We start from the raw sequence: 57,242 nt of genomic DNA, 5'->3' as shown, positions 1-57,242 counted from the left end.
CAGGCTGAGGACGAGCCCGCTAAAGCGAAATCGCCCACCCGGGAGGGCCTGGACCTGGACACCAGACAGCGGCGCGCCGACGAGTTGCTCAGCGTCGTCGAGCAGGCTGCGGTGTCGGGTGACCTCACCAAGCTCGGCCAGGCGATCAACGACTGCCGGGAACTCGCGTTCGCCCCACCCCGGCAGGAGGATGAACTGACCGAGAACGCGGACGGCAGCGTCGACGCGCAGGGCCTCGTACGCGTCTGGTTCGACGAGAGCAACCGGCTGCAGCGCGTTCGGTTGAACTCCTTCTGGTATTCCAAGATCAAGCCCGGCCAAAGCCTGGACAACGCCTTTCGTCAGGCATTCGCCGACTTCGCGCTTCGGGTCAACCCGGTCTTCGACGGCTATTTCGAGCAGGAACCACCCGTCGAGGACTTTGCTCCAGCCGAGCCTAACGATGCTGTGGAGGGCCTTCATCGCATCACCGAGTTGCATGAGCGCATGATGGCTGAGTTGGACGCACAAGCCGATGCCACCGATGATGCCGACTCCGCGCGAGAGACCGAGCCGGTTGTCGGCCGGGCCTACGGCGTGACGATCACGCTGAATCCTGCCGGGCTGCCCGAGGACATCTCCTTCGACCCAGGGTGGCTGGACCGCACCAACGTCGGTGACATCTGCGCCGCCGTGGTCGAGGCTGCCAAAAATGCCTACGACTCTCTCCAACCACCCGAAGATGACCGCATCACCGCCTACGATGAGTTGAGCAAGCAGCGTGACGCGCTGCTTGCGAGCTTGTCTCGTTTCATCACCTAGTTAGGGGACGAATATGTCTGAAGGAGCCGACGCTGCCTGGGCTCAGCTCGCCGAGCGCGCCTTGAAGGCTGGGGTGCGTGGAGTCACCGCCGATTCCGACGACCTGCTCGGAGACCCCCGCCTGCGGGAACAGTTGCTCCGCCCCGGCAAGGGGAAAAAGGGCCAGGGAGGCGACGCGGGTGGCGCGCCACCGCCCATGATGATGGGTGGCATGGGTGGCGCCGGCGGAGGCGGCTCCGCTGCCCACAGCAGCGCAGGGTTGTCCGCCGGGCAGGCCGGCCTAGCAGGCCAAGCGGGGATGGGCGCCCAGGCACTGCGCGTTGCTCCACCCGCCCCAACCCCCAACCCGGCCGCAAACCCCGGTTCCCCGGGCACTGGCCCAAACGGTATCCCCACTGGCCTCGGGGCGCCACCCCCGTCGGGTCTAGGTGGCGGGCTCGGCCCTCTGGGGGGTGGTTCTGGTGGGGCTCCCGGCGGAGGCCTGCTGGCCGCCGGTTCCTCGGATTCCGACGAGTGGAGCTACGGCGACCCGATCCTGCCCGGTGATCCCCGCCACGACGGCGGTCTCGGTCCGATTTTCCCCAGCGATCCCCGATACGACTCCCTTGTCCGCCCCGACGGGCCGAGCAAGTCGTTCGACTGGCGCACCGATGCGGGCGCGCCCGGCGCCGGTGGTTTCGAGGCTCCGCCCCCGGGGACTTTCGGCCCCTCAACCCCCGACTTCGGCCGACCCGGGTTCGATAGGGGATGGGAAGCGCCAAAGCCACCCGTACTTGATGACAGCTCGATGAACCGGGGCGGCGGTTTCGACCCCGGTGGTCCTGACGGTCACCACGGCTCACGGCTGACGGATCGGGGAATCACAGCAGACTCGCACGGAAACAACACGGGCTCCGGCAGCACAGGTGCTAGGGATCCCCGAACCGGTTCGGGAGCCGAAACGCTCCTTGGCCGTGACGGCCGCCGCGGAGATTCAGGCATGAGCGACCTCGACAAGGGTTCCCGGGGCCCTGAGGGCGTCAACGGCCCCGACCTCGGATCAGGCCGTCATGGTGCAACCGGCCAGGATGGAACGTCCGGGTCGAGCGCGCCGCTCGGCGATCACGGCCGAGGCACAGATTTCGAGGTGCAAACTAATTCGCTGCATGAGATGGCGAAGGCCTGGGCTTGGGGGGCTGACACCCTCGACAAAAGCACTGTCGATATGCCACTGCCCACCGAGTTCGGGCTAGCCAATGTGGCCCGCGACATCTCCGCACAGCTTTCCTCCCACACCCAGTTCGTCACCAGCGGGGGAAATGAGGAGTTTGGTCGGATCTGCCAAACCCTCCTGGACACCTCGAACAGCTACGCCGAGAACGAGGATTCCGCCTCCGCCGTCGGCAGGAAGGTCGGTCACTGATGAACGTTGCCGAGGCCCCGAGTGCCAACCCGCCACAGACAACCAGCGCTCCACTGGATAAGTACGATCCGGGGGATATGCCAGTCGACGGGCGCTACCACCAGATCCCTCAGCTACTCGACGCGATAGAGCAGCGACTGGCCGAGGTGATCGAGGCCGACCGCCGGGCCAGCGAGAGTTTCTGGGAGAAGATCAAGCGCTTCTTCGCGAACCCAGTTGATTTCCTGATGCGCCAGCGGTCCTTCAAAGCCCAGACCGATGCGCTGGTGGCAGCCGCGCGGATGAGCGTATCTGTGCTTCGCTCGGTGTGTCGAGTAGTCACCGACAAGCTTCACGTGCCTGAACAGCTCAAGGCAGAGCACGACAGCTGGTACAAGGCCTACCAGCAGGTCCAGACCGTCGCGGAAAGCGCCCCAAACCGCGAGCAGGTGGACGGCTGGCAGGGAGCAGCCGCGGAAGCGTACACCAGGCTCGCCCGGCTGCAGACCGCCTCATGCTGGGAACTCAATAAGCGCGCGGTCATCATGTGCGTCTGCTACCGGTTGGCCTACCACCTGAACCTGAACGGCTTCAATGCGGTACACGACATCCTGCAAGAGGTACTCAAGTCCACTCACGGGCTTGGCGGCAGCAGCTCGTATGCCTCCACGAGAAGAATGATGGGCATGATCTGGGCCGCGGTTGCCAGAATCTTCATGACCTACCGAATGGCGGAGACCGGGGCCCGATCAATCGAAGCGACAGTGAGGGCAGCCGAGGGCGCGTTCGCGCACACCAAAGAAAGCTGGCCGGCTCTCAAGCAACGCTGAGCGCACCCAACCGCGCGGGCAAGGCCGGCCAGCGGGAAACGAGCGACTACCGAACCTTTCGTGTCCACTCCCGCGGCCTGCCGTGCTGCCCCGCCAATCTTCTAACGTGGCATGTGCCGTTCGGAGTCCAAAGGCTTGGTTAGCTTTGTCCCGGGTGAAGTGGTTGCTGGGGTTTTCTGTCGCGCGTCAGAATTAGCAGCAGGGCCGTTAAGTGAGTTTTGACGGAAAGTCAGGTTTGGGTAGACCACCTGTAATTCCGGTGGAGAAGAAAGCTGGGATCGTCTCTGGCGTCTTGGCTGGTGAGGTGCCGATTGCTGAAGCGGCCCGCCAGGTGGAAAGTGTCTAACGGGTTGACGGGCAGGGCAAGCGCGGACTTCTCGGAGGCCAGGCGGGCTTGGCCACGCCAAGCACCGTCAACCTTCAGCCACCAAAGCCAGCAAACCTCGGAACCAACCACGAGTGGCCCGATTCGCCTCCGAAGAGCCCCGCATTTACTCTTGCTCGAAATCTCCGGGTCTGAGCACCCAGCCGTTGCGCAGGGCCGCCAAGCCCACCGGGGCTGCTAGGGGGCCCGAGCCGTCGGCGTCATAGAACAGGAAGCTGCCCGACTGGTAGACCCGGCTCTGCGGGGTTCGGGACTCCGCGGAGGGGGCGAACCAGTCGCCGCGGAGTTCCCCAAACAGCACCTTCGGCAGGACGAGCCTGTCGCCGTCGGCGAAGTCCATGATGTCGTCGACCTCCGCCCGTTGCCCGTTTTCCCGGTGCGGGGGCACGTCGAGCACGAAACGATCCGCCCCGAGCCCACCGATCAGCGTGTCGCCGCCGCGCCCGCCACGAAGCACATCCTTCCCCCCTCCGCCGGTCAAGCGGTTGCTGGCGGTGTTACCCACCAGCACGTTGTCCCGCTCATCGCCGCGTCCGGACAGCGGCCGGTCACCGAGCAGCCACACATCCTGCCCGCCGGCCCTAACCGTTGCGCTTTCCGTCACGAGGTCAACCACCCGGCCGTCGCGAACCTGGCTGTGGGCCCGCACCGGCCGCGTGCGCCGGTTCACGACGGTGGCCACAGGCCGGCGCACCCCCGGCACCTCGCCGATGTGTAGCGTCGGCTCCGCGTTACTGACCCCCAACAGCTGGTTGTCGCGCAGAACCAGCCGATTGATGTCTCCGACGCACCCGCCGGGGCAGAACTGCTTGTTGTTGCTGGCGTCCGCGCCCACGAAGGCCCACGGCGCCTGACCGAACTGATGCAGGACGTTGCCGCCAAGCACGACATCGTTCAAAGAGCCGCGCCCACCCACGTAGTCGACCGGAGCTCCCCCGCCGGGGCTCTCCACGGCGGTTGCCGTCATGTAGCCGTGCCTGTGTGGGGCCGCGGCGTGCCCGTCCCAGACGGACTCCACGGCCACCAGAGCCCGCTGCGCCGGGCCGGAGACGACGTTGTTGGTGAACCGGGTGCCGTGCGAGCCGGTCGCGGTGTAGAGCGCCCACTTGGCGCTCGTGCCCGCCCCGGCAAAGTTGCGCACCACGTTGTCGCTGAAGGCGTTGTTGGTGCTGCCTTGGTAGGCCTGCATGAGCCCTTCACCCTCCGCGCGACCCGTCGTGACCGTGTTGCCCGTGATCGAATTGTTGTTCGAGTTGTAGGCGACGTGGATGCTCGCCGAGCGGCTCTCGTTGAAGTGGTTACCGAGTACCCGGTTGCGATCGGAATGGTTCTGCAGCGAGATGCTGCGGGTATTCCAGAAGGTGAGGTTGCGCTCGATCAGGCTGTCCGCCACCCCGTCGAGCCCGATTCCGTAATAGCCGCCGTGGATCCGGTTGCCGACGATGCGCAGCCCGCGAGCGAAGCGTGGGGACGAGCCGACGTCGCCGTGGCGCAGGAAGTTCGTCCAATTCTCTCCGGCGCTGCGCGGCGGCGTTGCCACTACCGAGATGCCGACGTCACCCTCATTGGTCTTGTCCTCGGCAGACCCGGAGAAGACGATCAGGTTGTTCTCGATGCTGATGTTGCGCACCGAGCCCTCCCGCGCAACGACCTCGATGCCCTTGTAGCCGACGCCGTGCAGAGCTAGGTCGCGAATTTGCACATCGTCCATCACCTGTGGCCCACTGGCTCCCGCCAACGCCTTCTCGTCGGCGAGCATAAGGATGCCTCGGGCCTTCGGGGCGGCGTTGAGGTCGATCGTCAGGTTGCTGATCTGCACTCCGCTGGCGTCGCTGCGCAGCACGATGGCATTCTCCAGTACCTCGGCACCCGCCTGCTGCACGGTGAGGGTGGCGCCGGCTCCGTCGAAGAAAGCGAGACCACGAGGCAGCACGAGCTGCCGCCGGATGGTGTAGTTGGCGCCGGACACGAGCCGGATCCCGCGCCCAGGGCCGACGGTGTTCAACGCCTGCTGCAGACCCGACGTCGGGTCGCCCGGCTCGGGATGCACAATCACCGCGGTGTCGTTCGGTTCCGCCGAGGCCGCTAAAGCGCCGGAGAGGGACATCATCATGCCCAGCGCCGAGCCACCGGCGAGCGCGGCGAGCTTCCATCCCTGTTTCACCGGTTGCCCTCTCGTCCTTGAGTTGGTGTGTCTTCGCCCAAGACTCTACCGAAGCAGCGGCAGGTGGGCGCGAGACACGCTGGCTCCTCACGTGGGCTGGCTCAGCGCCGAGCCGGTGCCCCGGTTAGGCCGCACCGCACGCTCGGGGAAACGTCCCCGGTGCACAGTTTCCGGGCGCAGACGCGCGACGGTTTACTGCGCCGGCTTCGAACACTGGCTCGCTGCCAGTGGAAGCAACAACCGGAGCTCGACGCGGCCCTTCAGGTAAATCTCCACCCGTGCGGTTTCGTCGTCTTCCGCTAGAACGAGTTGCGCGCCATTGCCGAGGAACAGTTCTCGGGTGTTGGCGGAGAAGCCGTGCTTCGCTGCCGCCTCCAGCATGGCTGCCGAGAACTCGTCGGGCCGAACCTCGGCAAGGCTCCTGCCGAGCGGGGCGGTTTGCTCGATGCGGACCCCGCACGCCTCGGGCTCATTCTTGAGCGCGGGGGCCTGCCAGTGCAGGGGACCGACCCGCTGCTCAGCGGCGGCTCGCAAGTCCGCCAGCAGCGCCTCATGCCGCTCGACGATGCCCTCCGTCGCCACCTCGATCGCGGCCGGGGTTGGAACCCACCCCGGCGGTGTCACCACGCTTCCGGGTGTACCGGGCACGCTCACGTCAGGTTCCTCGATCGGCCTGCTGGGCGAGCAGGCGGCCAGCGTCAGAAAACAACATCCCGCCGCAAGAATTGCAGCCACCAGGCTCACACCAGCTCGTTCCACGGTTATCAATCCTTTCCGTCCGGGTTCCAGTCAACCACCCGGTCACGCAATCCCTTCGGCCCCAGGCTCCATCGCGAAAGTCATGCCGGAGTGCGGTACACCAAACCACGAGAAAAGGGCCAGCGCCACCGTGCACCGGTACACCCGACGCAGAAAGCGGCTAAAGACCGGTTCGCCCTGCCCGGAGCCTGCCCACTCCAGCAGTGTTTTGGCACCACGGCCTAACCGAGTCTGCTGAACACCGATGCCTGCACCCGTCCCTTGACTCGAATCTCCAATGCCGCACCAGGCCTAAGCTGCGCCGTGTAAACCACCTCACCAGCAGGGGAATAGCTCATCACGGCTGCCGGGTAGCCGCTCAGCGCCAGATGGTCGTCAACCCTCCTCCCCAGCTCTACTGGGTCAACCAGCGACAGGGCCACCCCCGCCCCACGGATGGGCCCAACCTCAACCGAGGGACCGTACACCCTGTCGTTGACGCGCCGGGCGTCCTCGCGTTTCTTCCAAACCAGCGGACCAAGCTGCTGTTCAAGAACCGCTTGCAGGCCGTCAAGCAGCGCTCCGTAGCGCATCGAGGCTTCGCGAACCACATCACCGTCTACCATGCTGAGTCCTTACGCTAGGGGTTGGGAACCAAGGCCGTACCGTTGAGCCAGGCTTGATACTCCGCCTCGGTAAGCACCACCTCTCCCGGGCAGAAATAGTCCGCCGGGGGATCGCCCACCTGGTACCGCCCACCGTCCGGGCCCCAGGGGTTGCGCAGGATGATCTCTCCGTCTTCCGTGAAACCGGCGATCTGGTACGCGTGCCCGGGAACCAGGCGCTTTTCGGGCGGAGCAGTCGCGAGGTCCTGCGGTTGCGCCGCACCCGTGGTGGCCACCATCGCAGCGCCAGGCGGATCTCTCTCCACGACTTCCCTGATGTCGTCAAAACTCGTGTCGGCGGCCCTCACCTCCTGCACCTCCTGACCGGTCAGGATCCGCAAGGCTTCGGGGAAAGATGTGCTCTCCATATTCGGGTGCGCCTGACGCACGGCCTGCTCGACGATGGACAAGAAGTTGGGCTCACCCGTCTGCCCGTTGTCGGTACCACGGCTGTCCAGTGTCCGCGGATCTACCCGAACCGTGTACGGTTCGCCGGTGTCGGGGTTGTGCAGCGTCACCTCGTAGGTCTCCGTCTCGGGATCCCACCTCACGTGTTCGCGCACCCAGTCAGGATTTGCCTGTGCGAGCGCCATGATGGGCGAGAGCAGAGCGCAGAACCCGAAACTTCCTTGTGCGCTCTGCCGGACTTGCTCGATTATCCCCGAATCCGACAGGTCAAGCGGGCCGCCATCGAAGTGCTCGACAGAATCAAAACTGATGGCGCGCAGTCTGTTTGCAACATTCCGGTCATGGGCCGTGGCGGCGCGAAGTACTTCTCGGATCGAGTTGCTGAACGCCGCACAGAGCGCGGCGACCTTGCTGGCCTGGGCCGGGGTAGGCGGCCAGAAAGCTGCCGGGGTCGGCAAGGTAATTCCTGACTCGGTAACCGTGAGCGAATAGGTCTCAGCTTGTGTCTTCAGGTCGGCCAACCGATTCCGATGGTTCATCATTTGGCTTGTGGCTTCTTCCAGCAAGGCGGCCAGCCGCCTAGCCTTCTCGGCGGCTTGAAGCAGCGCCTCAGCTTGTTCGATATAGCGCTGCCTGATCATCTCGCCAATCTCGTCGCGCCAGGCATCCCCCAGATTGTCCATAAAGTGTCGGATCTCGTTGGACCAATCCTCGAAGTCGTTGGCCGTCTTCTTCAAAGAGGCCGCCGATATCAGCCAATCAGCACCGGTGAACCCCAGGAGGACAGAGACGGTAATCACGCCGAACCCACCCCTCTGAAGAAGGCGCCGCTTGCCTCGCTGCCAGCGTCCTCCATCGCGACGATGGACTGCCCGGAGTCCATCAGTGCTTCGCCAAGAGCACAGGTCTGCCCCGCGAGCTGGCTCACGATCTCCCGCACTGTATTCTCCACATCCGCTATCGCCGCGTCTGTTTCGAAACCTTGGCCGCGGGACAACACGAAGCTCGCGGCCACTTGCTGCATGTCATCCGCCAAGCCCACGACACCTCGTGCGATCCGCTTGACATCCTCGGGGCTAACATCAAGTCCCATTTCTGCTCCACGACATCGGCTGCTCATTCCCCGGCCCAGCCGCGCCGCTCCGAGCCGCTTTGCTCACCCAGCCAGACAGGCAGGTAAGCCCCGCGCTACCGGCCAAACGCTCTGGGTGGGGAGCCGAATGCCCCCACCCAGAGGGCGCCGTGCGTATCCAAAATATCAGCCCTTGACGCCGCCCGCGAGCAAGCCACGAACGAAGTAGCGTTGCAGTGCGAGGAAGACGATCACGGGCACAATCATCGAGATGAAGGCACCCGACGACAGCAGGTGCCAGTCGGAACCGCGGCTGCCAACCATCTCCGAGATCCGCACCGTGATCGGCTGATAGTCGGAGCGGGCGAAGGTCAAGGACACGAGCAGGTCGTTCCACACCCACAGGAACTGGAAGATCGCGAACGAGGCGATCGCCGGCACCAGGAGCGGCAGCAGCACTTGGAAGAACACGCGGACATGCCCGGCACCATCCACCCGAGCTGCCTCGATCAGCGAACCGGGGATCTCCCGCATGAAGTTGTGCAGCAGGTAGATCGCCAGCGGCAGGCCGAAGATGGTGTGCGACAGCCAAACCGTCCAGTAGGTGCCGTCCAGGCCCACGTTCACGTAGGAGGTGAGCAGCGGGATGAGCGCCACCTGGATGGGCACCACCTGCAGCGCAAACACCGCAGCAAACAACACGTTGCGGCCCCGGAAATCGATCCAGGCGAACGCGTAGGCTGCCAGCAGCGCCAGCACGATCGGGATCGCCACCGAGGGGATCGTGATGATGAACGAGTTGATGAACGAGTCGCCAAGGTTGCTTGTGCCGAGCGCCTTGGCGTAGTTGTCCGTCGTGAAGTTGGGGTTGGAGAACACGGTCCACCAGCCGCTGCGCCGCAGCTCGGACTGCGGCCGGAACGAGGTGATCAGCAGACCAGCCGTGGGCACGGTCCAGAACACCGCGATCAACACAGCGATGACCGAGGCCACCGGCGAACTCAGCCTGTTCTTAGCCTCAACCGCACGCTTCTCCTTGCGGGTCAATTTGCGATCCACATCAACGCTCATCGCTCCCCCTCAGTGATACGCATCTGCCACAGGTTGTAGATCACCAGAGGCAGGATGATAATGAACAGCAGAACTGCGAGCGCGGCACCGATGCCGGCCTGCTGCTGGGTGAAAGTCTGCGTGTAGAACTCGTTGGCGATCACAGACGTGCGGAACTGACCGCCCGTCATAGTGCGAACCACGTCGAAGGCCTTCAGCGTTCCCATCGCGATGGTGGTCAGCACGACGATGATCGCCGGCCGCACACTGGGCATCGTGATGTAGCGGAACAGCCGGATGCCGCTCACTCCGTCCATCTTCGCCGCCTCAATGATGTCGTCCGGAATCGCCTTGATGGCCGCGGATAGCACGGTCATTGCGAAACCCGCCTGGATCCAGATCATGACGACGATCAACATGAAGGTGTTCAGCGGCGGCGAAAGCAGGAACTGCTGGGGTTCAAAACCCAGCCACACCAAAAACTGGTTGACCAACCCGGTCTGTTTTGCGCTGGCGGGCTTGTACTCGTACATGAATTTCCAGATGATCGAAGCGCCCACCATCGAGATAGCCATGGGGAGAAAGATCAGCGTCTTCGCGAATTTCTCCACTCGCGTGCGATCGACCAGCACCGCATACACCAAGCCCAACGCCGTCGAAACAAGCGGAACCAGGAGCACCCACAGGAAGGTGTTCCACAACACCACCAGGAAGTTACCGTCGGTGAAGATCGTCACATAGTTGCTCACCCCGAGAAAGTTTCCGTCGGCGTCGTAGAAGGAACGCCAGATCGTTTGCATCCCAGGAATGAAGAGCCCGAGGAAGATTAGCAGCAGCGCTGGTCCGAGATATCCCGTGACCGGTACCCATTTGGGCAATCCCCGACGATCCACCACCGCCAAGACCAGTCCCATGACGAGAACGAAAAGCAGGATGGCCAGCAGCATAACCACGAACTTTTCGGGCACGCTCTCTGGCCGAAGTAGCCACTCCACAGTGGACCTCCTTTCTAGGTTGGGCCCGAAGCGGCAACTCCGGGCCCAACGAAAACTTGGCTACTTAGACCAACTCTTCTCGATCGCGTCCGCAACCTCAGCGGTGCTCTTTCCTACCCCGATCCAGTCGGTCAACTCCTTCCAGAAAGTGCCAGCCCCGACGGCGCTGGGCATCAGATCCGAGCCGTCAAAGCGGAAGACTGACTTCTCATCCATCAGGAGTTCGAAGGACAGCCTGTCAATGGGTTTTGCCAAGTTCTTCGGATCCAGCTTCTTGTTGGCCGACAACCAACCACCCTCCGGCGTCGCCTTGGCCTTCTCATTGGACCATTCCGGGCTCGTCAGATAGGCCTGGAAAGCGAGCACCTCAGGACGATCGGAGAAGATCGCAGCGAACTCACCACCGCCCAAGATCGGCTTGGACTCAGTGGTCTTGCTGGGCAGGTAGAACGCCCACACGTCGCCATCTTCGCCCACGGTCACGCCATCGCCCCAGTTGGCCTGGAAGAACGACGCCTGGCGGTGCATGAAGCAAGCGCCTTCGAGGATGGGCAGGCCGGCCTCCGTGTAGGAGATGCCTGCGATGGACTTCACGTCGCCCAAGCCACCGTTGACGAACTTGTCGTTGCGCAGGATGGAGCCAGCCATCTCCATCGCGTCGAGCACCTTCGGATCGTTGAACGGGATCTCATGGTTCACCCACTTGTCGTAATCCTCGGCAGAGTTGGCGCGCAACATCATGTCTTCGATCCAGTCCGTTGCCGGCCAGCCCGTGGCCCCGCCGGACTCGATCCCGGCGCACCACGGCTTCACGTTGCCGTCCGGATTATCCTCGACGATCTTCTCGCTCAGCTTGATCAGCTTGTCCCAGGTATCCGGAACCTCGTAACCCTTCTCCGCGAACATCTTCGGCGAGTACCACACGAAAGACTTCACGTTTGCACCAACCGGAACTGCGTAGTACGTTCCGTCAACGCTACCGTACTGCTTCCACACCGGGGCGTAGTACTCGTCGGTGTTCTTCACGGCCGAGTCTCCGACTGGGAGCACCTTCCCCGGGTAACGCTCGACTAGCGTCTTCAGCAGACCGGGCTGCGGGATGAATGCGATATCCGGGGCGTTCCCGGCCTGCACGCGAACCGGAAGCTGGGCCTCGAAGTCGCGGTTGCCCTCGTACTTGATGGTCGCCCCAGTGCAGTGTTCGAAGACCTTGTAGGAGTTCTTGTGGGGCAAGGCCTCAGCGTCGCTGGCGATGGAGGTGTAGACGTTAACCGTCTTGCCCTTCAGATCGCCATAGACCTGGTAGGCCGCGCAGTCCGTATCCTGCGACACCGAAGTGCCCTGCTCAGAGGAGCAAGCCGCGACCAGCAGCAAGGACGCAGCTGCCCCCAGGGCTGCGATCCGGCGAGACTTGATGAACCGTTTCATATCATTCCTTCGTTGGAATCACGTTGTTGAGCGACGCGGCGTCGCGTCCCCCCACGACGATACCGAACATTGCGCGCAGCCGCGCACTGGTCCGCCGAAGTTATCAAAAAGTGATCCGCTTGGCCGGCGTTGCGCTTCGTGCGTTGAATCGCTCAACCCCGCAACTGACTCGCCGCAGAAAGCACCACGTCTAGGCCCTCCAGCACTGTTCGTCGGGCCTTGGCAGCCACCTCCAGCACTGCGGCTGGGTCCGTGGCAGCCACTGAAAACGACAGATCCGACACCACTGACATCCCACACACCCGCACCCCGAGCGCCCGGAACATCAGGGCCTCCAGCACGGTGGACATCCCGACGCAATCCGCTCCCGCAGCCGCCAGCAACCGACTCTCCGCCGTCGTCTGGTACTCGGGACCGCGCAGGAAAGCGTAGGTACCGGAGCGCTGGCACACTTCGGCAAGCATCCCCGTCAGTTCCGCATCCCAGCAGGTGGCCGGATCCAGGAACACTGTGCCGTCGAACGGCGAGGTCCCGCTGAAGTTGATGTGGTCGCTGACCGCCATCACGTCGCCCAACGACCAGTCACGCAGGCAGCCGTTCGCGTTCGTCAGCAGCGCCACTTCCGCCCCCGCGCAGTACGCAGCCCGGGCGAACGCGGTCACCGGACCAGGCCCGTGTCCCTCGAAGAGATGCGTGCGCCCCAGGGCAACCACCACGCGGAGCGTCCTCTGCGGCGTCGCCACCCGATAGATTCGTAGCGCGTCGACGTGCCCGTCCCCCACCGGAGCCAACACCCCTGGCAGATCCGACAACCGCCCATGAGCGTCGGGCTGCCCCCAAGCCTCCGAACCGTCCAGCGCCTCCGCCAGCCCGGAGCCGAGCACCACCGCGACTTGCACCTCCCCCCCAGCAAGAACCCGTAACTGCTCGCCCGCAGCCCTGTCCTCCGAGCCGATCACATGACTCGCAAACTCCTCCGGCAGCACGCCATCTCCTTCCACGTCTGAACGCAGCGTAATCCCTGACGTCTTCTGCCGCAGGCGAACGGCGAGTGAAGTAGCATTCACCCTGTCCTCGTCCGTCGAGCTTGGAGCCAACTATGTCTTCGCCTTCCCCCAACGACGCAGCCCCGCTAGCGCAAAACACCAGATCCGGCATCGAGCTGACCGGCATTGAGATCGTGAGCGAAGCGGAACGAACCGCCCGCCCCCGCGACCTCTTCCTACCCTGGTTCGCCTCCAACATCTCCGTCTTCGGCATGAGCTACGGCGCCTGGGTACTCGACTTCGGCATTTCCTTTTGGCAAGCGACAGTCGTCGCCATCCTTGGCGTGGTGCTGTCCTTCACCATCTGCGGGGTGATCGCGCTGGGCGGAAAGCGCGGTTCCGTGCCGACAATGGTGATGTCCCGTGCCGCCTTCGGGGTGCAGGGCGCGAAGGCCCCCGGCGTCGTCTCGTGGCTGACCTCCATCGGTTGGGAAACCATGCTAGCCATCACCGCCGTACTCGCCACCGCAACCATTTTTCAACGCCTCGGCTGGGTAGGCGAAGACCCCACCATGTTGCAAATCTTCGCCGCCGCGATCGTCGCTGCGCTGATCGTGCTCGGCGCCGTCGCTGGCTATCACATCATCATGAAGATGCAGTCCGTCCTCACCGTGCTGACCGGAATCACGACGATCATCTACGTCGCCCTCGTCATCCCGGAGATCAGGTGGGGTTCCCTGTTCGCCATCGAGTCGGGCTCCCTGCCCGCCATGATCGGCGCCATGACGATGGTGATGAGCGGCATGGGCTTGGGCTGGGTGAATATCGCAGCCGACTGGGCCCGCTACCAGTCACGCGAGGCACACGGCAGCGCCATCGTCTTCTGGAACACCCTCGGCGGTTCCCTCGGCCCGGCGGTTCTCATCACCTTCGGTCTGATGCTCGCCGGATCGTCGAAGGAAATCGCCAGCGGAATCAGCGCTGACCCGGTCGGGGCGCTGGCGCAGGTGCTGCCAACCTGGTTCCTGATCCCATTCCTGCTCACTGCAATCCTGTCGCTGCTGTCGGGCGCGATCAACGGCATCTATTCCTCGGGGCTGACCCTGCTCACCCTCGGCATCAACATCCCGCGCCCTGTCGCCTCGCTGATCGACGGCCTGATCCTTACCATGGGCACGATCTACGTCGTGTTCTATGCGCCCAACTTCGTCGGCCCCTTCCAGTCCTTCCTCCTAACCCTCGGTGTGCCGCTGGCCGCCTGGGCAGGCATCATGATGGCCGACATCCTGCTGCGCAGGAAGGACTACGACGAGCACGGCTTGTTCAATTCCTCCGGCCGCTACGGCGCCGTCAACTGGGTGGCCCTCGCCATCATGGGCGTCGCGTGCGGCGTCGGTTGGGGATTCGTCGTCAACAGTTTCGCCAAGGACGCTGCCTGGAACAACTGGCAGGGCTACCTGCTGTTCCTGATCGGCGGCCGCGAGAGCGAGTGGGCCTACGGCAACATCGGCGTCATCCTGGCGCTCATCCTCGGCTTCTGCTCCTACTACGCGCTGTCCAGAGCACGGGTGCGTCGACAGGAACTCGACTAACCCAAAAACTCCATCGAAAACTGGCCCCCGAAACCGTCAGGTCTCGGGGGCCAGTTCGGTTCAGTTGTCTCAGGCGTCCTCGTCCTCGCGCTTGTCCACCACGAGGGTCTCGGTGGTGAGCAGCAGGGAGGCGATGGATGCGGCGTTGGCGAGAGCCGAACGCGTCACCTTGACCGGGTCAATGACGCCGGCGGCCACCAGGTCCTGGTACTCGTCCGTGGCCGCGTTGTAGCCGTGTCCGATGGGCAGTTCAGCAACCTTGGAGGTGATGACATAGCCGGGCAGGCCGCCGTTCTCGGCGATCCAACGCAGCGGCTCCACCATGCTCTTCGCGACGATCTGCACGCCCAGGCGCTCGTCGCCCTCCAGACCCAGGTAGTCGTCGAGGACGGCCGCGGCATGGATCAGCGCAGAACCGCCGCCCGCCACGATGCCCTCCTCAATGGCCGCACGGGTGGCGGACACGGCGTCCTCAACGCGGTGCTTGACCTCCTTGAGCTCCACCTCGGTGGCGGCGCCAACCTTGATCACGCACACGCCGCCGGCCAGCTTCGCCACCCGCTCCTGCAGCTTCTCGCGATCCCAGTCGGAGTCGGTGCGCTCGATCTCGGCGCGAAGCTGGGCCACGCGGGCCTCGACCTCGGCGGACTCGCCCGCACCGTCGACGATGGTGGTGTTGTCCTTGGTGACGACGACGCGCCGGGCGCGGCCGAGCACCTCCAACCCAACCTGGTCGAGCTTGAGGCCCACCTCGGGGGCGACGACCTGGCCGCCGGTGAGGATAGCCATGTCCTCCAGCATCGCCTTGCGTCGGTCGCCGAAGGCCGGGGCCTTGACGGCGACGGAGGTAAAGGTGCCGCGGATCTTGTTGACGACGAGGGTGGATAGCGCTTCGCCGTCAACGTCCTCGGCGACGATGAACAGGGTGCCCTTGACGCCGATGACCTTCTCCAGCAGCGGCAGCAGATCGCTCATCGAGGAGATCTTGCCGGAGTGCAGCAGGATGTACGGATTCTCTAGCACCGCCTCCATGCGGTCGGCGTCAGTGACGAAGTAAGGGCTCAGGTAGCCCTTGTCGAACTGCATGCCCTCGGTGAACTCCAGCTCGGTGCCGAAGGTCTGAGACTCGTCAACGGTGATGACTCCGTCCTTGCCCACCTTGTCGAAGGCGTCGGCGATGAGGGCGCCGATCCGCTCGTCGCGCGACGAGATGGTGGCCACGGAAGCCATTTCGGCTGCGGTGTCCACGTCGCGGGCGTTCTGGCGCAGCCGCTCGACGACAGCTTCAACGGCCTTGTCGATGCCGCGCTTGAGCCCGACGGGGTTCCCGCCGGCCGCGACGGCGCGCAGGCCCTCGTGCACCATGGCCTGGGCCAGCACGGTGGCCGTGGTGGTGCCGTCGCCCGCGACGTCGTTGGTCTTGGTGGCGACTTCCTTCGCCAGCTGCGCGCCGAGATCCTCGTAGGGATCCTCCAGCTCGACTTCCTTGGCGACGGTCACGCCGTCGTTGGTGATGGTGGGCGCGCCCCACTTCTTGTCGAGAACGACGTAGCGGCCCTTGGGCCCGAGGGTCACCTTGACGGTGTTGGCGAGGACGTCGACACCACGCTCAAGCGCGCGGCGCGCCTCCTCGTCGAAAGCGAGGATTTTAGCCATAGGTGTGCCCCTTACTTGGTGACGACGGCCAGGATGTCGCGGGCGTTGAGGAGCAGGTACTCCTTGCCCTCGTACTTCAGCTCGGTGCCACCGTACTTGGAGAAGACGACGACGTCGTCAACTTTGACGTCCAGGGGGACGCGCTTCTCGCCGGACTCGTCGAAGCGGCCGGGGCCGGTGGCCACGACGCGGCCCTCCTGCGGCTTCTCCTTGGCGGTATCGGGGATGACCAGGCCCGAGGCGGTGGTCTGCTCGGCTGCGAGCGGTTCGACGAGGACGCGGTCCTCCAGCGGCTTGATCGTGACTGCCACGTCAAACACCTTTCTGTAGGTCATGCCCGCTAGCGCGGGCTGGCTTCATGCGGTCGCCGGGCGTCGTCGCGGTGCCGCCAGGCATTAGCACCCGATCAGCACGAGTGCCAACAACGAGGCTATACCTGATCTAGCACTCATTCAACCCGAGTGCCAGACGTGCGGCCGTGCGGCCGTCCGCTTCAGCCGCCTCCGACCTTCGGCCGCCCGCGTTTGGGCAGCGGGCCGAGCTGCTTCGGCGCGCGCCCCGCCTTACGCAGGGCGTCGCGCAGCAGCAGCTCCACTTGGGCGTTGAGCGAGCGCATGTCGTCGGCGGCCCACCTGGAGAGCGCCTCATGCACGGCGGGATCCAGCCGCAGCAGAACCGACTTGCGTTCGGCCATGTTCGCTCCTAGGTGTAGAGCGATCCGGCGTTGACGACGGGGCTGACCCGGGAGTCGCTGGCCAGAACCACGAGCAGGTTGGACACCATCGCGGCCTTGCGCTCCTCGTCGAGTTCGACGATCTGCTCCCGCTCCAAGCGCTCCAGCGCCCCGTTGACCATCGAGACAGCGCCCTCGACGATCTTCTCGCGCGCGGCGATGATGGCCGCCGCCTGCTGCCGCTGCAGCATCGCCTGGGCGATCTCGGGCGCGTAGGCGAGCGCGGAGATGCGCGCCTCCACCACCTGGATGCCCGCGATGCTGACGCGGGCCGCCACCTCGCTCGCCAGCTCCGAGGCCACCTGCTCGGTCGAGCCGCGCAGGCTGTCAGCCTGGCCCTCCGAGTCGTCGTAGGGGTAGCGCATGGCGACGTGGCGCAGCGCCGCCTCCGACTGCACGGCCACGAACTCCGGGTACCTCTCGACGGCGAACCTGGCCTTGGCGGTGTCGGCCACCTGCCACACGATGATGGCCGCGATGTTCACCGGGTTGCCTTCGGCGTCGTTGACCTTGAGCTCGCTGGTCTCGAAGTTATTCACCTTCACGGAGATCGTGGCGCGCGACGTGTAGGGCGCCACCGCGCTGAGGCCCGTGGTACGCGTGGTGCCGATGTAGCGGCCCAGGAACTGCAGCACCCGGGCCTCGCCGGGGTTAACGATCGTGAGGCAGGAGAAGACCACGCCGGCGACCGTGAAAGCGAGCACGCCGATGATCATTTCCGGCAGGGGCCCCTCCCCGGAGGACTTCAAGATCGCGCCGGAGACGACAAACCATGCTCCCACGCCCGTCAGGATCACCCCGAGGGCGAGGAACAACCAGCCGTTCGCGGTCCACGATGACCGCTCCTCGATGGCCACTCCTGCACCCGACCACCCGTCGGCGACGGCGGCGGGCGGCGCAGCATTGACTTCCATATCAGCCTCCTTAAGTAGATATCAATATGATATCACTTTATCGGAAGATGGACAGGCGGCTCCGCCGAAGAGAACCAAGAGACGGGGCCGCGAGAAAATTCCCGCGGCCCCCGGTCCAGCCGATTCAGTCGCCCGTGCGAGGCAGCCCCGGCCGCTTGCCCGGCACCCCGGGCTTGCCGGGACGCTTCAGCGGGCCATCCTGACCGTCGGGCAACCCAGGCTCGCCGGAGAGCAGCGTCACCGTCACCGAGCGGCGCGTCGTGTTCCCGGCGGAGTCCGTGGCCCAAAGCTCCAGCTGGAGCGTCCGCCCCTTGAAGAGCTGCGCCACGTCGAACATCAGACTCAACTGCCCATCTTCCAGATCCTCCGCCCGGTACGCATCCCGAATGGCGACCCTGGGATCCACGCCCGGCGCCACCGTCAGCGAGTCCGGCCCGACGATGGTCGGCGGCTCATCAACGTGCAGAACCTGCAGCACGGTGGAGCGATTACCCGCCTTGTCCAGCGACGTCGCCGACAGCACGTGCCTGCCCGAGGTCAGGCCGGGCACGTCCGACAGCTTGAGCGCGATCTCCCGCGACCGGGCATCCGCCGCGCGAGCCCCCACCGGCGAGCCGTCCACCACGTCGCCCTGCCGATACTCGGCGAGCGACGCCTTCGGGTGCGGCGCGACGGGCACGTGCTCGCTGCGCACCTCGCGACCGTCGAGGTGAACCACCAGGCTCTCCAAGTTGGCGTCCGAGGTGGAGACCTTGACCTCCGCAGACCGGGACACCGTCCCTCGCCCGCCCTCGACGGTCAGCTCGGGCTGGACATCATCCAGCTCGATCGGCACCTTGCGCTCGAAGCCATTGCCCATGCCATCCATGAGTGTGAGCAGCATCTGGTGGCCATGCTCAGCTTTGGCGACGCTTGCCCGGAAGGGTCGCCTGTTGTCGGCCCCAGCGTCCCACAGGTTGGTGAACTCCTTGACCACATTGCCGTTGACCTCAAGCCGGTAGCCGAACTCGTTGTCCCAGACCTCGCCCGAGAGCTGAACCTCGGCCGGCGTCTTGCGCAGGTAGATAGCCCCGTCCGCGTGGATGGTCGGGTCCGTCTTGAACTCCATTCCGGGCAGCGCACGGTCGTAGACGAAGCGCCAGGACCCCTCGATGCGCTCACCCTGTCGACTCTCCGCCACGTAGCCCACGCTGTTGATCGCGTTTGCGAGCTCAATCGGGACAGAGAACCGCAACTCGTCGTCCAGCTGAACCTCCTTGCCAGCGATCGCGAAAGAGGCTGGCGGCTCGGAGAGCCTACCCTTGAGAGTAAGACGCGCAGCCACCTCACCCGAGGCCGCATTCTCGTTGATGACCGTGAGATCCCGGAATGCCGGGGTGACGAGATAGGCCGACTGGCCGAACCTGCCGCCGTCGAGTTCAGGGTCATCGAAGATGGCGTGCAAGCCCAGCTGACGCGAGCGCCCTGCTATCGTCCACGCCTTGGTCGCAGAGTTCGCGTAATCCTCCGTCCTCCGGTAAGTGGACGCGTGGTCCAGCGCCACCAGCCCCAGGAAGGTTCGCCCCTCCCCCGGCGTGGTCGTGTAGGTGAACCCGCCCTGGGCGTCCAGCGCGATCTCGTCCAGGCCATTCTCCAGCAGCGCCAGATCATCCGTCGGGGCCATGTCGTCCGCCACCTTCCCGGTGATCGTGATCGAACCATCGGGTGCAAGTTCGAGTTCGCCTGCGGCGTTCACAGGAGCCGAGAGGATCTCCAGGGTCGGCGGGGTGTCGTCATAGCCCAGCCAGTGCTTGGCCTCGCCCAACAGTTGGGAGCCCGAATAGGCCTTGAAGTGCAGATCGCTTCGGCCGCGCTTCAGCGGTACCGCCACCTGCGCCTTACCGTCGGTCACCCGAGTCGGGGCACCGTTGAACTCGACGCGGTCCACCGTGGGCGCCACCAACAGATCAATGATGGCCGCGTCGTCCTTGACCTCCGGCATCAGGTGCGGAACGGACTCCTTGCCGATCCAGCGATCCACCAGATGGCTGTCGAGCACGCGGATCGGACGTTCCTGGTAGAAGTCCCTGAGTTCCGTGGCGTTGCCTGCTTTGTCCATGACCAGGATCTCGGCGTAGGAATCAGCCTCCGCCAGCTCCTTCTCGACAGTGAAGGTGTACCTTCCGGGCCCGCTCTGGACGGGGTCGAAGAACGTGGAGGTTCTGGCGTCGAGCGCGTAGACGCCCCCGGGAGCCTCAAGCCCGGCGCGATCGTCGCTGGCCACCACCGTGTACTTCCGGGAGCCGTCCGGCTTCGCCTCGACGCTCAGCGAAGCCTGGGGCGCGACGGTGTCGATGCCGATCTGCAGATCCGTGGCCTGCCAGTCGTAGTCGGCGGACAACCTGGCCCGAATCCGGAAGCGATACTCGCCCAGGTCGGCGTCGCCGACGACCTCAAACGCTCCGGTGGCGGGGTTGTACACGGTGCCGTCCCACACCTGGTTCGTCGCGCCCTCCGCCACGGAGCGGATCGCGGGCGGAACGTGCCGCAACGGGATACGATGCATGTCCCGCTCCGCCCCGAACTTGCGGAGCACCTCGTCGCCCTTCATGATCTCGAATTCGATGTCACCTGCCGAGCGCAGCAGCATGTAGGTCGGGAAGACCTCGTCGAAGAATCCATCCCCGTTCGGCGACATCCACTGTGTGAAGGTCTGAGACCTCCCCAACGGGCTGAACAACCGGGTGAGGTTGACTTGATCCTCTCCCAAAATCCCGTCGAGCACGGGAATCTTCCCGCCTTCTTCCGGGTGGTCGATGATCGGTTCGGCGTTCCAGTCACCCACGAAACCGAGATAGGCCACGGCGAGGTCTGGCTGCGCCTGATCCGTGGAGGAGAGTCTCGCCCAGCCCTGTATCCAGTGCCGAGAGTCGGTCTTTGGTTCCAGAGTGAACTCGACGCTGGCCCGGCCTTTCGCTGGCACGGTCACGGTGGGTTGGGCAGCGACGAGATGCTCGTCGGCGCTGCAACTGGTGGTGTTTCGCTCGCCTGCCGTCTGGCTCTCCGCGAGCACGCAGGTGCCGCCTGTGCCGAAGGTAAAGTCACGATCCGCAGTGTTCTCCAACTGCACCGTGAAGGTTCGCGGCCCGTCCATCTCACGCAACGCGACGTGTGGCTGACCGTCCACCGTAGCGAACACCCGGGATTGCAGCGCATCCGCCGTCTGGATCAGACCGGCGCCGATCTGGCGGGGCGCGTAAGGCACGCCCGGCGAATGTTCCAAGGCTTTGGCGGTGTTGGCCAACGCGGTGCGCAATTGCTCATTCAGCTTGTCCGCGCCCAGCCCCGGGTACATCTCCTTGTACCTCTGTAGGCCCAGGGCGAACGCGCCAGCGACGTGTGGCGCAGCCATCGAGGTGCCCGACTCTTCTCGGTACTTGTTGCCGTTGACGGTGGAGAAGACATTTCCACCGATTCCGGCCAGCTGGGGTTTGAAATCCAGCTCCGGCGTCGCTCCCCAAGAGGAAAAGGACGAAGCCCGCGGCCCCTCCCCGTCAAGCTTGATCAGGGTGGTTTCCTCGGTCAACGCGATCCGGCCCGCTCCCCCGTTCATCTCGATGGCCTGGCGCAACCGCTCACCCACGGAGTGGAACAAGAAGGCACCCGGCACGCTCACCTCTTCGAGGCCCGACATCCCGGAGAACGTGTCACCCCCCTCCTCATGGTTGTAGATGATCACGCCGTAGGCGCCAGCAGCGATCGCGTTCTCGAACTTCTCGGCGTAGGTCAGGTCTCCGCGTTTGATGAGCACGTAGCTGTCGCGCGCGCCCGCTGGGAAGTCCTCCGGTCGGCCCAACCCGGCGTTCACGACCGCCCGGTCGGCGTGATCAGGATTTCCGATCTGCAGTTTGTAGGGCAATTCCATGCTCTGCTGTCCAGCCGTTGCCCGGGCGAGCAGCGCGACGGTGTGCGTGTTGTCCACCGAGGCGACCGCCAACGACCCCGGTGCGGAGGCAGGCGCGGCCATCGCTCCGTCATCGAGCATCTCCGTGTAGTCGACGTCGCTACCGTTCGGCGATCCGTTCAGCCCGTCGTTGCCTGCAGCGACGATGACTTGGACCCCGGCCGCCTGGGCGTTAGCGATCGCCCTGCCCTGGCCGACGGACGCCTGATTCGTCCCGTTGGCCGAGCCCAGCGACATGTTGATCACGTCCGCGCCCATCTTCACCGAGTCTTCAATGGCCGCGATGATGTCGTCCTCTTTGGCGCCACCGGCGCTCGGGTCATTAGAGAACACCTTCATCGCCAGCAGCTGGGCGTTCGGGGCGATGCCATTGATCCGGCCATTCGTCAGCACATCCGCGTCCGATCCGCCGTTCGCCGCAACGATTCCTGCGACGTGCATACCGTGCATGGAGTCCGTCTCGTCCGTGAAGTTGGGGTTCTCGTCAGCGTAGTTCCACCCGTAGGGGACCTTCTCGGTGGCGAGATCGCCCTTGGGCCGGAGCTTTCTCTTGGCCTGAGGGTCGAGGCGCATGTCCCTGTGCTTGGGGTCAATTCCCGTGTCGATCACGGAAACAACGACCCCGGAGCCGTCCACATCGAAGCTGCTGCGTGCGGCAACGCTCTGGGTCAGTTCGCCTGCGGTCTGCATCGCAGGGTAGTAGACCTTCAGCGTCTCGACGGTGGCGACGTCCGGGTCTGCGGCCAACGCTCGGATCTGGCTCTTCGGCAGCGTCGCCGAGAAACCGTGCAGCAGGTGGCCGAACCTGCGTCGGACGCTGAACCCTTCGGCGCCCTCCCAGCGGGCCAGCACCCGGTCGACTGCGGACAGGCCTGCTTCCTTCTCGTCCGGCTGGTTCGGCTGTTGCTTCAACATGACCATCACCCGCCGAGGCTCGTCCGGACTACCCGGCCCAAACTTTGGCTCGGCGGGTTTCGCCGCAGGCGGTGGCGGCTGCCCCGGATCGGCTGCCCCTTGCGGCGACAGCGCGGGGAAAGCTAGGAGCGCAAGGCTCGCCAGCGTCGCTAGGGCTCTCTTCATCGCGGTCCTCCTTGGCCTGGGCCGATGCAGTTTAGAGATATCTCGACATGCTAGTGCCTAGGAGTTCAGCGAGAAGGGCAACCAACAAGGCAATTCGCCAGACTTAGTCAACCAAATCACCGTCCGCGCCCTTGTTCCAGCCCACCGAAGCTTCCAGTTTCCCTACCGTCCATCAGCTGCGCTAAGTTTTGAACACTGTTCAAAACGGGAGGGACGATGAACCTACAGGAGCTAGCCGACGAAGTGATCCGTGGCCAGAGCCCGACACCTGTGGAGGCGCTCGGCGTGCTACAAACGCCCGACGAGCGCCTCTACGAGCTCGTCACCGCAGCAGGCCGGATCCGCAGACACTTCCACGGCACCGCCACGAAGGTGAACTACCTCGTCAACCTCAAGTCCGGGCGTTGCCCAGAGGACTGCTCCTACTGCTCGCAACGCCTGGGCTCCGAGGCGGATATCCTGCGCTACACCTGGCTCAGCCACACCGACGCCGTGGCCGCAGCCAGCGCCGGCATCGGCGCCGGAGCCCGGCGCGTCTGCCTGGTGGCCTCCGGGCGCGGCCCGTCGAATCGCGACGTGGAGCGCGTCGGCGACATCATCACGGAACTCAAGCAGCGCCACCCCGACATCGAGATCTGCGCCTGCCTCGGCATCTTGAAAGACGGACAGGCGGAGAGACTCGCCGCCTCCGGCGCAGACGCCTACAACCACAACCTCAACACTGCCGAATCCCACTACGACAACATCTGCACCACGCACAGCTTCGACCAGCGTCGCGCCACCGTGCAGCATGCCCGCGAGCACGGGCTGAGCGCCTGCTCCGGCCTGATCGCAGGCATGGGCGAAACCGACGAACAGCTCGTCGAGGTAGCCTTCCAGCTACGCGACGCGGGCGCGGACTCCGTGCCGGTCAACTTCCTGATGCCCTTCGACGGCACCCCGCTGCAGGGCCACCAACAGCTCACGCCACAACACTGCCTGCGGATCCTGGCCATGGTGCGCTTCGTCGTCGGCGGCGCCGACGTGCGGGTGGCCGCTGGCCGCGAGCAGCACCTGCGTTCGCTGCAGCCGCTGGCCCTCGAAATCTGCAACTCGCTTTTCCTCGGCGACTACCTCACCTCCGAGGGCCAGCCCGGTGCCCAGGACCTGGCGATGCTGGCCGACGGCGGCTACACCATCTATGGCTCCGACACCCAGCCCTCCTCGGTGCTGCCCGACGTCGGACTGCGCCGCCGCGGCGCCGGCACCAGCGAGCCCGCCAACGCCTGAGCTGTGGCGACCCGTCCGCGCCGCGCCGCTACATCCTTCGCACGACGATAGCGCGGGTCCCCGAGGGGGTGCGGGCCAGGACGATGGTCCCCGAGTTGGGCCCCTTCGGAGCCAGTCGGGCGCGCAGTTGGGCCGGGTCGACGTCGACAGCCCGTTTCTTGATCTCCAGGGTCCCGACCCCGTGGTCGCGCACGTAGCGGGCCAACACCTTTCGGTCAAAGGGCAGCACCTCGACCACCTCGAAGTTGGTCACCCAGCCGGTGGTGATGGGCTGGTCACTGGACAGGTAGGCCACGTGCTCATCCAGCAGCCAAGCGCCCGCGCCAGCCGCCTCCGCCAGGGCTCCCGCCCGGATCGCGGCGCCGTCGGGCTCGGCGAGGTACGCGCCCACGTCTCCCACCGGCAGCCGTTCCCCCGACGCGAAGAGGACATGCTCCTCGCCGTTGACGAGCCGAATCGCCGCGCGCCCGGCGCAGCGGTTGAACAAGCAAGTCTCGACGACGTCGCCGCCCTCGCTCACCCAACACCACTGGGACGCCTCGGGCAACACCTCCTTCGCCACCCCCGGACCCAGCTTCACCGCGACGAACCGCTCACTCGCCAGGTAGCCCTCCACTAGCCGCCACGGGGGCGAGCAGTCCGCCAGCCGCCAGGTGCGGCCCCGCCCGGTGCGCCGGGCCGGGTCGAGGAATACCGCGTCGCCCGGCGGGATGTTCAACTCCTCCGCGCGGGCCACCCGAGCCGGGCCCGCGCCGACAAGAGCCAGGTTGTGGCTGGCCGCCTCCGCCGTCGCCGGGTCGGCATCGAGCGCCACCACCTCGATACCCGCCTCAGCGAAGGCGAGCGCGTCCGAGCCGATGCCGCAGCCCACATCCCAGACTCGCCGCACTCCGGCATCAACGAAACGCCGGGCCCGCCACCTCGCCACCGCCTCCCGCGTGGCCTGTTCCAGGCCCGCCGGCGTGAACAACATCTGCGCGGCCCGCGAGAATTTGCCGCGCGCCTTGCGGCGCAGCGCCACCTGGGTAAGCGCCCAGGCCGCGGCATCGGCGCTGAAGCGCCGACGCAGCCGTTCGCCCGCGCCGAGCGATGTCGGGTCCTGCTCGCCCATCGCGGCTTCCAGCGCCGCTAGCCGCTCCACGCGCCACCTCGGATGCCCTTGTGGTCACTGCCCTCGACGACGAAGTAGGCCGGCTCCGCCGCCGTCACCCCCGGCCCGACGAGCACGTGGTCGATCCTGGCGAACGCGATCAGCGCCCGGCCGACCGGCCACGTGGGTTGCCATCGGGTGAGCGCTGACGGCCCCGAGATCGTGGCACGCATCGGGTCGCTGAGCCCGAGATCTGTGAAGGCCCGCATGGTGATGTGCTCCGGCACCGCGTTGAAGTCGCCCACCGCCACCAGCCGCTGCCCCACGTGGGGGCGCAGCATCTCGGCCACCGCCAGCGCGTCGCGATGCCACAGCTCGGCCCCCAGCTGTGGGGCTGCGGTGTGGATCGCCCCAAGATGCCACGCACCGCCGGGAAGTTCTACCCGCACCAACAGGTTGAGGAAGACGTCATCCACCCGGGCTAACTCCACCACGGGCACCCGGGAATAGACTGCCGTACCCGACGGACCCACTCGCGCTTCCCCCGCCAGGAACGGGAAATCACGCTCGAAACCCGCCTCGGCCAGCCGCTGGCGCAGTTCCGGCGTAAACTCTTGGACGACCAGCACCGTCGTCGAGGGTTGCACCTGGGCACGGATCGAAGAGACCGTCGCGTGGCCGAACCGAGCGTTCACGTTGACGAACTGAAGCTCGCCCTCAACCGGCTGCGGCCGCTCCAACGGGCCGAAAAGCGGCAACGCCCAGTAGCCGGCCAGCACCGAGGCCACACCGATCGCCACCAGGCGCGGGAAATGCCCGCCGACTACGACAACACCAGCCAGCGCAATCATCGTCGGGGCCCAGAGCAGCGGGATCAGCGACGAGCCAAAAACCACCACGTCGGCGATCAACTGCGCTTCGGGCCACAACCAGGTCACCCACAGCGGAACCGCCGCCAGCGCCCCACCGACGAGCACCACCCAGCCCAGCACGCGCAACCATCTCATGTGGCCGCCCCGGCAGGAACCACGGCCACCTCCCAGCCGACGTTGTGCCCGCCGTCGTAGGGCAGCACCCCGTGGAACTGGGCCACCCCGGGGTCAAAGACCAGCGGCAAGAAATGCCGGTCCCCGTCCCACATGGGCAGCTCCATGATGCTAGCGATGTCGTGCCAGCCCAGCGTGCCCTCCTCGTTGCGTTCGGGGATCTCGCCGGTGAAACCGGTGACCAAGAAAACGAAACCAAACACGTCCCGACCGTTGAAACCCGGCCAGGACAGCGTCCCGCGCAGACTCAACTCGGTGACCTCGATACCGGCCTCTTCCCGCAGTTCACGCCGGATCGCCGCGACGACGTGCTCGCCTGGCTCCACCTTCCCGCCGAGCCCGTTGTACTTGCCTAGCTGTTCGTCGTCGTCGCGGGCTATTCGGTGCACGAGCAGCACCCTCTGGTCGACCACGACGTATGCGAGGGTGGTGAGTTCGGGGGTGAATGGCATACGCATAGCGTAGAGCCAAAACAGCTACTGGTAGAGTTTGCTGTGCCTCTGAGTGGGGGAATCCGGTGCGAATCCGGAGCTGACCCGCAACCGTGAGGGGAAACCCGAGCCGGAATGCCCGCTGAGTGGCAGACAGTTTTCCCGTCGCGGTCTGCGGGATGTCGGTTGTGCCTCGGCCGGCCCAGCAACCGCCAGCCTGGAGGTTTTCACATGCCGATGCCGCACCCACCGCGATCCGGCGCCTGGGCGGCGCCCACGCCGGGCGCGTCGGCAGCCCGCGCCCTCCTGCCCACGACTTCTAGTGAGGACTCGCCCTGATGCCACTCGGGGTTTGAGTGGGACTGGTCCCGGCCATCGTGTTCTCAGCCGCGGTGGTCGGGACCATCCCTGCGCCGTCGCCCTCGGACATGCCACCTTCGACACATCGATCAAGCGAAGCCGGGACGCGCCCGGAAAGCGAAGGGCGCACGCAAGCTGCGCGCGCCCTCGTCGGATTCTTCGCTACTGGTCGAGTTCGCGGGTGTCGATCTCGACCACGGTGTCACCCAGCGACTTCAGCAGCGCGTGGCGAGCCTCGCGCCGCTCACGCTGCTCGATCGGGTTGGGCACCGGTGCGGCGGCCAACAGCCGCTGCGTGTACTCCTCCTGAGCGTTCAACAACACCGCCTCGCGGGTGCCTTTCTCCACGATCTTGCCGTACTGCATCACGACGACGCGGTGCGCCAGCGAGTCGATCACGGCCAGATCGTGCGAAATGAAGAGGCAGGCGAAGCCGAACTCCTTCTGCAGCTCGGTGAACATCTCCAGCACGCTCGCCTGCACCGACACGTCGAGGGCCGACGTGGGTTCGTCCGCCACCAGCAGCTCCGGGTTGAGCGTGAGCGCCCGAGCGATCGAGACGCGCTGACGCTGACCGCCGGAAAGTTCGTGCGGGTAGCGGTTGAAGGCCGAGCGTGGCAGCCGCACCGCGTCGAGCAACTCGAAGACGCGCTGCCTGCGCGACGCGGTGTCGCCTACCTTGTGCACCTGCAGCGGCTCCGCGATCACGTCGCCGACGGGCAGGCGCGGGTTCAGCGAGGCGGCCGGATCTTGGAAGATCACACCGATCCGGGCCCGAAGTTCCTTCAGCTGCTGGCCGCGCAGCTGAGTCAGATCCTGGCCGAGCACCTCGGCGTGGCCGTCCGCCACCGGGATCAGTCCCAGCAGCGCCCTGCCGACGGTGGACTTGCCTGAACCAGACTCCCCCACGAGGCCGACGATCTCGCCGCGCCGGACGTCGAAACTGACGTCATCGACGGCCCTAAACGGCTTCTTTCCTGGCCGTTTGTACTCGATGACGAAGTTCTTGACGTTAAGCGCCAGCTCGTCGCGCTTAACCTCAGCCACCGGCTCGCCGAACTGGCCATGCCCACGCCCGAGGTGCGGCACCGCGTTCAGCAGACGCTTGGTGTAGGGGTGCTGGGGGTTGAGCAGCACCTCCTCACAGGTGCCCTGCTCGACGATGTCGCCCTTGAACATGACGGCAACGCGGTCGGCCATGTCGGCCACGACGCCCATGTTGTGGGTGATGAGCAGGATGCCGGTATTGAGCTTGTCCTTAAGCGAGCGCAACAGGTCGAGGATGTCGGCCTGAACAGTCACGTCGAGCGCGGTGGTGGGTTCGTCTGCGATGATGACGGCCGGGTCGCAGGCCAGCGCCATCGCGATCACCACGCGCTGGCGCATGCCGCCCGATAGCTCGTGTGGGAACTGCTTGGCGCGTCGCTCCGCGTTCGGGATGCCCACCGCCTTCAACAGGTCGACTGCGCGAGCCCAGGCCTCGCGTCCGAAGGCCACACCGTGAACCTCCATCGCCTCGGTGAGCTGCTCGCCCACCCGAATGACCGGGTTGAGCGCCGTCATCGGCTCCTGGAACACCATCGCGACGTGATTTCCGCGCACGTTGCGCAGCTGCTTCTGGTTGAGCTTGCCGATCGGCTGGTTGGCGACGAAGGTCTGGCCATCGATCGTGGCGTTTTTCGGCAGCAGGCCGAGCGCTGTCGTCGCGGTCACCGACTTTCCGGAGCCGGACTCGCCCACCAGCGCCACCACTTCGCCCGGGTGCACGTCCAGGGTGAGACCCTTCACCGCGTGCACGCGGCCGAACTCGGTCTTGAACTTGACGTCCAGATCCCTAAATTGCAGTACAGCTTGTTGAGTCATGATTCAGCTCCCTCAGTCCAGCGTCTGCCGGGGATCGAATGCATCGCGCAGGCCGTCGCCGATGAAGTTGACGCACAGCGCGATGCAGAGGATGAACATGCCGGGCCACCAGAACAGCCAGGGCCTGGTGTCGAGCGCGTTCAGGTAGGTCTGGATCAGCAGACCAAGCGAGGTGTCGGGGGCGCGCACGCCGAAGCCCAAGAACGAGATCGCGGTCTCGGTGAGGATCGCGCCTGAGATGAGCAGCGTCGAGTTGACGACGATGGTGCCGAGGGCGTTGGGCAGCACGTGGCGCAGGATGATGCGCGGCGCGGGAGTGCCGATGGCGCGCGCGGCTGCGACGAATTCACGCTCGCGCAGCGACAGCACCTCGGCGCGCACGAGCCTCGCGAGGCCGGTCCAGCCGATCAGGCCGATCATCAGCGCCAGCATCGGCACGTTGGAGCCGAAGGTGCGCCCGAAAACGGCGGCGAGCACGAGCAGGGGGATGATGATGAACAGATCCGTCATCCGCATGAGCAACGATTCCAACAGGCCGCGGAAGTAGCCGGCGACCGAGCCGATCGTGGTGCCAATGGTGGTGGCCACGAAACCGACAGTGAAGGCGACGAACAGCGAGATCTGCGTGCCGCGCATCACGAGAGCAAAGTAGTCCTTGCCGATCGTGTCCTGACCGAAGGGATGCTCGCCCAGCGCGGGCGGCCACAGCTGCAGCGTCGGCTTTCCCCCAGGCAGCGCCAAGTCGTAGCGGTCGAAGTAAGTCTTGTCCCACCAGCCCGGGATCGGGCCGAAACCTATCGAGGTGAAGGACAGCACGATGATGAATGCCAGCACCACAAGAGCCACCATCGCCGCCTTGTGGCGGAGGAAGCGACGAAGCACCAGCTGACCTTGTGAATACGATTTGTCCGTTGTCTGATCGAGGACATCCTCGACCGAGTACTGATCGTCCTCGACGAACGAAGTCTCCTTCTTTTCACTCATCGTTCACCCCTCCTAGCCGGTGATCCGCGGGTCGAGAATTGCGTAGACCAGGTCTGCGATGAGGTTCATCGTCACCGCAGCGCCACCAGCCACCAAGAAGAAGCCCATGACCGGGATCGGGTCGACGTTGTTCAAACCGGTCTTGAAGAGGTAACCCATGCCCTGCCAGCCGAAGACGCTCTCCGTGATGACGGCACCACCGATGAGCGCTGCGAAGTCGAACGCGATGATGGTGGCCAGCGGGATGAGGCCGTTGCGCAACGCATGCCGGGTGATCACCTTGCGCTCGGATATGCCCTTGGAACGCGCGGTGCGGATGTAGTCCTGCCGCAGCACCTCCAACATGGAGGCGCGCGTGTAACGAATGTAGCCCGCGATCGACACCATCATCAGCGCGATGGTGGGCAGCACGATATGCGTCGCACTGTCGATCGTGTGGTGCCAGTAGGTCGAGTTCATGTTGGGCGTCGCCGACCCGACAGTGGCTATCGGGCGCGGTTGAATCTTGAGATAGGTGGACCAGTTACTGAGCATCAGGTCCACAAAGGCAAGCACGCTGCCAATGAGAGCAACGATCACCGACGCCATCGTCGCCTGCCGTCTGGAGAACCCGCCGAGCAGCTGTCCGGAGATGACCGCCAGCAGGATGGCTGCAGCGAAGCAGCCGAGCAGCATCCAGGTGACGCTGCTGAAATTTTCTCGCCCGGTGACCGGTTTCATCAGGATGGGCCGCATGATGAGGAATCCCACGATGGATACCCCGACGGTGGCCAACACTGAGTTGCGCACCCGCGGATTCTTGAAGCCGGAGGTCATAGCCACCACCAACACTCCGGCACCGACGAGCGCGAGGATGTACACCGGCAAGCCAACCGCCGGACGGCGCACCCACGTGACCGCGTCGATGTAGAACAGTGCCCCGCCGACGATGCCCACGGTGATCGTCCACGTGGCGAGCCAACGACGCCAGGTGCCGCCGATCGCCGCAGCGAGCACCAGGCCAAGGATCGCGGCAATGATCAAGATGGTCAGCCAGGATATTTTTCCGCTCGGAATCCAGTTGTTGAACTGGATGGCTGCGTAGTGCTTCAGCAGCACCGCGAACCAGAACACTGGCAGCGAGAAGAAGACGAAAGCCATGAAGGTGACCACGTAGTCGAAGGCCGAGTACTGACGCACAGCGGTGATAATGCCGAGCGTAATGCCGATGAAGATGGCAAGCACCGTGGCGGACGTCACCAGCTGGAGTGTGGAGCCGGCTGCTGCCTGGACGAGAGAAGACACCGATTGTCCATCACGGCTCTTGCCTAGATCGCATGACCCGACGAAGCACCGCCCGACGCCAGCGAGCCAACGCCAGTAGCGCACGTACCATGGCAAATCGAGTCCCATGGTCGCGATGCGCTGTGCCATCCTGTTCTCGCGGTTCGGATCCTGGGACTCGCGCAGATCTTCGAGCGGGTCGCCGGAATTGATGACCAGCACGAACATGGCCAGCGAGCCCAAGAGCAGAATCAAGGCCGACTGGCCTAGTCGTTTCGCTACGTATTTGAACACTGAGGTTTTCCTTCAGGGTGAGGTGCAACTTCTGTACTTAGTTACACAAGCGCTCACTATATGACAGATTCGGCCAACACAGAAGACAAGACTTGGGGCAGACGGGGTCAACCCGTCTGCCCCAAGTTGTGCTAACTACGCGTCAGGACGCGCGGACCCACTGCTGGGCATTCCACCACGTGCCGGACTGCGTGGCCGTCGGACGGACGTTCTGCAGGTCGGCGCTGTGGGCGGAGACACCCGGGTGAGCGTAGAGCGGGATGCCGTAGAGCGTGTCCCACAGCTCCTTCTCGATCACCTTGTACTGCTCCAGGTGCACCTTCTCATCGAGGGTGGCGGACACCTTTTCCCATGCCTCGTCAACCTTCGGGTTGCTGTACCCCAGACGGTTCTGCGGCTTGTTGGTGGCGTAGATGTTCTCACCGGAGGTGATCTGGCCAGAGCCGGCCCAGGCGAAGAGCGCCACCTCGGTCTCCCGGTTGGGCAGCTCCTTGTCGAAGAAGGAAGACACACCGGAGTCGATGATCTCGAAGCCCGCCTGGTTGCAGGAGGCCTGAATCAGGGCCACGGTCTCCTGACGGCGCTGGTTGGGTGCCTTGTAGCCCAAGCGCACCTTGACCGGGGTGGGTACGCCGGCCTCCGCCAGCAGGGCCTTGGACTTCTCAATGTCCACCTTGTCGTAGCGGCCGTCGTAAGCGGCGGAGGTGATTGCCTCGTACTTCTCCTTCTGGAAGGGGAAGGCCTCGCGGGCGTTCATGACCACGGCCTCGGAGTTGATCGGCTTGACCAACTTCTCCACGATCTCCGCGCGCGGGGTGCAGTAGGCGAAGGCCTCGCGCACCTTCGGGTTGGCCATGACATTACCCTCGGTGTGGTTGAAGTCGAGGTGCTCCCAGGTCATGACCGCGTACTGGTCGACCTTCACGGACTCCCCGAGCGACTTCAGCTGGGCCACGGTGTCGACGGTGGCCTGCGGGCTGATGACATTGACCTCGCCGTTCTGCAGCGCCTGGGTGGCGGCGGCATCCTCGAAGAAGCGCACCACGAGTTCCTTGGTGGCGGCCGGGGCGCCCCAGTACTTGTCGTTGGCCTCCAGGGTCAGCGAGTTGCCAGCCTGCCAGCCGCCCTGCTTCAGCTTGTACTGCGAGTTGGACGGGATGAGATCCTCGCTCGGCAGCTCACCAGGCTGGAAGATCCAGCCGGTGTTCCAGAACTCAGCAGCCTTCTTCACTGTCTCGGCGTCCTTCTCCAGGATCGCCTTGGCGAGCGCCTCCGGCTCCAGCCCAGACTGCTTCGCCACAACGTGGGCGGGCAGTGCGGAGCCGATCAGGATCTTGAAGTCGGGGTCCGGGTTGGCGAAGGTCACGGAGAACTTCTTGCCACCGATCTCGCCCTTCGGGCCGTCCGGTACCTTCTCGGCGAAGCTCTTGGAGACGTGCTTGAACACGGGGGAAGAGCCCTTCACGCCTTTGAAGAAGTCGGGGGCCAGGAACTCGGGGTTCTGCGCCGCCCATTCAAGCAGGTAGTCGTTGATGGTCACCGGGGTGCCGTCGGACCAGACGGCCTTCTCGTCGATGGTGTACTCGACGATCAGCGGATCCTCGCTGGTCACGGTGAACGTGCCGAACTCCTCGTTCAGGCAGAGGCTGCCGTCCACGCCGTAGTAGCTGAAGCCGGAGAACATCCGGTCGGCCACGGCCGTGTTGTAGGTGGAGTAGGTATCCGCGGTAACGGCGTTGTACCCTTTCCAGTCGCCCGGGCCGGCAGTAAACGCGACGGAGCCCTCAGCCGGAGCTTCGTGACTCAGCTTGGCGAGACAGGGATCGTCGCTCTTGGTGGGCTCAGCAGACTGGCCGGCAGTGGTATTCGGCTTGGCGCTGCCGTCAGCGGCGCCGGGCTCCTCGCCGGAGGTGCACGCACCCAGCAGAAGCGCTCCGCTCACGAGAAGCGCGAGGGACGCAGTTCCCTTCAACTTCATAGGTTCTCCTTCGTCACAGGGGTTCCAGGCCAGAGGCCCAGCATGGCACCGGACACTAGCGTCAACGCACCACCCACCGACAGCATTGTGTCCAAAATACGATCGGATTGTTACCTGATCGATACAGACCCCTCGCGCAACGCCGCCCCGCCGATCCCGGACCCGCGCCGCTCAGCGAACCACGATCGTCGAAACTTCAAGGCCCGAATGTGCAGAGATGCCGAGCCCGCTTGGTGGCAGCCCAGCACGCACGACGGCCGAACCCACCGCAGCAATCATCGCCCCATTGTCCGTACACAGCGCAGGACGCGGGCGGCGAACAGCGAAGCCAGCAGCCCCCGCCCGCTCCTCCAGCAGCGTGCGCAGCCGCGAATTTGCGGCCACACCCCCGCCGAGCAGGATCGTCTCCACGCCGAGGTGCTGCGCCGCGTCAATGGCCTTCGAGGTGAGCACGTCGGCCACCGCCTCCTGGAAAGACGCGCACACGTCGGCGACCGGGATCTCCAGCCCGTCCAGCCGACGCTGCTCCACCCAGCGCGCCACCGCCGTTTTCAGCCCGGAAAACGAGAAGTCGAAGCGGTGCCGCTCTAGGTCGTGGCGCGCGGTGAGGCCGCGCGGAAAGCGGATCGCGCGTGGATCGCCCGCGGCAGCCTCGCGATCAATGATCGGCCCGCCCGGGTAGCTCAGCCCCAGGAGGCGGGCCACCTTGTCGTAGGCCTCGCCCGCCGCATCGTCGATGGTGGCGCCGACCTCCTCGATGTCGCGCGCGATGTCGCGCACGTGCAGCAGCGACGTGTGCCCGCCGGAGACGAGCAGCGCGAGGGCCGGCGTCGGCAACGGACCGTGGTCCAGCAAGTCGACGGCCACGTGCCCCACCAAGTGGTTCACGCCGTACAACGGCTTGCCCAGGTGAGCGGCCAGCGCCTTCGCGGAGGCCAGCCCAACCACCAGCGCACCCATCAGGCCCGGACCCGCGGTGACCGCGATGGCATCCAGCTCGCCGAGGTCGACATCGGCTTTAGCGACGGCCCGCTCCAGCGCGGGGACGATCGCGGCCAAGTGCGCCCGGCTGGCCACCTCCGGCACCACCCCGCCGAAACGCACGTGCTCCGCGACGCTGCTGGCTACCTCGTTAGCCAGCAGCGTGTGGCCACGAACGATGCCGACGCCCGTCTCATCGCACGAGGATTCGATCCCTAGGATCAGCGGCTCGCCCACCTTCACTCCCTTTCCATGATGATCGCGTCCACGCCCGCGCCGTAGTAGTTGCGGCGTCGGCTGATCTCCCGGAAGCCGTGTTTCGCGTAGAGCGCCTGCGCCGCCCGGTTGTCCTCGGCCACCTCCAGCAGAGCCCTGGCTCCCACACCGTCCAGCTCCCGCATGAGCCGATCCGCCACCCCGCGTCGGCGGTGCTCCGGAGACACCACGATCCGCAGCAGATCCGTCACGTCTCCCAGACCAAGCAGCAGCACACCGACGACGCTGCCGTCGGTAGCCACAGTGCAGGACCGGGCAGGGTGCGAGATCTCCTCAGCCCACGCGGCCTGGCTCCACCGGTTGCGCGGCGCGAAACCGAGTTCCAGTTCGATGATGCCCGCGAGGTGTTCCACCGTCGCCGGAACGAGTTTCATCTGCGGACCCTCAGCCTGGGCAGCGCAGACTTGGGCGCGCCCGGCACCGCAGCGTCCGCGGCGCGCAGATAGTACGGCTCCTCCCCCGCGACGGGCAGCTGGGCATGCCGCTGAGCGGCGAGCACGCAGTCGATGCGCACCTCCCCCGCGAACCGCACCCGAGGGCGGTACTCGGCGGGAATGTCACCGTAGACGGGCAGCTCCGGCAACGCCTCCGGCACCCCCACCTGCGGCTCGCCGACGCGTCGCCCACCCGAGTAGCGCGCCCAGAACAGCTCCTTGCGCCGGGCATCGCTCGCCACCACGAAGTCCTCGTCTGCGGCTACCCCCAGCGCCAACACGTCGAGCGAGCAGACGCGGTGCAGGCCGCGGGCAGCCGTGTACGCGAGAGTGGCCGCCGTCGCGATGCCCACCCTGAGGCCCGTGTACGGCCCGGGGCCCATGCCCACCACGAACTCGCCCACGTCGCCAAGCGCGTGCCCAGCCTCCGCCAGCACGCGCTGGATCGTGGGGATCAGCTCCTCCACGTGCGCCCGCGCGTCCGCCACGACAGCGCCCGGGCCGGGCTCACCGTCGATGGCCAGCCCGACGGCCACGTGATGCGAGGTGTCCACCGCCAGAGTGATCATTCAGCCTCCCGGAAGATGTCCAAAACGCCTGCCCAGCGCGGGCCGAAACCCGCAAGGTAGACGGTACGTTCCTCGTCGGCCGGGTCGTCGGATCTGTGGATCTCGATCTCCAGACGCTCGTCGTTCAGCCACTCGGACAGCCCACGGCCCCACTCGATGAGGGTCACGGAGGTGGGCTGGGAGTCCTGCAGGTCGATATCGGCCAACTCCTCGGCCGAGCTGAGCCGGTAGGCGTCCACGTGGACGAGGTCCGGCCCGTCAGCACCCGGGTGAACGCGCGAAATCACGAAAGTGGGCGAGATGATGGCGCCGGACACGCCCAGCCCCTCGCCGATGCCCTGGGTCAGCGTGGTCTTGCCCGCACCCAGCTCGCCCGTCGCGAGGATCACGTCGCCCGCGCGCAGCAGACCCGCCAGCCTGCGCCCGAGGTCGCGCATGGCTTCCGCGTCGGGCACCCGCACGGCGACGGGGAGGTCGCGCGCCAGCATCCAGCCCGTCGGGAAGGTCTCGCTTGTGGTGAAGCCCGCGTTACGCCACCACTCGACGGTGTACGGCAGGTCGGCGCGGGCGAAGAGCTGCACCCGGGTAAAACCCAGATCGGCAAGCGCGATCAGCGTGTTACGCACCATCTCTCGGCCGATGCCCTCCCCGGCCGCCTCAGGTAGCACGCTGACGCGGCGCAGCGTGGCTACGTCGGAGTCGAGATCCACCAGCAGTCCCGCGATCGCCATCCCGTCCCGCTCGACGATGACCCCCAGCCCGCGTTCCACATCCTTCGCGACGTCCGCCACCCGGTCACTCAGCGCGTCCGTCGGCGGGTCGAGCGGCGGCCGCAGAGCGAATGCCGCCTGGATCACCTGGTGCAGACGCTCGGCGTCGGCGGGCTCGGCAAAACGGATTTCGATGCTCATCAGGCTGCGATCCTACCCGCCGGGCTCAGTAGCGACGACGACGGAACCCGCGCTTGTTGAACCCGGACTTCTTGGGCGCGGCCTTGGGCTTGATCAGCTCCAGGTATCGCTCTTCGTCGATCGGTTCCGACTCTACCGCCCGCGCGCCGGTCAGCTCGCCGAGCTCGGCGGAGCCGGGCAGCGCGTCGAGCTGCTGCGCCTCAACACCGGCCTGACCCAGGATGCGCCGCATGAGGCGACGCTGATGCGGCAACACGATCGTCGCGACAGTGCCGTCCGTGCCCGCCCGGGCGGTACGCCCTGCGCGGTGGAGGTAGTCCTTGGAGTCGCGAGGCGGGTCCACCTGGAGAACCAGCGAGACGTCATCGACGTGGATCCCGCGCGCCGCCACGTCGGTGGCCACCAGCACCGGAACGTCACCGGATTTGAAGGCCGCCAGGATGCGGGCGCGCGCACCCTGGGTGAGGCCCCCGTGCAGCGCGCCGGCCATCACACCCGCGTCTCGCAGCTGGCCCGCGATCCGATCGGAGCCTTTCTGGGTGCGCGCGAACACGACAGTGCGGCCCGCCCGCGCGGCAATCTCCGCGGTAACGCGGATCTTCTCGTGCGGCCGAGTCTGCAGCGCAAGGTGGTTCATGGTGGTCACCGAGCCCTTATCGGAGTCGACCTCGTGCGTGATCGGATCGGTGAGATACTGGCGAACGATGCGGTCCACCGCCTCGTCGAGTGTGGCGGAGAACAGCAACCGCTGCCCGCTCGCGTCGGTGGCGTCGAGGATCGCTGTCACCTCGTCGGTGAAACCCATCTCTGCCATGTGGTCGGCCTCGTCGAGCACGGTGATCTCGACGTGGCTCAGGTCAGCCTCGCCCTGCTCCATGAGGTCAACGAGGCGACCGGGGGTCGCGATGACGACGTCCACGCCGCGCTGGAAGGCGCGGATCTGCGGGTTGTAGCTCATGCCGCCCGCGACCAGCTGGATGTCGAGCCCCGCCGCCTTCGCGAGCGGCGCCAGGTTGTCGGCGATTTGCAGTGCCAGCTCTCGGGTGGGGCTTAGCACGATGCCGCGCGGGCCCCGGCCTTCGCCCGCAGCCAGGCGGGTGAGCATCGCGAGCCCGAAGGCCAAGGTTTTGCCCGACCCGGTCTTGGCGCGGCCGAGCACGTCACGGCCGGCGATGGCGTCGCGGATCGTGGCTTCCTGGATCGCGAAGGGCTGCGTGATGCCCTGCGCGGCCAACACGCCCACCATGCGCGCGTCCACGCCCAGCTCGCTGAAGCCATTCACCACGCCTTCCTCGGCCTCGACGACCGTGGCCTCCCAGTCCATGTGGTCCTCGACGGGCGTGGTCGATTCCCGTGCGGGACGCTCGCCCCGATCGAAGCGGTTGCGGTCCCGACGTTCGAACCGGTCGGACCTTCCGGGCCGGTCGTCCCGGCCGGAGCGCTCGCCGCGGCCGAAACCCTCGCGCTCGAAGCGGTTGCGGTCCCGACGTTCGAACCGGTCGTCACTGCGGAATCCACGATCCTCGCGCAGAAAGCCGCGGCCCTCTGCGGGCTGGCGGTCCTCGCGGTAGAAGCCGCGAGTCTCCCGGAACCCGCGTTCGCCATGGCGTCGATCCTCACGCCTGCGGAAGTCGTCCCGGCTACGCTCGAAGCGCCCCTCGCCACGGTCGTCGCGATACTTGCGTTCGCGGAAGCGCTCATCGGGTCTCCCGTCGGCCCGGAAGTCTCGGTCGTTCCTCCAGCCCCGGGTGGGCTGCCCCTGCTTGTCGAACCTGTCGCGCTTGTCGAACCTGTCCCCGCGCTCAAACCGATCCCGCTTGTCGAACCTGTCGCGCTTGTCGAACCTGTCGCCGCGCTCAAACCGATCCCGCTTATCGAACCTGTCGCGCTTATCGAACCTGTCGCGCTTATCGAACCGATCGCGCTTATCGAACCTGTCGCCGCGCTCAAACCGATCCCGCTTGCCAAAGCCCTCCCGCTGGCCGCGCTCCCCGTCCTGGCCTCGCCGCCTGGCATCGTCGCCAAACTGCGCCGCCCGACGCTCCGCGCGGTTGGGCGCGAACCCCTCAGGCCGCTGCCCGCCCCTGCGTCGGGGGCCGCGCCCGCGCGCGGCACGTTGCTCCGGCGTCCACCTCTTCTTGGGTGTGCCGTCAGAATGATGAGATTTGGGACCGCGTGCCATGAAAGACCTTTGCGTAGAAGTGAAGTGGCCGCGAGTGCGCAGCCCAACTAGCTTAGGCCACCAGGGTGTGGATCCCCAATCCAGCCAGTTCAGGCCGCCAGCAACTCGCGACCGCGAACGCTCAGGGAGATCGCGTCCTCGTAGTGACCGACGAGTTCGGCGGCCACCCGCTGCCAGGTGCGTTCCAGCGTTGACGACCGCGCCGCCCGCGCGAAGGCCGCCCGCTTCGCGTCGTCCCCGATCAGATTCTGCACGTGCCCGCGGAGCTCCATCAGGTTGCCAGGCCGATACAGCAGACCGGTGCGCGAGTGGTCGATGAGGTCGATCGGCCCACCCGAACGTGGGGCGATCACCGGCAGGCCCGCGGCCTTGGCCTCCTGGATGGCCTGGCAGAAGGTCTCCAGTTCTCCAGGGTGCACGAACAGGTCCAACGTCGCCAACGCCCGGGGCAGTTTCTCACCTGTGAGCTGCCCCAGGAACACAGCCTCGGGTAGCGCCGCCTCCAGCTTGGCCCGGCTCGGCCCGTCGCCGATCACGACCAGTCTCGTGCCCGGGATGCCCGCCAGCACAGCTAGATCCTCAACCCGCTTCTCCGCGGCCAGCCGCCCCATGTAGCCGATCAGCCGCTCCCCGTTCGGGGCGAGCCTGCGTCGCAGGTAGGGGTCGCGCTTGGTCGGGCTGAACCGAATCGAATCCACGCCCCGGCCCCAGACACCCACCCGGGGTACCTGGTGCGAGATCAGCTGCTGCTTCGCGGGCGTAGAGGGAGCGAAGTTCAGCGTCGCCAGGGAGTGCACTCGACGGATCCGCTCCCACAGGATGCCCTCGAACGGCGCGAAGCCGTACTTGGTCGCGAAGCTCGGCACGTCGGTTTGATAGATACCCACGGTAGGGATGCCCATGCAGGCAGCCACCGTCGCCGCCTTGTAGCCCAGAACAAAGGGGGCTGCCAGGTGGACCACATCGGGAGCGAAGTCGAGAAACAGTCGCCTGAGGTGCAGCTTGGACGTCGTGGCCACCCGCACCACGTCGTAGCCCGGCAAGCCCAAGCTGGGCACAGCAACCACCGGGTAGCCGACGGCGGCCCCCGGTGTCTTGTCGCCGTCGGCCGGCGCGACTACCAGAGCTTCGTCCCCACGCTCGCGCAGATGTTCGAGCACCCGCAGCACGGAATTGGTCACCCCGTTTATCTGCGGCAAGAAGGACTCAGCAACTATCGCAACCCGCACGCGCCCCATGCTACCCGTTGAAGGTGCAAGCAGCTGGCAGGCCGAATGCCCTCCGCTGCTCAGCCGCTGTGGCCTTCGCCCTCGTGGGTGTGGTAGGTCTCCTGCTCCTCGGTGAACTCCTTCACGGGGGCGACGATGTCCAGTTTCTGCCCGTTGTCGAACGTGAGCTGGCACTTGACCTCCTCGGAGCCGACCGGCAACTGGCGGTTGAGCCCCATCAACATGATGTGCGGACCGCCCGGGGCCAAGTGCTCATGCCCCTCTGCGGGCACCGCAATGGCCTCGGTCTGGGTCATCATCATCTGCCCGTCCTTCTTCTCCATGATGTGCAACTCGGTCTTCTGAGCCACATCTCCACAGTCGGCAGCGGTGAGCTTAACCTCCTTGCTGGTGGGGTTGGTGAGGTTCACGAAGACCGCAGTCATCTCGGGCTTCTGCTTGCCATCGGTGGTGCGCACCCAGGGCTCGCCGGCGAGCACCCCTGGTGCTGCCGCCTGCGAGCATCCCACCAGCCCGAGGAGTGCTACGCCCAGCGGTACAACAAGTTTCATTCTCACGGCGACCACTCTACAGGCGAAGAGGTAGACTTCCGCCCATGTCGCGGATGTCCAGAAGAGGGGTGCTGTCGGCCGGGGCGGGTGCCATCACCGGACTCGGCCTCGCCGGAGGCATGTGGCTCACCGGCGCTCCTCCCGGCGAGCCCACGTCCAGCAGCCAAGGGCAGACGTACTCGCCCTTCGGCGAACACCAATCGGGGATCGTGACCCCGACGCCCGCCTCCGCCGAACTCGTCGCCCTGGACCTGAAGCCAGAGGTGGACAAGGCCGCGCTCGGGCGCCTGCTTCGGGTGTGGTCCACGGACATTGCCGCCCTCATGCGCGGCGTGCCCGCCCCCGGCGACACCATGCGAGATTTGGCGCAGCCCGGCACCTCGCTCACCGTCGTCGTCGGCCTGGGACCGCGCGTGTTCACCCTCGACGGCCTGCAAGACAAACTGCCCGCCGGCCTGCTCGCCGTACCACCGATGAAGCACGACCGGTTGACCGACGAATACTCCGGCGGAGACCTGCTGCTGTGGGCCAGCGCCGATGACTTCACCACCGTCGCCTACGCGCTCCGCCGGCTCGTGTCCGACGCCGCCGCCTGGGCAAACCCCCGCTGGCGGCAGCGCGGCTTCTGGCGAGGCGTCGACGGCGCCGGTCAGCCCGTGACCGGCCGCAACCTCTTCGGGCAGGTAGACGGCACCGCCAACCCCACCGGAGAGACCGCCCGTGAAACCATCTGGGCCACCGACGGTTGGCTCGCCGGGGGCACCCAACTCGTCGTGCGCCGCATCGCCATGAACCTCGACGAGTGGGAGAAGCTCACCCGCAATCAGATGGAGCGGGCCCTGGGACGTGACCTCGCCCACGGTGCGCCGCTTTCCGGCGGCACCGAGTTCTCCCCCATGGATTTCTCCGCCACCGACGACGACGGCCAGCCCGCCATCCCGCTCGACGCGCACGCCCGGCTCGCCCACCCCGAGAACAACCGGGGGCGGCGGATGCACCGTCGGGGCCTGAACTACTCCGACCACACCGGGTCTGGGCTCATCTTCAACGCGTTCCAAGCCGACATCACCAAACAATTCGTGCCGGTGCAGCGCACGTTGGACGACTCCGACGCCCTCAACGAGTGGACCACCGCCGTCGGCTCCGCAGTGTTCGCAATCCCACCGGGCATGCGCGAGGGCGGCTTCCTGGGCGAGGGACTCTTTCGCTGAGGCCTGCTCACGAAAGTGTTGTCAGCCGAGAGAGCCCCAGACGGGATTCATAGGGAGCTGAAACATCTGCCTCCTGTACCGGACGTGCAGGTCAAGAGGGATGAACGATTGGAGAATCACCCGATCCGGTGAGCCGCGCCCCCAGCAGAGCTTCCGAAACCGCCCTACCGCTGTCCCCGACGGCCCCGCGCCCGCCGCATCGGTAGGCTGGGCGCGAGCAACGACGCTCACGACGATCGAGACAAGGGAGTACTCAGGCGATGAAATATGTGGCGGAGCCGTTCAAGATCAAGATGGTGGAGCCCATCCGCATCACCTCCCGGGCCGAGCGCGAGGAGGCGCTCGCCGCGGCGCACTACAACACCTTCGGACTGGACGCAGACAAGGTGTACATCGACCTCCTGACCGACTCCGGAACCGGGGCGATGAGCGACGCACAATGGAGCGCGATGCTGCTGGGCGACGAGGCGTACTCGGGCGGCAAGTCCTACGCCCGACTGATGGACGTAGTCAAAGGGCTGTTCGGCTACCACTACGTCCAGCCCGTACACCAGGGCCGGGCTGCGGAGAAGATCCTGCTTCCGCTGCTGATCCGCAAACCAGGGCAGCTCGTGGTGTCCAACACCTTCTTCGACACGACGCGCGCCCACGTCGGCCTCGCCGGAGGGCGCGCCGTCGACTGCATCTGCCCCGAGGGGCTGGATACCGCCAGCCCGGCGGACTTCAAGGGCAACATGGACGTGGAGCGGCTCAAAGCGCTGATCGACGAGCACGGCGACGACATCGCCGCCGTCGTGATGACCGTCACCAACAACACCGTGGGCGGGCAGCCGGTTTCGCTGGCCAACCTGCGCGAAACCTACGAGGTGGCGCACGCCGCGGGCATCCCCGTCGTCCTCGACGCGGCCCGCTTTGCCGAGAACGCGCACTTCATCCGCAGCCGCGAACCCGGCTACGCCGACACCAGCCCAACCGAGATCGCCCGCGAGATGTTCCGCTTCTCCGACCTGTTCACCATGAGCGCTAAGAAAGACGGGATCGTCAACATGGGCGGGCTCGTGGGGGCCCGGGAGGCGGGCGCCATCGTCCAGCAGATCAAGTCGCGGGTGATCCCGATGGAGGGTTACCTCACCTACGGCGGACTCGCCGGGCGCGACCTGGACGCCCTCGCCGTCGGCCTCGTCGAGGGCCTGGACGAAAACTATCTCGCCTACCGCGTCGGCCAACTCGAATACCTGGCCGCCCGGCTGGACGAGCACGGGATCCCCTACCAGCGGCCCGTTGGCGGGCACGCGGTGTTCGTCGACGCGGGTCGGCTGCTGCCGCACATTCCCTGGACCCAGTACCCTGGACAGGCGCTGGCCGTCGAGCTGTATTTGGAGGCAGGCATCCGCAGCTGCGACATCGGCTCCTACCTGATGGACCGCGATCCCGTCACCCGGGAGGAGCAGCGCGCCCCCTTTGAGTTCACACGGCTCGCCGTGCCGCGACGGGTGTACACGCAGGCGCACCTCGACGTGGTGGCTGAGGCGCTGAAGACGATCCAGTCTCGCGCCGACGAGGTGCGCGGCCTGCGCATCGTGTGGGAACCCGACGTGCTGCGCCACTTCACGTCGCAGCTGGAGTTCGTTTGAGCCCGGCGGGCACACCAACCAGGCAGTAGCCTTCTCGAAAGAACCAGCCGATAGGAGAACCATGATCATCTCAACCGACCGCGCCCCGCAGGCCATCGGCCCCTACTCGCAGGCCGTGCGCGCGGGCGATTTCCTGTTCGCATCCGGCCAGATCCCGCTCACGCCCGACGGCGTGCTCGTCGAGGGCGACGCCGCCACCCAGGCCACGCAGTGCCTCGACAATGTCGCCGCTGTGCTCGACGCCGCCGGGCTCACCCTGGCCAACGTCGTCAAGGTGACCGTGTTCCTCACCAGCATGGCCGACTTCGCGGCCGTCAACGAGGTGTACGCCGAGCGTTTCTCCGCCCCCTTCCCGGCCCGCTCCGCCGTCGCGGTGGCCGAGCTGCCGAAGGGCGCGAAGGTGGAGATCGAGGTGGTGGCGCGGGCCTAGCTGCGCTGGCTCCTGCTGGCGGGTTAGGCTTCCGCCGCCCGGCCTAACCCGCCAGCTCGGCGATCACCCCCGGCAGGAAGGCGGCCGCGCTGTCCGGCGGATAGGGCCCCGGGTGGCGCCTGGCCGCCAGCGCCTGGACACTAGCGCCCGCCGTCGCGGCCTGCCACGGCGCCAGCCCCTGGGCGAGCAGCGCGCCGCAGATCCCGGCCAGCACATCGCCCGACCCCGCGACGGCGCTCCAGCCGACGCCGCCCAGCGCGACGGTGACCACACCGTCGGGGCGGGCGACGTACTGCGTTCCGCCCTTCAGCAGGCAGGTGGCACCGGTGCGCATCGCCGCCAGCCGGGCGCTGCCCATCGGGTCGCGCTCCACCTGGCGGCGCTCAACACCCAGCAACCGGGCCAGCTCGCCGGCGTGCGGCGTGATGAGCCAGTTGGCGTGACGGCCCTCGGGCAGCGACTGGATGGCCTCCGCGTCCGCCACCACGGGCAGCCCGGTGTCCGCAGCCGCCCGGGCGCGCGCGGCGTCGGGGGCGCCCCAGCCGGAGCCGATGACGACAGCCTGCGCCCGGCCCCAGCCGGCCACGACGCTCGGATACCTGGCGAGTACCTGGCCGACTGCCGGTCCCACGTAGCGCACTAGGCCCGCACCGGCGTGCAATGCCCCCGCGGCGGTGAGCACCGCGGCGCCAGGGAAACGCTCCGAGCCGGTGTCGAGCAACACCACGCCGCGCGAATACTTGTCGCTCGACGCGTCGGGGGTTCGCCACCAGCGGCTCAGGTCACGCTCCTCCACCGCCGCCGCACGTGCGACGTTGACGGCCACCCCGATGTCCGCCACCACCACCCGGCCGCAGCGCGCCGCCGCCGGGTGGCATTCGTGGCACGGCTTCGCCGCAGCAAAGGTGACGGTCACGTCGGCCGCGAAGCTCGGGTGCGCCTCGGGCGAGTCCGCATCCAGGCCGCTCGGCAAGTCCACGGAGACGACGGTGGCGCCCGCCTCCGCAGCGGCCCGCGCGACGGCGGCCACGTCGTCGGGCAGTCCCGGGCGCGAGCCGAGCCCGGTGAAGGCATCCAGCACCACCGTCCCGGGCGACAACTCCGCCCTGACCGCCGCCTCATCGGCGACGACGGCGCCAGCCGCTCGGGCCGCCGCCAGCCCCTGCGGGTGCGCGGCGCCGAGCGGCAGCCAACACATGACGGGCAGCGTCTGGGCCAGCTCGGCCGCCGCGAACAGCCCGTCGCCGCCGTTATTGCCGCTACCGGCTACGACAAGCACCCGCCGAGGCGTCAGCCGAGCCACCTCCTCGACGACGGCGCGGGCCGCGCGCGCCATCAGATCGGCGCCCGGGTCCTCCGCCCACACTGCCTGCTCGGCGGCGCGCATCTCCGCAGCCGTGACGATGGGCCTCACGATTCGCACACCACCATCGCGGTGGCGAAGCCGCCGTCGTGGGAGATGCTGAGGTGGATGTTGCTGACCCCCAGCCGTTCGGCGAGCACCGCGACGGTGCCGCCCAGCCGGAACTGTGGCCGGCCCTCGTCGCGCACCACTTCGCAGTCCTGCCAGCTGAGCCCACCAGGTGAGCCGAGGGCTTTCGCCAGCGCCTCCTTGGCCGCGAACCTGGCAGCCTGCGACTCGATCCGCAGCTGCCGTTCCCTCTCAGTGAGCAGTCTGAGCGCTAGGCCGGGCCGCCGGGCGAGCGCTCGCTCGAAACGCTCGACGACAATCAGGTCAGTTCCGATGCCAACGATCATGCCCCAACTCTATGCGCGCAGCGGCGACCCGCCCCGGCGTATCCCGGCAGCGCGACCACCGTCCCGGGCTGCTGGGGCGGGGATCACTCGACGGTAACGGACTTCGCCAGGTTGCGCGGCTGATCTACGTCGTGGCCCAGCTCGGTGGCCAGCTGGCAGGCGAAGAGTTGCAGCGGGATGATCGCGACGAGCGGCTGCAGCAGCGTGGACACGTGCGGCAGCGGCCAGAAGGTGTCCGCGTGGGCGCGGGCCCCGTCGTCGCTTTCCTCGGCCAGCACGATGGTGCGTGCGCCGCGGGCCTGGACCTCGGCGATGTTCGCAATCACCTTGTCACGCAACTGATCGCGCCCGGCGGGGGGCACCACGACGAACACCGGCAGGTCGTCGCACACTAGCGCGATCGGGCCATGCTTCAATTCACCGGCCGCGAACCCCTCGGCGTGGATGTAGGCCAGTTCCTTGAGCTTCAGCGCGCCCTCCAGCGCCGCCGGGTAGCCGACGTGGCGGCCGAGGAAGAGCATGGAGCGCTTCGAGCGCAGCTCCCCGGCCAGGCGGTACACGTCGTCGGCTGCTGCGAGCATCGTCGCGATGTGCTCGGGCATCCGCTCTAGTTCGCGCATCAGGTGGGCGATCTCGTCGCCATACTTCATACCGCGCACCTGGGCCAGGTACAGGCCCAGCAGGTAGCACGCCACCAGCTGGGTGGTAAAGCCCTTCGTGGAGGCGACCCCGATCTCCGGGCCAGCGTGGGTGTAGAGCACCGCGTCGGACTCGCGCGGGATGGTGGCGCCGTTGGTGTTGCAGATCGCGATGACCCGCGCGCCCTGCTCGCGCGCATGCCGGATGGCCATCAGGGTGTCCGCGGTCTCACCCGATTGGGAGATCGCCACCACCAGGGTGTTCGCGTCGATGATCGGATCGCGGTAGCGGAACTCGCTGGCCAGCTCAACCTCGCACGCGATGCGCACCCAGTGCTCGATGGCGTACTTCGCGACGAAGCCCGCGTAGTAGGCGGTGCCGCAGGCGATGATGACGATCTTGTTTACTCGGCGCAGCTCCTCCGGCCGAATGTTCAGTTCGTCGAGCACGAGCTCGCCGCGCTCGTCCTGCCTGCCCAGCAGCGTGTCCGCCACGGCGCGGGGTTGCTCGAAGATCTCCTTGCGCATGAACCAGTCGTGGCCCTGTTTCTCGGCGGCGCTGAGGTCCCAGTCGACGTGGTATTCCCGGTATTCGCCGGGTGAGCCGTCGAAGCCGGTCACGACGATGGTATCCGCGCTCAGTTCCACCACCTGGTCCTGGCCGAGTTCGATAGCGTCGCGAGTGTGCGCGATGAAGGCGGCCACGTCGGAGGCGAGGAAGAATTCGCCCGCGCCTCGGCCCAGAACCAGCGGTGAGTTGCGCCGCGCGGCGACGACGGTGTCGGGCGCCAGGGCGTCCACCGCAACCAGTGTGAAGGCCCCTTCGAGGCGCGACGCCACGGCGCGCATGGCGTCGGCCAGGCTGCGTCCTGCGGTCACCTCTTGGTTCAGGAGGTGGGCGGCCACCTCGGAGTCGGTGTCCGACAGGAACGGCCCGGGGAGTTCTGCGCGCAGCTGGGCGTGGTTTTCGATGATGCCGTTGTGCACCACCGCGATTCGTCCCGCCTGGTGGGGGTGGGAGTTGCGATCGGTGGGGCCGCCGTGGGTGGCCCAGCGGGTGTGGCCGATCGCGACGCGCGACGCGGGCAGCGGCTCCTCGACGATAGCTGCGGCGAGGTTGGCGATCTTTCCCGCCTTCTTCCGAACCGCGATGCCTTCCGCACCGACTACCGCGACTCCCGCCGAGTCGTAGCCGCGGTACTCCAGCCGCTTGAGTCCCTCGATAACGATTTCCTGGGCCGATAGCCCCCCGACATATCCAACGATTCCGCACATGCACCGAAACTTAACAGTTCGACTGCGCATTACTTGACATTTTATCCGGCGCGCTTGTCTGGGGCTCGCGGCTTTCGGTCCTCGGCCGCCGCCGCTACTGTTGGCTGGGTAACTCGCTGCAAGGAGCAATGGTGGCTCACCCTTACGTGACGCTGCAGCGCGCCCGCTGGGCCGCGCTGTCCGATCAAACATCGATCCGGCTGGATGCCGAAACCCTGGACCGGCTGCGCGGCATCGGAGACCCAACCAACCAGACGGACATCGCCGAGGTCTACCGGCCGCTCACCCAGCTGCTGCACCTGACCATGGAGAACGCCGGTCGGCTGAACGAGGAACGCAACTCCTTCCTGCGCGTCAACGAGGCCCGCACCCCGTTCGTGATCGGGATAGCCGGTTCGGTGGCGGTCGGCAAGTCCACCGTGTCGCGCCTGCTCCAGGAGCTGCTCAGGCAGGCGCCCGGCTCGCCGAAGGTGGACCTGATCACCACCGACGGATTCCTATACCCCAACGCGGAGCTAGCCAGGCGCGGCATCCTCGACCGCAAGGGCTTCCCCTACTCGTACGACCGTCGGGCGCTGCTCAACTTCGTCATTGACGTCAAGTCGGGCCTGCCGCGCGTCGAGGCGCCCGTTTACTCGCACTCGAAGTACGACATCGTCAGCGGCGAGAAGCTCGTGATCTCGTCACCGGACATCCTCATCATCGAGGGGCTGAACGTGTTGCAGCCGCCACGGGTGGAGCGCGACGGCAGGATGGGGCTCAGCGTGAGCGACTTCTTCGACTTCTCGGTGTTCGTCGATGCCGCCGAGGAGCACATCAAAGGCTGGTTCACCGAGCGTTTCCTGGAGCTTAGGCGGCGCGCGATCGGCAAGACGGAGGGCTTCTTCGTACAGTTCCAAACCATGAGCGACGACGAGGCCCGCGCCTTCGCCCACCAGGTGTGGAATGAGATCAACGGCCCGAACCTGCGGCACAACATCGCCCCGACGAAGGGGCGCGCCACCGCCATCCTCACCAAGGGTGCCGATCATCGGATAACCGAGATCAGCATCCGCAAGGTTTGACCCGACGGTGCCCGCCCCCGGCAGTAGACTTCCCTATCCCTGGCCCACAACCCTGCCCGGAGGAGTCGATGCAGGAACGAGACCACCAGCCCGACAAGGGACACGCCGCTGAGGGGCTGCCCGCCGAGGCCCTCACCGCCGCAGTTCTTCGGGAGCTTGTTGAGGAGGAATATCTGCCCGCCGACATCGCGTTGCGCCCGCTTCGAGGTTCGCGGGGAAGGATCGTCCTGTCGGTGCTTCTTCGGTTTGTCGCACTCCTTGCCGGCACGCTCGGGATCGTCGTCGCGCTGCTCTTCGTCGCCGCGCTGTTCGTCGGACGTGAGCAGGTCCGCAGTATGGAAACCGTGTACCCCGCACTGGCGCTGACCGTGGGCAGCCTTGTCGCTTATCTGCTGGTCGCCCGTTTCTTGGAGGGGCGGAAGTTCCTCGTGGAGTTGGCACCCCGTCGCCCCAGCGCACTGCTGATCGGCGTGGCCGGGGGCGGCGTCGCGTTCCTGCTGTGCTACGGCCTGATCGGCCTTTTCGGCGGCTACCAGGTGAGCTACGTCGGCATGAACTGGAGCGCGTTCGGAATGTCGGTGCTGTATGTCGGGCTTTCCGCCGGGGTGTTGGAGGAGATCCTGTTTCGCGGCGGCCTGTTTCGCCTATCCGAGGACATCTTCGGCACCTGGGGGGCAATCCTGATCTCCGCTGCGGCTTTCGGACTCGGGCACGCCTTCAACCCGAATAGCTCCGCGTGGAGCACGTTCGCGATCATCGTCGAGGTGGGGGTGTTATTCGGTGGGCTCTACGCCCTGACCCGCTCGCTGTGGCTGGTGATTGGCTTCCACAGCACGTGGAATGTTTCTCTGGCGGTGTTCGGCATCGCGGTATCGGGCAACGAGCCGGCTCGGATTCTCTTCAGTACCCGCGCCATCGGCTCTGCCTGGCTGACCGGCGGCGAGTTCGGAATGGAGGCCAGCATCGTGACGGTCACGCTGTTGGGCCTGCTGGGCCTGGTGGTGGTATTGCTGATCCTCGCCCGCGATCAGACTCTCTCGCCGCTGTGGCGACGCGGGCCGCAGCTCACCCAGACCGGGCCCGACGAGCTGGCGGTCTAGCGCGTTGGGCCGCCCGCGCGGCCACAGCCTACACTGGCGATCATGAGTGACTCCAACGCCAACCGCCGTGACCCCTTCTCCGAGCAGTTCAAGAAGTTCATCGTCTCCGACTGGGCTCCGTACCCCGCCGAGCTGCCCAACGAGCTGCCCAGCGCGCCGTGGGCAGCGACGCGCCGGAAGCGGTTGGTCGAGGAGTTCCCGGGCGCGACGCTGGTCCTGGCAGCCGGGCCTCTCAAGGTGCGCGCCAACGACACCGATTACCGCTTCCGCCCGCACACTGCTTTCGCCTACTACACGGGCCTGGGCGAGGACCGAGAGCCCGACGCGGCGCTGGTGCTGCGCGACGACAGCGCCATCCTGTTCTTCCGGCCACGCGCGCCTCGCACCGACCGCGAGTTCTACGCGGATGCCCGCTACGGCGAGATGTGGGTGGGTCAGCGCGATTCCCTGGATGAGATGGCTGCGGCCACCGGTTTGGAGTGCCGAGACATCCGTTCCCTGGAGGAGCACCTGGCCGGGGCGGAGCGGCTGCTCGTGATCCGCGAGGCCGACCCTGCAGTCACCGAGCTGGTGGATCGGCTGCGCGGCCAGGAGGATGCCGACGATGCCGAGCTGATGCGCGTCTGCTCGTCGCAGCGCTTCGTGAAGGACGAGTTTGAGGTGGGCGAGATGTCCCGCGCGGTCGCCGCGACGAAGGTCGGGTTCGACGCGGTGGTCCGCGAGCTGCCAAACGCTGTGGCCAACGGCCGCGGCGAACGCTGGGTCGAGGGCGTCTTCGCACTGCATGCCCGCCATCTCGGCAACGCCGTCGGCTACGACACCATTGCCGCCGGCGGCGACCACGCCAACACGCTGCACTGGATCCGCAACGACGGCGACCTGCGCGAGGGGGACCTGCTGCTGCTAGATGCAGGCGTGGAGGTGAACACCCTGTACACCGCCGACATCACCCGCACGCTGCCCGTGGGCGGCAAGTTCACTGGCCCGCAGCGCCGCGTCTACGAGGCGGTGCTCAAGGCTCAGCGGGCGGGCATCGCCGCCTGTCGTGCCGGCGAGCCGTGGGCGAACGTGCACAAGGCGGCGGTGCGCGTCGTGGCGGAGTTCCTGGCGGAGTTGGGCCTCCTGCCGGTCAGCGTCGACGAGTCGCTGGCGGAGGACGGCGGCTATCATCGCCGCTGGATGGTGCACGGCACCTCGCACCACCTGGGCCTGGATGTGCACGACTGCGCCCACGCCTCCGCGCACGACTACCGCGAGGGTGTGTTGCGCCCGGGAATGATCGTCACGGTCGAGCCGGGCATCTACTTCAAGTCCACTGACCTGCTGGTTCCTGAGGAGTACCGCGGCATCGGGGTGCGCATTGAGGACGACGTGCTCATCACCGACGGCGACCCGGTGGTCCTGAGCGAGGCTTTCCCCAGCGAGCCCGACGATGTGGAGGCCTGGCTGGCCGGGGGCCGTTGACCCCCGGCCGGCCCTGCCGGTTTCAGTGACCCAGCCTGGTGTCGCCCTCGGTGACGTCGTAGACCGACCAGTGCTCCTGCTTAAGCCTGCGGAAGAATCCGCGGATGATGTCCGCGACGGTGCCGGGGGCGGCGACCGTGATCATATGGGCCACGTCGGGCACGATGCGCATGTCCGCGCCCGGCGCGGAGGTCAGCACCAGTTCGACATCGCCCATCGGGGTGGACACGTCGTGCTCGCTGGCGACGAGAAGCATCGGCGTATAGATGCGGTCGAGGTCGCCGCGCAGGTCGTGGGTGGCGAGGCAGCGGCACAGCTGGGCGTAGGAATGATCGTCGGCTGCGGCCAGGCCCTCCATGATCGCCGCTACCTTGCCTGGTTCCTCCGCAATGTAGTCGCGGCGGAACCAGCGGCGCTGGGCGTCCTCGACAAGCGCCACAGTGCCTTTCTCCTCCACAAGCCGGGCGCGCTCCTCCCAGGCCTCCGGGGAGGTACCGACGGTGGCCGCCGAGGCGACAACGATCACACCCGCCAGTTCATCGGCCATGTCCCTGGCCAGGTACATGGCGAGCGCTCCGGTCAGGGATAGCCCGCCGACGAAAGTGGGAGCGCCGGGCCGCAGCTGCTGAACCTTCCTCACCGTCTCTGCGAACGCGCTGGCCACGTTCTCCATCGTGGGTTCGACGGTATCATCCCACACGTCGCCCATGCCCTGTCCGGGCAGATGGGTGAAAACGATGAGCGCATCGTCGGCGAGGTGCCCCGCGACTTGCTCCCACTGGTGGGTGGTGTCGCCGCCAAGGGAACCGCCGAGGACGAGAATGCGATTGGCTTCGCTGTCCGGGTTGTACACATGCCAGGTGAGTTCCATGAGAACAAACCTACCCAGTGGCGATGCGGCCCCGAGCGGCAGCCATAGTTTTCGCGGTTCTCGCCCGGCTGGGCCCTCGGATAGGCTGGACAGCATGGAAAAGCCACTTGTTGAAATACCGGATGCTTCGGCCCCCACCGATCTGGTCCTTGATGACCTCGTCGTCGGCGAGGGAGAGGAGGCAAAGCCGGGTGACCGCGTCCTCGTGCACTACGTCGGTGTCGCGTGGAGCGACCACAAGCAGTTCGACGCGTCCTGGGATCGCGGGCAGCCGCTGTCGTTTCGGCTCGGCGCCGGTGAAGTGATCGCCGGCTGGGATCAGGGCATCGCGGGGATGAAGGTGGGCGGTCGTCGGCGCATCACTATTCCGCCGCATCTCGGCTACGGCGAGTTCGGGGCGGGCGGCGTGATTCGCCCGAACGAGACGCTGGTGTTCGTCTGCGACCTGGTGGAGGTGCAGCGATGAAGCGCCGCGTTCTCCTGACCGGCGTGCTGGCCGCCGGCCTGCTGGCGGCTTGCTCCGCTGAGAAGCGCCCCCCAGCATCGTCCGCCTCTGCCCAGCCCGAGGCGAGCGAGTCCGCCGCAGCGAGCGAGCAGGCGATGCCTCAGGAGAGCGCGCCTGCCCCGCAGGAGCCGCAGAAGCCCGGCAGCGTGAGCGAGGTCCTGGGCGACCGGAAGCCGCCGAAGATTGAGAAACCTGCGGGGGATCCCCCCGCCGAACTCAAGATCGAGGACGAGATCGTGGGTGAGGGTGCGGAGGCCAAGGCTGGCGATGTGCTGACCGTGCATTACTCCGGGGTGGCGTGGAGCACCGGCGAGGAGTTCGACTCTTCTTGGCCGCGCGAGCCCTTCCAATTCGTCCTGGGCCGGGGCATGGTGATCGAGGGCTGGGACGAGGGTCTTCTCGGCATGAAGGTCGGCGGCCGTCGGCGCATCATCATCCCACCGCAGCTCGGCTATGGCCCGGCCGGTGCCGGCGACGCGATCGGCCCGAACGAGACCCTGATCTTCGTCTGCGACCTGGTGGCCGCGCAGCCGATGTGATCGTCGTTGATTAGTTGCGCAGCCCGATGGCCTGGACCACCGCGGCCAGGCCATCGTGGCCGTAGCCTTCTTTGAGCACCCGCTCGACGATGCGCACGTCCAGCCGCCACCCGTCGGCCCAGGTTTCCGCCAGGTCTGCCCTGGTAGTGAGCCGGGATATGTCGTGCGGTCCGCCGCTGGAGAGTTGGCGCTGCGCGGGCGAAAAGGACTCCCACAACAGCACCGCGCCGGGAGCGCACTGGCGGGTCAGTTCCCGCGCCACGGCGGCGCGCAGCTCGGGCGCCAGGTGCACGAAGATGAAGACGATCCCGTCCCAGGGCTCGGGCGCTTCCCCGAAGCCGACGTAGTGTTCGAGCCCGACGTGCCACGTCTCCAGTTCGACCCCGCGGCTGGCCGCCAGTTCGCGCGCCTTGGCCAGGCCGACGCTCGACTGGTCGAGGCTCACCACCCGGTGTCCCAGCCCCGCGAGGTGGACGCCGTTGCGGCCCTCCCCGTCGCCGACGCACAGCACCCGCGAGTTCGGTCGGAGGAAGTGCGCGTTGTCGCGCAGAAACGTGTTCGGCTCGGTGCCGTAGCGGGCCCCCTCGGCCCGGTAGCGCTCGTCCCAGTGTGCTTCGCTCATGTCTGCCCCGTCCTAGGTGTCGGTATCTAGGCTATCCAGCGGCAGGCCGGTAGATTAGGCGATATGGCTCAGGTGTTTATTTCGCGCGTCGTCGGCCTGCCGCTGGTGGACGCCTCGGACTCCCAGGTGGGGAGGGTGAAGGACATCATCTGTTTCGCCCGCTCCGACGGGCGCCCGCCGCGCGTGAAGGGCCTGGTCGTCGAGTTGTTCGCTCGGCAGCGAATCTTCGTTCCGATGGTGCGCGTGCACCACATCAGTTCCGACCAGGTGTCCATCCAGGGCACCATCGACACCAGGAAGTTTCAGCGGCGTGAGGGTGAGTTGCTCGTCGCCGCCGACCTGTTCGATCTGCCGCTGGAGCGCGGTGATGGCACCGCGGAGATCCTCGACGTCAGCATGACCGAGGTGCGCAGCCACCAGTGGGAGTTGAGCCAGGTGGCGGTGCGCCGCGTGACGCGCGTCGGCCGCTTCGGTTTCGGCGGGAAGTCCGATCCGAAGGTGGTCAGCTGGCGCGAGATCCCGGCGCTGCACGCCTCCACCGGGCGCACCACCGCCAACCTGATTGCCGAGTTCGCCGACATGAAGCCCGCCGATGTCGCTAAAGAGCTGCACGACATGGACCAAAAGCAGCTCGATGAGGTGCTCGACGCCCTCGACGACGAGACCCTCGCCGAGGCGATCGAGGAACTGCCGGAGGAGGAGCAGATCAAGGTCATCTCCGGCCTCGACACCGAGCGGGCCGCCGATGTGCTGGGCGAAATGGATCCCGACGATGCCGCCGACCTGATCCGCGACCTGCCCGTCGCGGTCGCGGAGGATTTGCTGGAGCACATGGAGCCGGAGGAGGCCTCCGACGTGCGCCGGCTGCTGGTGTACGGGGAGTTCACCGCAGGCGGCATGATGACGCCCGAACCCGTGATCCTGGGCACCGACGCCACCGTCGCCGAGGGGCTGGCGCGGGCCCGCAACGAGGAGCTGACTCCCGCGCTGGCGTCGATGGTATTCGTGTGCCGCTCGCCGCTGGAGACTCCCACCGGCCGATACTTGGGTGCCGTGCACTGCCAGCGGCTGCTTAGGGAGGCGCCGACGCTGCTGGTGGCAGCGATGATGGACGAGAACCTGGAGCCGCTGCACACCGGCGACCCGCTGTCGAAGGTGAGCCGGTTCTTCGCCACCTACAACCTCGTGGTTGCGCCCGTGGTGAACGACGCCGGCCAGCTCGTGGGCGCGGTCACCGTCGATGATGTGCTCGACCACATGCTGCCCGACGACTGGCGCGGGGACCAGATGGACGGTGAACTACCGACGGACGATAGGGGGGCGGTGACCGATGGCTGACAACGATCTGTCCAAGCCGCGCACGAGACGACGTTCTTTCTTCCCCAAGATGCAGATGGACTCCGAGAAGTTCGGGGTGTTCGCGGAGGGGTTCGCGCGTTTCATGGGCACCGCGAAGTTCCTGGTGTACATGACGGTCTTCGTCGTCGTGTGGGTGGTGATCAACCTGGTGGGCGTCTTCGGGCTCAAGTGGGATCCGTACCCTTTTATCCTGCTCAACCTGTTCTTCTCCACGCAGGCATCCTATTCGGCGCCGCTGATCCTGCTCGCGCAGAACCGGCAGGAGGTGCGCGACAAGATCAGCCTCGACGAGGACCGTCGCCTGGCTGCGCAGTCACGGGCCGACATGGATTTCTTGGCCCGCGAGATCGCGTCCATCCGTATGCACCTGGGCGAACTCGCCACCCGTGATTTTGTCCGCTCCGAGCTGCGCGGTGAGCTGCGCGACGTCGTGGAGCACATCGACCAGAAGCTGGAGCAACTCAATGAGTCCCGTTGATCGAATCGACGATGCGCCCACCACAGTGCGCTGGTTCGCGGTGGTGAGCCTGTGCGGCCACCTGCTTCTGCTGGGCTCCGCCGCCTACGCCCTCTGGGTGATCGCGGGCCGGGGTTGGGTGGGCGCCGGCGCAGCGGCCGCGCTCGTCGTCGCCTATGTGCTGCTGTGGCGGTTCTGGCTGGCCCCCGGCTCCCGGCAGCGGCTGGGGGTGCGTGAACGGCTGGGGCTGAAGCTGATCCTGGTGCCGCTGCTGGCGGTGTTCACGGCGCTCGGCGAGGTGCCGGTGCTCGGCGTGGTGGCGGCGTCGTTCATCTTCCTAGGCGACTACCTGAACGAGCGCTCGTAGGCCCTCGTTGGCAGTATGTGCCGAAGATGGAACAATTGGCCAGGTGAGTGAACATCCGCTGATTCCCTTGGTCCGTCAGGCGCTGCACGGTGTGGAGGATCCCGAGATCCGCCGCCCGATCACCGAGCTGGGCATGGTCGACGACATCACCGCAGATGATTCGGGCGCGGTGCACGTGCGCGTGCTGCTCACCGTCGGCGGCTGCCCTATGCGTGAGGAGATCACCGGCCGGGTGCGGGCCGCCGTCGAACCGATCGAGGGGGTCACGAGCGTCAGCGTGGAGCTGGGCGTCATGAACGACGAGCAGCGCGAGGCGATGCGGTCCCTGCTGCGCGGCGGCCGCCCGGAGAAGGTCATCCCGTTCGCGCAGCCGGGCAACCTGACGAAGGTGATCGCGGTGGCCTCCGGCAAGGGCGGGGTGGGCAAGTCGTCGATCACGGTGAACCTCGCGGTGGCTCTCGCCCAGGCCGGACGCCAGGTGGGTATCCTCGACGCCGACATCTACGGCCACTCCGTGCCCGACCTGCTGGGGCTCGGCGACGCGCGCCCCACCGTCGTGGACGACATGATCATGCCGGTGCCCGCAGTGGCCGGGATCAAGGTGATCTCCATGGGGATGTTGAAGGCTTCGCGCGACCAAGTCGTGGCGTGGCGTGGCCCGATCCTCGACCGCGCGATCACGCAGCTGCTGAGCGACGTGTTCTGGGGCGACCTCGACTACCTGCTGCTCGACCTGCCGCCGGGCACGGGTGACGTGGCGATGAGTCTCGGCCAGAAGATCCCCGGCTCCGAGGTGCTGGTGGTCACGACCCCGCAGCTGGCTGCGTCGGAGGTTTCCGAGCGGGCGGGCACGATGGCGCACATCATGGAGCAGCGCGTGCTCGGCGTGGTGGAGAACATGGCGTGGCTTGAGCATCCCTGCTCGCACTGCGGACAAAGCGAGCGCATCCACCTGTTCGGCCAGGGAGGCGGCGAGCTCGTGGCGGAGGCGCTGTCCGGGCGGCTGGGTTACCCGGTGGAGTTGCTGGCGCAGGTGCCGTTCGACGAGCAGCTCCTCGCCGGCGGCGATCGCGGCACGCCCATCGTTGACGCGGCGCCGCAGCACCCGGCGGCACAGGCCATCGTGGGACTCGCCGCCGAGCTCATCGAGCGCAAGCCCTCACTCGTCGGGCAGCGGCTGAACCTGCTGACCTAGGCTCTGTTTCGAAAGTCATACCGGGGCGCGGCACACCGGATCCGGCGATTCTCTAAATGGTCTCGCTCACCGACGGCTCCACCCGAGACGCGGGGCGTGTGCCCACGACGGTGGTGAGTGCCGCGAGTATGAGCGCGAGTATGGCGGCGGTGGTGTACCAGGGGGTGTTATTGGTCATCGGTGCCGAATTGTTTGCGTAGTTCTGCGGCTAGTTCGAGCAT

General features: G+C 66.5%; 51 protein-coding genes and 1 riboswitch (1 of these 52 running past the window's edge). Of the genes, 17 read left to right on the top strand and 34 right to left on the bottom strand.

Features of this window, described 5'->3' with window-relative positions; genetic code table 11:
- The 3 genes in view from EII42_RS06235 to EII42_RS06225 are tightly spaced (at most 13 nt apart) and all read left to right on the top strand, a layout consistent with a single transcriptional unit that may run on beyond the window.
- Positions 1–801 carry the 3' portion of a hypothetical protein gene (locus tag EII42_RS06235; RefSeq protein ID WP_125171250.1) on the top strand. The gene continues 60 nt to the left of window position 1, outside the view, so the window shows 801 of its 861 coding nt (coding positions 61–861); the start codon falls outside the window, past its left edge; it ends in the stop codon at positions 799–801.
- A gap of 13 nt (positions 802–814) precedes the next feature.
- A complete protein-coding gene (locus EII42_RS06230; RefSeq protein WP_125171249.1) occupies positions 815–2,203 on the top strand; it encodes a hypothetical protein in 1,389 nt (462 codons plus the stop codon).
- Entirely contained in the window at positions 2,203–3,012 is an 810-nt protein-coding gene (locus tag EII42_RS06225) for a hypothetical protein (protein WP_125171248.1), read from the top strand. Before EII42_RS06230 ends, EII42_RS06225 begins: the two co-directional genes overlap by 1 nt.
- Before the next feature lie 491 nt (positions 3,013–3,503).
- On the opposite strand, the gene EII42_RS06220 is transcribed toward EII42_RS06225, so the two are convergent.
- The 9 genes from EII42_RS06220 to EII42_RS06180 form a co-directional block, all read right to left on the bottom strand.
- Entirely contained in the window at positions 3,504–5,561 is a 2,058-nt protein-coding gene (locus tag EII42_RS06220; RefSeq protein WP_125171247.1) for a right-handed parallel beta-helix repeat-containing protein, read from the bottom strand.
- A 192-nt stretch (positions 5,562–5,753) separates the two neighbouring features.
- Positions 5,754–6,320, bottom strand: a complete 567-nt coding sequence (locus EII42_RS06215; protein ID WP_125171246.1) for a hypothetical protein — start codon at positions 6,318–6,320, stop codon at positions 5,754–5,756.
- A gap of 221 nt (positions 6,321–6,541) precedes the next feature.
- A complete protein-coding gene (locus tag EII42_RS06210; protein WP_125171245.1) occupies positions 6,542–6,925 on the bottom strand; it encodes a hypothetical protein in 384 nt (127 codons plus the stop codon).
- Between the two features lie 14 nt (positions 6,926–6,939).
- Positions 6,940–8,172, bottom strand: coding sequence for a C2 family cysteine protease (locus tag EII42_RS06205; protein ID WP_125171244.1), 1,233 nt, complete (start codon positions 8,170–8,172; stop codon positions 6,940–6,942).
- Positions 8,169–8,465, bottom strand: a complete 297-nt coding sequence (locus EII42_RS06200; RefSeq protein ID WP_125171243.1) for a hypothetical protein — start codon at positions 8,463–8,465, stop codon at positions 8,169–8,171. The genes EII42_RS06205 and EII42_RS06200 overlap by 4 nt, the downstream gene beginning before the upstream one ends.
- A 165-nt stretch (positions 8,466–8,630) precedes the next feature.
- Positions 8,631–9,515 (bottom strand): carbohydrate ABC transporter permease, encoded by an 885-nt coding sequence (locus tag EII42_RS06195; RefSeq protein ID WP_125171242.1) that lies wholly within the window; start codon positions 9,513–9,515, stop codon positions 8,631–8,633.
- Positions 9,512–10,489 carry a carbohydrate ABC transporter permease gene (locus EII42_RS06190; protein WP_125171241.1) on the bottom strand — a complete coding sequence of 326 codons (978 nt, stop codon included), beginning with the start codon at positions 10,487–10,489 and terminating at the stop codon, positions 9,512–9,514. Before EII42_RS06190 ends, EII42_RS06195 begins: the two co-directional genes overlap by 4 nt.
- Before the next feature lie 60 nt (positions 10,490–10,549).
- Positions 10,550–11,917, bottom strand: a complete 1,368-nt coding sequence (locus EII42_RS06185; RefSeq protein WP_125171240.1) for an ABC transporter substrate-binding protein — start codon at positions 11,915–11,917, stop codon at positions 10,550–10,552.
- 152 nt (positions 11,918–12,069) lie between these two features.
- Positions 12,070–12,984: a purine-nucleoside phosphorylase gene (locus tag EII42_RS06180; RefSeq protein WP_199729811.1), complete on the bottom strand. Its 915-nt coding sequence runs from the start codon at positions 12,982–12,984 to the stop codon at positions 12,070–12,072.
- Between the two features lie 32 nt (positions 12,985–13,016).
- On the opposite strand from EII42_RS06180, the gene EII42_RS06175 reads away from it, so the two are divergent.
- The gene (locus tag EII42_RS06175; RefSeq protein ID WP_125171239.1) at positions 13,017–14,495 is read left to right on the top strand and encodes a cytosine permease; all 1,479 of its coding nucleotides are present in this window, start codon (positions 13,017–13,019) and stop codon (positions 14,493–14,495) included.
- Positions 14,496–14,564: 69 nt separating this feature from the next.
- Here EII42_RS06175 and groL read toward each other — a convergent pair whose 3' ends face one another.
- The 5 genes from groL to EII42_RS06150 all read right to left on the bottom strand — a co-directional run bounded on the left by groL (position 14,565) and on the right by EII42_RS06150 (position 22,821).
- Positions 14,565–16,151, bottom strand: coding sequence for a chaperonin GroEL (gene groL, locus EII42_RS06170; protein WP_125171238.1), 1,587 nt, complete (start codon positions 16,149–16,151; stop codon positions 14,565–14,567).
- Positions 16,152–16,162: 11 nt separating this feature from the next.
- Positions 16,163–16,462: a co-chaperone GroES gene (gene groES / locus EII42_RS06165; RefSeq protein ID WP_125171237.1), complete on the bottom strand. Its 300-nt coding sequence runs from the start codon at positions 16,460–16,462 to the stop codon at positions 16,163–16,165.
- A 182-nt stretch (positions 16,463–16,644) separates the two neighbouring features.
- Positions 16,645–16,845 carry a hypothetical protein gene (locus tag EII42_RS06160; protein ID WP_125171236.1) on the bottom strand — a complete coding sequence of 67 codons (201 nt, stop codon included), beginning with the start codon at positions 16,843–16,845 and terminating at the stop codon, positions 16,645–16,647.
- Between the two features lie 8 nt (positions 16,846–16,853).
- Positions 16,854–17,798 (bottom strand): SPFH domain-containing protein, encoded by a 945-nt coding sequence (locus tag EII42_RS06155; protein WP_125171235.1) that lies wholly within the window; start codon positions 17,796–17,798, stop codon positions 16,854–16,856.
- A 124-nt stretch (positions 17,799–17,922) separates the two neighbouring features.
- Entirely contained in the window at positions 17,923–22,821 is a 4,899-nt protein-coding gene (locus tag EII42_RS06150; protein ID WP_125171234.1) for a S8 family serine peptidase, read from the bottom strand.
- A 216-nt stretch (positions 22,822–23,037) separates the two neighbouring features.
- Between EII42_RS06150 and bioB the strand changes: the two genes are divergently transcribed.
- Positions 23,038–24,090: a biotin synthase BioB gene (gene bioB, locus EII42_RS06145; protein ID WP_125171233.1), complete on the top strand. Its 1,053-nt coding sequence runs from the start codon at positions 23,038–23,040 to the stop codon at positions 24,088–24,090.
- A gap of 28 nt (positions 24,091–24,118) precedes the next feature.
- Here the strand turns inward: bioB and EII42_RS06140 are convergent, their stop codons facing one another.
- The 14 genes from EII42_RS06140 to EII42_RS06075 form a co-directional block, all read right to left on the bottom strand.
- Positions 24,119–25,231, bottom strand: a complete 1,113-nt coding sequence (locus EII42_RS06140; RefSeq protein WP_199729810.1) for a class I SAM-dependent methyltransferase — start codon at positions 25,229–25,231, stop codon at positions 24,119–24,121.
- Positions 25,219–26,187: an endonuclease/exonuclease/phosphatase family protein gene (locus tag EII42_RS06135; RefSeq protein WP_125171232.1), complete on the bottom strand. Its 969-nt coding sequence runs from the start codon at positions 26,185–26,187 to the stop codon at positions 25,219–25,221. Before EII42_RS06135 ends, EII42_RS06140 begins: the two co-directional genes overlap by 13 nt.
- The gene (locus EII42_RS06130; RefSeq protein ID WP_125171315.1) at positions 26,184–26,678 is read right to left on the bottom strand and encodes an 8-oxo-dGTP diphosphatase; all 495 of its coding nucleotides are present in this window, start codon (positions 26,676–26,678) and stop codon (positions 26,184–26,186) included. The genes EII42_RS06135 and EII42_RS06130 overlap by 4 nt, the downstream gene beginning before the upstream one ends.
- An 11-nt stretch (positions 26,679–26,689) precedes the next feature.
- A riboswitch (cobalamin riboswitch) is annotated at positions 26,690–26,819 on the top strand.
- Between the two features lie 360 nt (positions 26,820–27,179).
- Complete coding sequence (locus tag EII42_RS06125; RefSeq protein ID WP_125171231.1) at positions 27,180–28,880, bottom strand: ABC transporter ATP-binding protein; 1,701 nt, start codon at positions 28,878–28,880, stop codon at positions 27,180–27,182.
- Positions 28,881–28,892: 12 nt separating this feature from the next.
- Positions 28,893–29,864: an ABC transporter permease gene (locus EII42_RS06120; protein ID WP_125171230.1), complete on the bottom strand. Its 972-nt coding sequence runs from the start codon at positions 29,862–29,864 to the stop codon at positions 28,893–28,895.
- 12 nt (positions 29,865–29,876) lie between these two features.
- On the bottom strand, positions 29,877–31,421 hold the full coding sequence (locus EII42_RS06115; RefSeq protein ID WP_125171229.1) for an ABC transporter permease: 1,545 nt from the start codon (positions 31,419–31,421) through the stop codon (positions 29,877–29,879).
- 142 nt (positions 31,422–31,563) lie between these two features.
- The gene (locus EII42_RS06110) at positions 31,564–33,399 is read right to left on the bottom strand and encodes an ABC transporter substrate-binding protein (RefSeq protein ID WP_125171228.1); all 1,836 of its coding nucleotides are present in this window, start codon (positions 33,397–33,399) and stop codon (positions 31,564–31,566) included.
- Positions 33,400–33,570: 171 nt separating this feature from the next.
- Positions 33,571–34,617 (bottom strand): tRNA (adenosine(37)-N6)-threonylcarbamoyltransferase complex transferase subunit TsaD, encoded by a 1,047-nt coding sequence (gene tsaD / locus EII42_RS06105; protein WP_125171227.1) that lies wholly within the window; start codon positions 34,615–34,617, stop codon positions 33,571–33,573.
- A gap of 2 nt (positions 34,618–34,619) precedes the next feature.
- Positions 34,620–35,030: a GNAT family N-acetyltransferase gene (locus EII42_RS06100; protein ID WP_125171226.1), complete on the bottom strand. Its 411-nt coding sequence runs from the start codon at positions 35,028–35,030 to the stop codon at positions 34,620–34,622.
- A complete protein-coding gene (tsaB, locus tag EII42_RS06095) occupies positions 35,027–35,659 on the bottom strand; it encodes a tRNA (adenosine(37)-N6)-threonylcarbamoyltransferase complex dimerization subunit type 1 TsaB (RefSeq protein ID WP_125171225.1) in 633 nt (210 codons plus the stop codon). Before tsaB ends, EII42_RS06100 begins: the two co-directional genes overlap by 4 nt.
- Complete coding sequence (gene tsaE / locus EII42_RS13840; protein ID WP_370318101.1) at positions 35,656–36,570, bottom strand: tRNA (adenosine(37)-N6)-threonylcarbamoyltransferase complex ATPase subunit type 1 TsaE; 915 nt, start codon at positions 36,568–36,570, stop codon at positions 35,656–35,658. Before tsaE ends, tsaB begins: the two co-directional genes overlap by 4 nt.
- Before the next feature lie 25 nt (positions 36,571–36,595).
- Entirely contained in the window at positions 36,596–38,752 is a 2,157-nt protein-coding gene (locus EII42_RS13450) for a DEAD/DEAH box helicase (protein ID WP_125171224.1), read from the bottom strand.
- An 89-nt stretch (positions 38,753–38,841) separates the two neighbouring features.
- A complete protein-coding gene (locus tag EII42_RS06080; protein ID WP_125171223.1) occupies positions 38,842–39,981 on the bottom strand; it encodes a glycosyltransferase family 1 protein in 1,140 nt (379 codons plus the stop codon).
- Between the two features lie 59 nt (positions 39,982–40,040).
- Positions 40,041–40,532, bottom strand: a complete 492-nt coding sequence (locus EII42_RS06075; protein WP_233558300.1) for a copper chaperone PCu(A)C — start codon at positions 40,530–40,532, stop codon at positions 40,041–40,043.
- A gap of 44 nt (positions 40,533–40,576) precedes the next feature.
- Between EII42_RS06075 and EII42_RS06070 the strand changes: the two genes are divergently transcribed.
- The 3 genes from EII42_RS06070 (at position 40,577) to EII42_RS06060 (ending at position 43,807) form a co-directional block, all read left to right on the top strand.
- Positions 40,577–41,743: a Dyp-type peroxidase gene (locus EII42_RS06070; RefSeq protein WP_125171221.1), complete on the top strand. Its 1,167-nt coding sequence runs from the start codon at positions 40,577–40,579 to the stop codon at positions 41,741–41,743.
- A 260-nt stretch (positions 41,744–42,003) separates the two neighbouring features.
- Complete coding sequence (locus EII42_RS06065) at positions 42,004–43,377, top strand: tryptophanase (protein WP_125171220.1); 1,374 nt, start codon at positions 42,004–42,006, stop codon at positions 43,375–43,377.
- Positions 43,378–43,438: 61 nt separating this feature from the next.
- Positions 43,439–43,807 carry a RidA family protein gene (locus EII42_RS06060; protein ID WP_125171219.1) on the top strand — a complete coding sequence of 123 codons (369 nt, stop codon included), beginning with the start codon at positions 43,439–43,441 and terminating at the stop codon, positions 43,805–43,807.
- Positions 43,808–43,850: 43 nt separating this feature from the next.
- On the opposite strand, the gene EII42_RS06055 is transcribed toward EII42_RS06060, so the two are convergent.
- The 3 genes from EII42_RS06055 to glmS form a co-directional block, all read right to left on the bottom strand.
- Positions 43,851–45,221 carry an NAD(P)H-hydrate epimerase gene (locus tag EII42_RS06055; RefSeq protein WP_125171218.1) on the bottom strand — a complete coding sequence of 457 codons (1,371 nt, stop codon included), beginning with the start codon at positions 45,219–45,221 and terminating at the stop codon, positions 43,851–43,853.
- Positions 45,218–45,565, bottom strand: coding sequence for a holo-ACP synthase (locus tag EII42_RS06050; protein WP_125171217.1), 348 nt, complete (start codon positions 45,563–45,565; stop codon positions 45,218–45,220). The genes EII42_RS06055 and EII42_RS06050 overlap by 4 nt, the downstream gene beginning before the upstream one ends.
- Positions 45,566–45,648: 83 nt before the next feature.
- Entirely contained in the window at positions 45,649–47,478 is a 1,830-nt protein-coding gene (glmS, locus tag EII42_RS06045) for a glutamine--fructose-6-phosphate transaminase (isomerizing) (protein ID WP_125171313.1), read from the bottom strand.
- A gap of 128 nt (positions 47,479–47,606) precedes the next feature.
- Here glmS and coaA point away from each other — a divergent pair, with 128 nt between their 5' ends.
- The 3 genes from coaA (at position 47,607) to EII42_RS06030 (ending at position 51,106) form a co-directional block, all read left to right on the top strand.
- The gene (coaA, locus tag EII42_RS06040; RefSeq protein WP_125171216.1) at positions 47,607–48,542 is read left to right on the top strand and encodes a type I pantothenate kinase; all 936 of its coding nucleotides are present in this window, start codon (positions 47,607–47,609) and stop codon (positions 48,540–48,542) included.
- Positions 48,543–48,610: 68 nt separating this feature from the next.
- On the top strand, positions 48,611–49,642 hold the full coding sequence (locus EII42_RS06035; protein WP_125171215.1) for a CPBP family intramembrane glutamic endopeptidase: 1,032 nt from the start codon (positions 48,611–48,613) through the stop codon (positions 49,640–49,642).
- 42 nt (positions 49,643–49,684) lie between these two features.
- Positions 49,685–51,106 (top strand): aminopeptidase P family protein, encoded by a 1,422-nt coding sequence (locus EII42_RS06030; protein ID WP_125171214.1) that lies wholly within the window; start codon positions 49,685–49,687, stop codon positions 51,104–51,106.
- Between the two features lie 22 nt (positions 51,107–51,128).
- Here the strand turns inward: EII42_RS06030 and EII42_RS06025 are convergent, their stop codons facing one another.
- On the bottom strand, positions 51,129–51,977 hold the full coding sequence (locus tag EII42_RS06025; RefSeq protein WP_158676424.1) for an alpha/beta fold hydrolase: 849 nt from the start codon (positions 51,975–51,977) through the stop codon (positions 51,129–51,131).
- A 94-nt stretch (positions 51,978–52,071) separates the two neighbouring features.
- Here EII42_RS06025 and EII42_RS06020 point away from each other — a divergent pair, with 94 nt between their 5' ends.
- Positions 52,072–52,443, top strand: a complete 372-nt coding sequence (locus EII42_RS06020; RefSeq protein ID WP_125171212.1) for an FKBP-type peptidyl-prolyl cis-trans isomerase — start codon at positions 52,072–52,074, stop codon at positions 52,441–52,443.
- Positions 52,444–52,640: 197 nt separating this feature from the next.
- Positions 52,641–53,021, top strand: coding sequence for an FKBP-type peptidyl-prolyl cis-trans isomerase (locus EII42_RS06015; protein WP_233558299.1), 381 nt, complete (start codon positions 52,641–52,643; stop codon positions 53,019–53,021).
- Between the two features lie 10 nt (positions 53,022–53,031).
- Here the strand turns inward: EII42_RS06015 and EII42_RS06010 are convergent, their stop codons facing one another.
- Complete coding sequence (locus EII42_RS06010) at positions 53,032–53,643, bottom strand: class I SAM-dependent methyltransferase (protein ID WP_125171211.1); 612 nt, start codon at positions 53,641–53,643, stop codon at positions 53,032–53,034.
- A gap of 63 nt (positions 53,644–53,706) precedes the next feature.
- Between EII42_RS06010 and EII42_RS06005 the strand changes: the two genes are divergently transcribed.
- Genes EII42_RS06005 through EII42_RS05990 form a run of 4 tightly spaced genes read left to right on the top strand, consistent with a single transcriptional unit; the run spans position 53,707 to position 57,021 of the window.
- Complete coding sequence (locus EII42_RS06005; RefSeq protein WP_370318100.1) at positions 53,707–54,981, top strand: magnesium transporter MgtE N-terminal domain-containing protein; 1,275 nt, start codon at positions 53,707–53,709, stop codon at positions 54,979–54,981.
- Positions 54,974–55,480, top strand: coding sequence for a DUF1003 domain-containing protein (locus EII42_RS06000; protein WP_125171210.1), 507 nt, complete (start codon positions 54,974–54,976; stop codon positions 55,478–55,480). Before EII42_RS06005 ends, EII42_RS06000 begins: the two co-directional genes overlap by 8 nt.
- Positions 55,467–55,826, top strand: coding sequence for a hypothetical protein (locus EII42_RS05995; RefSeq protein ID WP_125171209.1), 360 nt, complete (start codon positions 55,467–55,469; stop codon positions 55,824–55,826). The genes EII42_RS06000 and EII42_RS05995 overlap by 14 nt, the downstream gene beginning before the upstream one ends.
- Before the next feature lie 43 nt (positions 55,827–55,869).
- The gene (locus EII42_RS05990) at positions 55,870–57,021 is read left to right on the top strand and encodes an Mrp/NBP35 family ATP-binding protein (RefSeq protein ID WP_233558294.1); all 1,152 of its coding nucleotides are present in this window, start codon (positions 55,870–55,872) and stop codon (positions 57,019–57,021) included.
- 52 nt (positions 57,022–57,073) lie between these two features.
- Here the strand turns inward: EII42_RS05990 and EII42_RS13695 are convergent, their stop codons facing one another.
- The gene (locus EII42_RS13695; RefSeq protein WP_255416246.1) at positions 57,074–57,199 is read right to left on the bottom strand and encodes a hypothetical protein; all 126 of its coding nucleotides are present in this window, start codon (positions 57,197–57,199) and stop codon (positions 57,074–57,076) included.
- Between the last annotated feature and the right edge of the window lie 43 nt (positions 57,200–57,242).

Source organism: Tessaracoccus sp. OH4464_COT-324, assembly GCF_003932855.1.
Lineage (GTDB): Bacteria > Actinomycetota > Actinomycetes > Propionibacteriales > Propionibacteriaceae > Arachnia.
This window is presented reverse-complemented; position numbering and strand designations above follow the sequence as displayed.

Excerpts from the sequence above, each read along its gene's own strand:
- EII42_RS06230 (WP_125171249.1), top strand. The coding sequence starts at position 815 with ATGTCTGAAGGAGCCGACGCTGCCTGGGCTCAGCTCGCCGAGCGCGCC.
- EII42_RS06225 (WP_125171248.1), top strand. The coding sequence starts at position 2,203 with ATGAACGTTGCCGAGGCCCCGAGTGCCAACCCGCCACAGACAACCAGC.
- EII42_RS06210 (WP_125171245.1), bottom strand. The coding sequence starts at position 6,925 with ATGGTAGACGGTGATGTGGTTCGCGAAGCCTCGATGCGCTACGGAGCG.
- EII42_RS06200 (WP_125171243.1), bottom strand. The coding sequence starts at position 8,465 with ATGGGACTTGATGTTAGCCCCGAGGATGTCAAGCGGATCGCACGAGGT.
- EII42_RS06195 (WP_125171242.1), bottom strand. The coding sequence starts at position 9,515 with ATGAGCGTTGATGTGGATCGCAAATTGACCCGCAAGGAGAAGCGTGCG.
- EII42_RS06185 (WP_125171240.1), bottom strand. The coding sequence starts at position 11,917 with ATGAAACGGTTCATCAAGTCTCGCCGGATCGCAGCCCTGGGGGCAGCT.
- EII42_RS06175 (WP_125171239.1), top strand. The coding sequence starts at position 13,017 with ATGTCTTCGCCTTCCCCCAACGACGCAGCCCCGCTAGCGCAAAACACC.
- groL (WP_125171238.1), bottom strand. The coding sequence starts at position 16,151 with ATGGCTAAAATCCTCGCTTTCGACGAGGAGGCGCGCCGCGCGCTTGAG.
- EII42_RS06160 (WP_125171236.1), bottom strand. The coding sequence starts at position 16,845 with ATGGCCGAACGCAAGTCGGTTCTGCTGCGGCTGGATCCCGCCGTGCAT.
- EII42_RS06155 (WP_125171235.1), bottom strand. The coding sequence starts at position 17,798 with ATGGAAGTCAATGCTGCGCCGCCCGCCGCCGTCGCCGACGGGTGGTCG.
- EII42_RS06150 (WP_125171234.1), bottom strand. The coding sequence starts at position 22,821 with ATGAAGAGAGCCCTAGCGACGCTGGCGAGCCTTGCGCTCCTAGCTTTC.
- bioB (WP_125171233.1), top strand. The coding sequence starts at position 23,038 with ATGAACCTACAGGAGCTAGCCGACGAAGTGATCCGTGGCCAGAGCCCG.
- EII42_RS06135 (WP_125171232.1), bottom strand. The coding sequence starts at position 26,187 with ATGAGATGGTTGCGCGTGCTGGGCTGGGTGGTGCTCGTCGGTGGGGCG.
- EII42_RS06130 (WP_125171315.1), bottom strand. The coding sequence starts at position 26,678 with ATGCCATTCACCCCCGAACTCACCACCCTCGCATACGTCGTGGTCGAC.
- EII42_RS06125 (WP_125171231.1), bottom strand. The coding sequence starts at position 28,880 with ATGACTCAACAAGCTGTACTGCAATTTAGGGATCTGGACGTCAAGTTC.
- EII42_RS06120 (WP_125171230.1), bottom strand. The coding sequence starts at position 29,864 with ATGAGTGAAAAGAAGGAGACTTCGTTCGTCGAGGACGATCAGTACTCG.
- EII42_RS06110 (WP_125171228.1), bottom strand. The coding sequence starts at position 33,399 with ATGAAGTTGAAGGGAACTGCGTCCCTCGCGCTTCTCGTGAGCGGAGCG.
- EII42_RS06100 (WP_125171226.1), bottom strand. The coding sequence starts at position 35,030 with ATGAAACTCGTTCCGGCGACGGTGGAACACCTCGCGGGCATCATCGAA.
- tsaB (WP_125171225.1), bottom strand. The coding sequence starts at position 35,659 with ATGATCACTCTGGCGGTGGACACCTCGCATCACGTGGCCGTCGGGCTG.
- tsaE (WP_370318101.1), bottom strand. The coding sequence starts at position 36,570 with ATGAGCATCGAAATCCGTTTTGCCGAGCCCGCCGACGCCGAGCGTCTG.
- EII42_RS13450 (WP_125171224.1), bottom strand. The coding sequence starts at position 38,752 with ATGGCACGCGGTCCCAAATCTCATCATTCTGACGGCACACCCAAGAAG.
- EII42_RS06075 (WP_233558300.1), bottom strand. The coding sequence starts at position 40,532 with ATGAAACTTGTTGTACCGCTGGGCGTAGCACTCCTCGGGCTGGTGGGA.
- EII42_RS06070 (WP_125171221.1), top strand. The coding sequence starts at position 40,577 with ATGTCGCGGATGTCCAGAAGAGGGGTGCTGTCGGCCGGGGCGGGTGCC.
- EII42_RS06065 (WP_125171220.1), top strand. The coding sequence starts at position 42,004 with ATGAAATATGTGGCGGAGCCGTTCAAGATCAAGATGGTGGAGCCCATC.
- EII42_RS06060 (WP_125171219.1), top strand. The coding sequence starts at position 43,439 with ATGATCATCTCAACCGACCGCGCCCCGCAGGCCATCGGCCCCTACTCG.
- EII42_RS06050 (WP_125171217.1), bottom strand. The coding sequence starts at position 45,565 with ATGATCGTTGGCATCGGAACTGACCTGATTGTCGTCGAGCGTTTCGAG.
- glmS (WP_125171313.1), bottom strand. The coding sequence starts at position 47,478 with ATGTGCGGAATCGTTGGATATGTCGGGGGGCTATCGGCCCAGGAAATC.
- coaA (WP_125171216.1), top strand. The coding sequence starts at position 47,607 with ATGGTGGCTCACCCTTACGTGACGCTGCAGCGCGCCCGCTGGGCCGCG.
- EII42_RS06035 (WP_125171215.1), top strand. The coding sequence starts at position 48,611 with ATGCAGGAACGAGACCACCAGCCCGACAAGGGACACGCCGCTGAGGGG.
- EII42_RS06030 (WP_125171214.1), top strand. The coding sequence starts at position 49,685 with ATGAGTGACTCCAACGCCAACCGCCGTGACCCCTTCTCCGAGCAGTTC.
- EII42_RS06025 (WP_158676424.1), bottom strand. The coding sequence starts at position 51,977 with ATGGAACTCACCTGGCATGTGTACAACCCGGACAGCGAAGCCAATCGC.
- EII42_RS06020 (WP_125171212.1), top strand. The coding sequence starts at position 52,072 with ATGGAAAAGCCACTTGTTGAAATACCGGATGCTTCGGCCCCCACCGAT.
- EII42_RS06010 (WP_125171211.1), bottom strand. The coding sequence starts at position 53,643 with ATGAGCGAAGCACACTGGGACGAGCGCTACCGGGCCGAGGGGGCCCGC.
- EII42_RS06005 (WP_370318100.1), top strand. The coding sequence starts at position 53,707 with ATGGCTCAGGTGTTTATTTCGCGCGTCGTCGGCCTGCCGCTGGTGGAC.
- EII42_RS06000 (WP_125171210.1), top strand. The coding sequence starts at position 54,974 with ATGGCTGACAACGATCTGTCCAAGCCGCGCACGAGACGACGTTCTTTC.
- EII42_RS05995 (WP_125171209.1), top strand. The coding sequence starts at position 55,467 with ATGAGTCCCGTTGATCGAATCGACGATGCGCCCACCACAGTGCGCTGG.
- EII42_RS13695 (WP_255416246.1), bottom strand. The coding sequence starts at position 57,199 with ATGACCAATAACACCCCCTGGTACACCACCGCCGCCATACTCGCGCTC.